Raw genomic sequence first — 57,671 nt, 5'->3', positions numbered from 1 at the left:
TGGACAGCTTGGACGATGAGCGCTTCGGGCGGATCAACGGCAGGGGCTACCGGGTGGAGCAGATCCTGGAGGGGATCGAAGCCGCCGCCGCCGCCGGACTTGGCGTCAAGATCAATATGGTCGTGCAGCGCGGTGTCAACGACCAGGACATCCTGCCGATGGCCCGCTATTTTCGGGAAAAAGGGCATATCCTCCGCTTCATCGAATTCATGGATGTGGGCAACAGCAACGGCTGGAAGCTGGATCAGGTGGTCCCGTCGCGGGAAATCATCCGGATGATTCACGCCGAGATGCCGCTGGAACCAGTGAATCCCAATTATTACGGCGAGGTCGCTTCCCGCTACCGCTATGCCGGTACGGAGCAGGAAATCGGTCTGATCTCTTCTGTGACGCAGGCGTTTTGTTCCACTTGTACCAGGGCCCGCTTGTCGGCAGAGGGGCGCATGTACAACTGCCTGTTCGCCTCTGAGGGAGAAGATCTGCGTGACCCGCTGCGCGCGGGGATGAGCGACGAAGAGCTGCGCGAGAAGATCAGCGCCATCTGGACCCGCCGCGATGACCGGTATTCGGAGGAGAGGCTGAAGCATACGCCGGGCATCTCCCAGCGGACCAAGGTGGAAATGTCCCATATCGGTGGATGAGGTTCGTACCCCTTGACAAGATGGAGATCACCCGGTATGATTAGTGGAGTATAAACACTTATACCTTCGAGAAAAAGCAGGAGCGCCCAGCTTCTCACCTGGTTCGACGTCCTTGGACTGTTGACAGGTCACTCGCAAAGCAATCTGTGAATCTGTTGTATTTGCTAGGTGAGATATGTGCGGGCGCGTTGGCGTTCGCACATTTTTGTTCCTTCTCGAAAATGACGGAGGTGGCAAGTATTAGCAAGGATCAACTGATAGTGAACGAAGCGATTCGTGCCCGTGAAGTCCGATTGATTGGATCTGACGGGAGCCAGCTTGGAGTCGTGCCTATTAAAGAAGCGCTGCGCATCGCGCAGGAAGCCGATCTTGACCTGGTAAACGTAGCTCCTACAGCCAAGCCGCCGGTATGTCGCATCATGGACTACGGCAAGTTCAAGTACGAACAGGCGAAAAAGGAGAAGGAAGCTCGCCGGAACCAGAAAATCATCGAATTGAAAGAAGTTCGCTTTTCTTCCAATATCGAGGAACACGATTTTCAAACGAAGCTTCGCAACGTCCGCAAGTTTTTGGAAGACCAGCACAAGGTCAAGTGCTCCATCCGCTTCCGTGGACGTGAAATCACTCACTCCGAGATCGGGCAACAAGTCTTGGAACGTGTCGCCAGCCTTTGCGAGGACATTGCAGCTCCAGAGCGCAAGCCAAAGATCGAAGGACGCAGCATGATCATGATTATGGTGCCGAAAGCGGAAAAGTAAAATTGGGGCCACGCCGCCTCAAAACTGCAGTCTAGGACAGGAGGATTCACCACTATGCCGAAAATGAAAACTCATAAAGGCGCTGCAAAACGTTTCAAAAAGACTGGCACTGGTCAACTGAAGCGTGATCACGCCTACACCAGCCACTTGTTCGCCAACAAGTCCACCAAAGCGAAGCGCCACCTGCGCAAAGGCGCTTTGGTATCCAAAGGCGACCAAAAACGCATCGAGCAACTGGTAACGTACTTGTAATCAACCGTTTTTTGACCCAACAAACACTTTTCTCAGCATGTGCTCCCTAAGTGCCCTTGCAGCGGATGCGTAAGCAGGTCCGGTTTGCGGCCTCTGCGCGCTGCCGAATGCATCTGGCCGCCATGCTGGAATATCAGGAGGAGTTTAGTATGCCAAGAGTAAAAGGTGGCATTATCGCACGCCGTCGTCATAAAAAAATCCTGAAGCTGGCGAAAGGATACTTCGGTTCCAAGCATCGCCTGTTTAAATCCGCGAACGCACAGGTAATGAAATCCCTGATGTATGCGTATCGCGACCGTCGCAACAAAAAACGTGATTTCCGCAAACTGTGGATCACTCGTATCAACGCGCAAGCTCGCATGAACGGTCTGTCCTACAGCCGTCTGATGCACGGCCTGAAAGTAGCGGGCGTAGAAGTAAACCGCAAAATGCTGGCTGACCTGGCTGTGAATGACAAAGTAGCATTCAACGAGTTGGCTGCTGTAGCAAAAAGCAAACTGAACGCGTAAGAACGTACGTAAAAAACCGGCCTTCCTCTCAAGGGAAGACCGGTTTTTTTGATGGGCAGAAATCTGTAAAATTGTACCTACTCCGTAATCTTCACCTTCAGCTCCAGGAACTTGACCGTCCGGCTCGTCAACTCCTTCTCTTTGACCAGCTCGCCTGCAAACTTTTCCCCGTTGGGGCCGTAGGCATCTCTGACGGTCGGCCAGGGAGGGTTTTCAGGAATCACCTCGATGCGATAGTCGTATTCTTTGCTATTTTTCGGATGGGGAAATTGCAGCGTAAAGGAGCCGTCGGGCAATACCTGCGTGCGGTCATTGTAGCCGTAGTGCGTCGTGCCGGGCAGCTCGATATCGCCCGTCACGCTTGTACCTTCTAGCAGATTGCTCTTCACCTTGATATAGACAAACTCGTCATCCTTCGTCACCGCCGGTTTTAGCCAGACGAGCGGCTCGCCGTAATCTGCCGGCCTATCCCACACAGGCGTCTCGTAGGAGACCGTGGTATTTACGGGGGAAGCCGGGTCTACATAAAAGTGATAGCCGAGGTAATTCCACACCTCTGCAAAGTTGCTGTCCTGATAGACAAAGGGGCCATCGAACTTCTCGCCGCCGGGTCCGTACATCTCTTTGTGGCGGTCGCTTTGCCCGCTGAGCGAAAAGTACAGCTTAACGTCCATCGTATGTTTGACCTTTGGTTTTTTTACGGTCAGCTCAAAGCTGCCGTCTTCGCCTACCACGGCTTCTCCCTTATACCCGTACATATCGTATCTCTTCGCAGTGACTTCGGCCCTCAGGATCGCCCCCGGCAACAGATCGGTGGTCCCTTTGATGACCAGATCATTTTCGTGGACGGTGAGCTGGGCGTCGAGCTTGACCTCTATCTTTTTCTGATCCTCCCCGGCATCGCTGGCTGTCTCGTCGCCAACCTCCGATGGGGCGGCATCGCCAGACGGTTTCCCGGTGAGTTCGGAGGGGGACCCGGTGGCGGCTGCGGCATCTGCCGCCTCTCCGGAAGCAGCCCAGTCACCGGGCGTCTACTTCTTTGCCCCTCCCGATAAAGGAGATTCGGATCAGTAAATAAACGGAGCCGCGCAGACCTGCCCATCGTCTGTGCGGCTTTTTTGCGGGAGTACCCTGACCTCTCCATATTGAATTGTTTGTCGGGACGAATATCCACTTGCCGCCGTTCTTCATATGATGTGGGGGAAAGCCTAGCAGGAAGGGAGAGTACCCGCATGACTGATCACCTGAGGTTTTCCAGCGATGAGCTGAATTTGGCCGCTTATCGGCTGGAAACCAAGCAGCCGCAGGATGTAATTGCCTGGGGTATTGAACAATTTGGCACAAAGATCGTGCTGGCATCCAGCTTTGGCGCTGAGGATGTGGTCCTGATCGACATGCTTCACAAGCTGGCTCCTGACACCCCCATCTTCTATCTGGATACAGGCAAGCATTTTCCGGAGACCTTGATGACCAGGGATCGTCTGCAGGAGCGCTACGGCATGTCATTCATTCAAGTGCTGCCGAAGCTCAGCCTGGAGGAACAAGCGGCCCAATACGGCGACCAGCTTTGGGAGATTGAACCGAATCTCTGCTGCCAGCTCCGCAAAGTGGAACCGTTGGCAGACATTCTTTCCACATATAGCGCATGGATTACGGGGATTCGCCGGGAGCAGGCGCCTACCCGGGCCCATGCCAAAAAAGTAGAGTGGGATGAGAAATTTCAGTTGGTCAAGCTGAATCCGCTGGCGGACTGGACGATGGAACAGGTATGGTCCTATATCCGGGCGCATGATGTCATTTACAATCCCTTGCATGATCAGCATTACCCCAGCATCGGCTGCAGCGTGTGCACGCGTCCGGTGAAGCCGGGAGAGGATCCGCGCGCAGGACGCTGGAGCGGCTTTGCCAAGACCGAGTGCGGCTTGCACAAATGAAGGCAGGGAGGGATTGAGTTGACATACGGCATCTTGCCTCATGGCGGTGTTCTGGTCAATCGCCTGGCGGCTGGCGGGGAGAAAGCGTCCAGAGCGAAATCGCATAGGCTGATCACCGTGGACCGCTGGACGTTGTCGGATATCGATTGTCTGGGGATTGGAGCCTTTTCTCCGCTTGCCGGATTTCTCGGCGAAGCGGACTATCACGCTGTCGTGGAGACGATGCGCCTGAAGGACGGCACGGTCTGGCCGCTGCCCGTCACGCTCGCGGTGGACGAGAAAAAGCATGGCGATCTCAAGATCGGGGAGGAGGTGCTGCTGGCCGGGGAGGACGGCACCCTGTATGCCTCTCTTCGCGTGGAAAGCATCTACAAGCCGGATAAAATGCGGGAGGCGCTGCATGTCTTTCGGACCAGCGACCGGGAGCATCCGGGGGTGAAAAAGCTGTTCGAAAAGCCGGACCTCTATGTAGGCGGCCCGGTGACCGTCTACAAAAGGCCGATTCCGGAGCGCTTTTCCGACACCTACTATTCGCCTGCCCAGACCCGGGAGATTTTTAAACAGAGAGGCTGGAAGACAATCGTCGGCTTCCAGACCCGCAATCCGGTGCACCGGGCGCATGAATACATCCAAAAAACGGCATTGGAAATCGTGGATGGACTTTTTCTGAATCCGCTGATGGGTGAGACCAAAGCGGATGACGTGCCGGCTGAGGTGCGGATGGAGAGTTACCAGGTGCTCTTGGCCCATTACTACCCGCCGGAGCGCGTCTTTTTGGGGGCCTTTCCGGCAGCGATGCGATACGCGGGCCCGCGGGAAGCGGTATTCCACGCCTTGGTGCGGAAAAATTACGGCTGCACCCACTTTATCGTCGGGCGGGATCACGCCGGCGTCGGCGATTACTACGGGACGTACGATTCGCAGCATATCTTTTCCGAATTTGCCCCCGGCGAGCTGGGCATCCAGCTGCTCTTTTTTGAGCACAGCTTTTATTGCACCGTATGCCACGGCATGGCGACGAGCAAGACCTGCCCCCATCCGCCGGATATGCATGTCACCCTCTCAGGCACAAAGGTGAGGGAAATGCTCAGGGAAGGAGTGACCCCGCCCCCGGAATTTTCAAGGCCGGAGGTAGCCCGTGTGCTGATCAAGGGCATGTCCGCCAAAAACGGTGCACAGGTGTAGCGCCGCCAAGTCAATAGCCCGGTTAGACCGGGCTATTTTTTATCCCATCAGACGAGTGGAACGGGCGAGGCGTCCGGTTTTCTCATTTTCCCCTGCGGCCGTCCCGGGGCTGAGGGAGCCGTTTTTCCCGGAAACAAGCCTCTTGCGCCATGCAACAGAAGGTACTGGCCAATCCTTTTTGCGAGCATCTGTGAATCCGCTTACATCGAAAAACAGCAAGGCAACGCCCTTTTTGACTGATCATTCGTTCGGCCGAAAGTCTTGCAAAATGTTTTTTATCTCGTTGACACCCCATAAGGACGTGGCTATAATCAGACATAACACTTTAGTTTTCAGACAAAAATAAAATATTAAAAATATTGCTTTAAACCGGCCATGACAAGGATGGTGCCCGCCTCTTCTTTTAACAGAGAGCCCAGGTTGCTGAGAACTGGGTAAAGAAAGTGGGACACTGCTCGCCTTCGAGCCGCCCGACTGAAAGTCGCTTCCGCCAAAGCGGCTAGTAGGCTGGGCCGATTGACACCCGTTATCGTGTCGCAGTCACAATCGACTGGCTGAGATCGGCAGACCGCGAGGCGCCGATGAAGTTGGGTGGTACCGCGAACCCTTTCGCCCCAAACAGACATGGAACAAGAAAACCGTGTCGGGGCGAAAGGGTTTTTCTATTAGCCAATAGGTTTTTTCAATACATGAAGAGACCGTGGGAGGAGGAGAGAAAGATGAGTGTACAAATCGCCGAATTGCAAGGAAAGAATGGTTTGCCGCCAGTCAAATTCGGTGAAGAGGTGACAGGGGCGGAAACGCTTCTGCGCTGTCTGATCTTGGAGCAAGTCGAATACATTTTTGGGTATCCGGGCGGTGCGGTTCTGCCCATTTACGACTCTCTGTACGGCAGCTATTTCAAACACATCCTGACTCGCCACGAACAAGGGGCGATTCACGCTGCTGACGGGTACGCCAGAGCTACCGGAAAACCGGGCGTCGTCATTGCGACCTCCGGACCGGGCGCGACCAACCTGGTAACAGGAATCGCCACTGCCCAGATGGACTCGGTCCCGCTGGTGTGCATCACCGGCAACGTCCCGCAATCACTGATCGGGACGGACGCCTTCCAGGAGGCCAACATCACGGGGATCACGATTCCCATCACCAAGCACAGCTACTTTGTGCGCGATGTCAGAGATCTTCCGCGGATCGTCAAAGAAGCGTTCCACATCGCGACGACGGGCCGGCCGGGACCCGTACTGATCGACATCCCGAAAGACGTGAGCAATGCGGTGGCCCCGTTCCACTATCCGGAGAAAGTCGAGATTCGCGCCTACAAATCCACCGTGGTACCCAGTGACGAAGAGGTTCAGAAATTTGTCCAGGTCATTTCGGAAGCGAAGCGGCCAGTCATCATGGCGGGCGGCGGCATCATCTCGTCCGGCGCGGATAAAGAGCTGCGGGCCTTCGCAGAAGCGGCGCGCATCCCGGTAATCAACACCTTTATGGGGCTGGGCGGCTTCCCGGGCGTGCATGAGCTCTCGCTGGGAATGCCGGGGATGCACGGCAACTACACAGCCAACCAAGCGCTGCTCAATGCAGACTGTGTCATCGGACTCGGCGCCCGTTTCGACGACCGGATCACGATGGGACGGACGAAAGAATTCGCTCCCAAAGCGCGCATCGTTCATGTCGACATCGATCCTGCCGAGCTGGGCAAAAACGTCGAGACGGCCATCAAGGTGACCGGGGATGTGAAGAGCACGCTGGAAAAAGCGCTGCCGCTGGTATCCCGCTGCGACTCCGAGGAGTGGATCGCGCAACTGAAAAAGTGGCAAGCGGAGTATCCGTACAGCTACAAAAAAGAGGATCAAGTGCTGAAGCCGCAAGAGGTTATTGAACTCTTGTACGAATCCACCGACGGAGAGGCGATCATCACGACGGACGTCGGTCAGCATCAGATGTGGGCGGCACAGTACTACAAATTCAAGCACACCCGCTCCTTCATCTCTTCCGGCGGCCTCGGCACGATGGGCTTCGGGTTCCCGGCAGCCATCGGCGCGCAAATCGCACACCCTGACCGCACGGTAATCGCCGTCGTAGGGGATGGCGGCTTCCAGATGACCAACCAGGAGCTGGCGATTCTCTCCCAGTACAAGGTGCCGGTCAAGGTAGCCATCATCAACAACCAGTGCCTGGGGATGGTTCGCCAGTGGCAGGAGCTGTTCTACGACAACCGTTACAGCGAGATTGACCTCACCTGCAGCCCGGATTTTGTCAAGCTGTCCGAGGCGTACGGCGTGAAGGGCCTTCGGGCATCGACGCCGGAGGAAGCCAAAGCGGTGTGGGCAGAAGCGCTCCAGCATGACGGTCCCGTGGTAGTGGATTTCCGCGTCGCCCAGGGAGAGAACGTCTACCCGATGGTAGCCGCAGGAAACACATTAGATCAAATGGTATTGGGGGACGAATAGATGCAGCGACATACGATTGCGATCCTCGTCAATGACCAACCCGGCGTCCTGACACGCGTCGCCACCCTGTTTGGCCAACGCGGCTTCAACATCGACAGCATTACCGTCGGTGGCAGCGAAGAGCCCGGGCTCTCCCGGATGATCATCACCACAGGGGGAGACGAACAAAAGATCGATCAATTAATGAAGCAACTCTATAAATTAATTGACGTGATTACCGTGACCAACCTGAGCGAAAATGCTTTCGTCTCGAGGGAGCTTGCGCTGATCAAAGTAAGTGCCAGTCCAAGCCAGCTGGCCGAGCTGAATGCGATCGTAGAGCCATTCCGCGCCACTATCGTCGATGTCGGCCCCAATTCGCTGATCGTTCAGGTGACGGGCGACACCGAGAAAATCGACGCTCTCCTGGTACTTTTGGAGACGTACGGCATCATCGAAGTGACCCGTACCGGTTCGATGGCGATGGCCCGCAGTGTGGTGCCTGTACCGGCCAGCGTGTAACACTGGTTATATTCAGAATAATGATTCTAACTAAACATTTTTAGGGAGGCTACACAAATGGTAACTATGTACTATGAAAAAGACGTAAACAAAGAAGCGCTGCGAGGAAAAACAATCGCAATCATCGGATACGGCAGCCAAGGCCACGCGCAAGCACAAAACCTGCGTGACAGCGGCTACCAAGTAATCGTAGGTCTGCGCGAAGGGAAATCCTGGGAGCAAGCGGCAAAAGACGGTTTTGAAGTGATGAGCGTAGCTGAGGCTACCAGCCGTGCCGACGTCGTTCAAATCCTGATGCCGGATGAGCGTCAAGCGAAAGTATACGAAAACGAGATTGCTCCCAACCTGAAAGCGGGCGCGACCCTCAGCTTCTCCCACGGTTTCAACGTACACTTCGGCCAAATCGTGCCGCCGGCTAACGTAGACGTGATCATGGTCGCTCCGAAGAGCCCGGGCCACCTCGTTCGCCGCGTGTACCAAGAAGGCTTTGGCGTACCTGGCCTGATCGCGATCTACCAGGATGCTACCGGCAAAGCAAAAGAAACAGCGCTGGCTTATGCGAGCGGCATCGGCAACACCCGCGCAGGCGTTCTGGAAACTACGTTCCGCGAAGAGACCGAAACAGACCTCTTCGGTGAGCAAGCGGTTCTCTGCGGCGGTGTGACCGAGCTGGTAAAAGCAGGCTTCGACACGCTGACAGAAGCAGGCTACGCGCCGGAAATCGCCTACTTCGAGTGCTTGCACGAGCTGAAGCTGATCGTCGACCTGATGTACGAAGGCGGCATGGCACGCATGCGCTACTCCATCAGCGACACGGCTGAATACGGCGATTACAGCACAGGCCGCCGCATCATCACGGAAGAGACCCGCAAAGAAATGAAGAAAGTGCTGGCTGAAATCCAAGACGGTACCTTTGCACGCAACTGGATCCTGGAAAACCAGGCAAACCGCCCTGGCTTCAACGCTCGCCGCCGCATGGAAGCCGAGCATCCAATCGAGCAAGTGGGTGAAAAACTGCGCGGCATGATGTCCTGGATCAATAAATAAGAAGAAATAAAACGGCAAAAAATACGAGAATTACAGAGGAAATAGTGGAGGTGGAGAGTTCATGCGGACCATTGAGATTTTTGATACGACACTGCGCGACGGGGAACAGTCTCCGGGCGTCAACATCAGCACGAACGAAAAGGTGGAGATCGCCCTACAACTAGAGAAGCTGGGCGTAACGCGAATCGAGGCGGGCTTTGCCGCTGCTTCCCCGGGCGATCAAAAGTCCGTGGCCGAAGTGGCGAGACGTGTGAAGAATTCCACGATTGTCAGTCTTGCACGCTCCGTCAAGAGTGACATGGATGCGGCATACGAAGCGCTGCGTCATGCACAAAACGCTTGCCTCCACGTCTTTTTGGCAACATCCCCGATCCATCGCCAGCACAAGCTGCGGATGTCGAAGGAACAGGTAGTGGAAAAGGCAGTCGAAGCCGTCAAATACGCCAAGAAGTATTTTTCCGAAGTGCAGTTCTCCGCTGAGGATGCTGCGCGGACCGAGATCGATTTCCTGGCAGAAGTGGTAGAAGCCGTCATCAAGGCAGGGGCGACTACGGTCAACCTGCCGGATACGGTGGGATATATGACTCCGCAACAGTACGGTGACATCTTCCGTGAAATGCGGAAGCGTGTACCCGGCGTCGAAGGCATCCGCCTCAGCTGTCACTGCCACGACGACCTGGGGATGGCGGTAGCCAACAGCCTGGCCGCCGTCGAGGCAGGGGCAACACAGGTGGAAGGCACGATCAACGGGATCGGCGAGCGTGCCGGCAACGCCGCGCTGGAGGAAGTGGCTTTGGCGCTGGAAACCCGTAAAGACTTCTATCAAGCGACGACCAAGCTGCAGCTGAAGGAAATCGCCCGGACCAGCCAACTGGTCAGCCGCCTGACCGGGATGATCGTCCCAGGCAACAAGGCGGTCGTGGGAGCCAACGCCTTTGCCCATGAATCGGGCATTCACCAGGACGGTGTGCTGAAAGAAGTGACCACCTACGAAATCATCCGTCCGGAATCCGTCGGCTTCAAATCCAACAAGCTGGTGCTGGGCAAACACTCCGGCCGCCACGCTTTCAAAGAAAAGCTGGTGGAGCTGGGCTATCATCTGGAGCAGGAAGAAGTGGACACTGCCTTTGCCGCCTTCAAGGAATTGTGCGACAAGAAGAAAGAGATCAGCGACGATGACATTCTGGCACTGGTCGATGCCAAAATGGTGCGCGGCGCAGAAATGTACCGTCTGGAGTCCGTGCAGCTCAGCTACGGAAACCTCTCCGTTCCGACTGCCAGTGTGCGCCTGGTGCGGGCGGACGGCGAGGTATGCGAGGAAGCGGCATGCGGAAACGGTTCGGTCGACTCGATCTACAAAGCGATCGACCGGGCGACGGGCGAAGAGGTGACCCTCACCGATTACAAGATCCTGTCGGTTACACAAGGACAGGATGCGCTTGGCGAAGTGTTCGTCCGCCTGCAGCAAGGAGAATTGACCGTAACGGGCCGCGGAGTCAGCACGGATGTGCTCGAAGCCAGCGCGATCGCCTACGTGCGGGCGATCAACAAGATCCTCGAACGCCGGGGAGAAGTCTTGGTGGGAGCGACCAACTAGCCAATAAGAAGGCAGCTTTGCCAATCCGCCCGCGTAGAGTGAGGCGGATTGGGCGAAGCGGATAGAGTGGAAGAGACCATTTTATGTACGGAAAAGAGCAGGTTGGATAGGAGCAGGCAGACAAAGAAAAACTGCACATCACAGCCTCTATAGAGATAACCCATACTGTCTAAAACATATCGAATGAAAAGCGGGATGAAGATGAAAAAAACCTATCGCATCGCCGTTCTCCCAGGAGATGGAATCGGTCCGGAGATCATGGAGGAAGCGGTCAACGTTCTCTCCCTGGTCGGGGAACGCGAAGGAGTTACGTTTGAATACAAATATGGTCGCATTGGCGGCATCGCGATTGACACCGATGGTACTCCGCTGCCGCAAGAGACCATCTCGATCGCAAAAGAAGCAGATGCCGTGATGCTGGGTGCTGTGGGCGGTCCCAAATGGGATCAAAATCCCGGACATCTTCGCCCGGAAACGGGACTGCTCGGCATTCGCAAAGAGCTGGGCCTGTTTGCCAACATCCGGCCCGCGACGATGCATGAATCGATGGTCGAGGCTTCGTCGCTCAAGCCGGAGGTGGTATCCGGCGTAGATCTGATCGTCGTTCGCGAACTGACCGGGGGAATTTACTTCGGAGAGAAAAAGCGCTACGAAGGGCCAAACGGCGAGGTAGCCGAGGATCAGTGCATCTACAATGAACAGGAGATCGAACGGATCATCCGTGTCGGCTTCGATGTCGCGCGGAAGCGGCAAAAGCGCCTCGTCTCGGTCGACAAGGCGAATGTGCTGGAAAGCTCCCGCCTCTGGCGCAAAGTAGCGGAGCGCGTCGCCGCCGATTACCCGGATGTCGAACTCTCCCACATGCTCGTGGATGCTTGCGCGATGCAATTGGTACGTGCGCCGAAGCAATTCGACGTGATTGTGACGGAAAATATGTTTGGCGACATCCTGAGCGATCAGGCTGCGATGCTGACGGGCTCCATCGGCATGCTGGCATCGGCAAGTCTCGCCGAGGGCAGCTTTGGACTGTACGAACCGGTCCACGGCTCGGCACCCGACATCGCAGGACAGGGAATCGCCAACCCACTGGCGACGATTCTGTCCGCCGCGATGATGCTCCGTCTCTCCTTTGGCATGGATGAAGCGGCTGACGCTGTGGAGCGTGCCGTCTGGTCCGTCCTCGAGGCAGGCCATCGCACAGGCGATATCGCGGCCGACCGCAGCAAAGCCATTGGAACAAAAGAGATGGGCCGACTGGTCTGCGAAGCATTGTCCGCTCAATAAGAAATACAAACGAGAACCCTGTTTGCGAGGCCGACTGTGCCGAAGTGCAAACAGGTTTTTTTGGGGGAGCGAGTACCTTGTTGGAAGAAGAATATACGTTCATGTCACCGCCAGGATATAATTGACCCATCTTCGCCGGAATGAAAATGACCCACCCCTGTAGAATATATCTCCTCGAAAATATCGGCCAAGATATTTGGAGAGGAGGAAATATGCTAAGGAGTGGGCTGTGATTGGATTACATGAACTGCAAGCAACCGGCAAGAGCATACGTGAAATCACGCGGGAAACGGGTTTTTCAAGAAATACGATTCGCAAATATCTTCGAGCCGATGGAATCCCTGCGACCCGTCCCCGCAAAAAAAGACCTTCAAAACTTGATCCATACAAGTCCCAATTGGATCAATACATGGCCAAGGGGATATTCAATTGTGAGGTGCTGTATCGTCTCCTAAAGGAGCTTGGATACACAGGGGGAATCACGATCATCAAGGATTATGTGAAGCCCTATCGCCCTCCCAAACAAGCACCGGATGTACAGCGATACGAGACAAAAGCTGGGCAGCAAGCGCAAGTGGACTGGAAGATATGCGAGTACGTTGATTTGAACGGTGAGGGTGCGTAAAATCCCTGTCTTTGCCATGGTGCTGGGTTATTCTCGCGCCATGTATATCGAATTTACGAAACGCTGCGACATCCACAGTTTCTTACAGTGTTTGATGAACGCCCTGGAATACTTCAGCGGCGTACAGAAGACGATGCTGACCGACCAGATGAAAACTGTTATTCTCGGCATGGGCGATGATCGAAAGCCGAGATGGCATCCGTTGTTTGAAGATTTTGCTGCGGCTATCGGCTTGATCCCCAAGGTTTGTCGCGTACGACGTCCCCAAACGAAAGGAAAGGTCGAAAGAAGCGTTCAGTTCATCGAGCAGAACTTCATGCCAGGGCGATCATTCACCGATCTTGGTGACCTAAATCGCCAAGCCAGACACTGGTGCGATGAGCAAAACCGTCGTATCCACGGTACAACTGGGGAAAGACCGATCGATCGCTTGGCCCAAGAGAAGCTCGGTATGCTTCCGTCTCCGGAACGATGGGCAAAGTACCGATTGGAACCGCGGAAAGTAAGCCGTGATGGATTTGTGAGCTACGACGGCGTTCGTTATGGCGTTCCATGGCGGTATAGCGGACGTGAAGCAAAGGTACGAGAGATAAACGGATTCGTCGAAATATACTGCGAGAAGCAGCTCATCGCCCGGCACGAGAAGCAGTACCAATCCCGAAGGCTAGTGATGTGTGAGAACCAATACGCGAATCTGAGTACGGCTCAGGGATATGCTTATCCAAAGCCGCAAGGCGTTCAAATTCCTGTTCAAGACGTAGAAGTGCGTCCGTTGGACGTGTATGAGCGTCTTGTGGAGGTGGGCGCATGATCGAGCTCGAACAAGCGCGCCACCGTTTAGAGGAGCTCGGATTGGGCCAAGCGGCCCAATCCCTCGATGCCAAGCTGGAAGCCGCCAGTCGCAGCCAAAGCACGTATCTCTCTTTCCTCAATGAACTGCTGGATGCTGAAATTCAGGAGCGCCAGCGCCGAAATGTTGAAGTTCGCATGAAGCTGTCCCACCTGCCTTATCGGCGCACGCTGAACGAGTTTGACTTCTCCTTTCAACCGGGGATTGATGAGCGACTGATACGTGAATTGGCGGCGCTGACGTTCGTCGGGAGGCAAGAAAATGTGCTGATTCTCGGTCCTCCTGGCGTGGGGAAAACGCATTTAGCGGTGCCATTGCCATGGAGGCCATAGGACAAGGATTACCTGTCTATTTTGTCTCACTCGCACAGCTCGTGGGCGATTTGCGGAAAGCTTACGAAGAGAATCGCCTGGATAAGCGATTGAGGGTATATCTCCGTCCACGCATCCTCATCGTGGATGAGGTGGGCTACCTCCCCCTCGATCCGCTTGCTGCAAACCTGTTTTTTCAGTTGGTTTGTGTACGCTACGAGAAAGGAAGAATGATTCTGACTAGTAATAAGAGCTTCGGCGAGTGGGGCGAACTCATGGGTGATCCCGTTCTTGCAACAGCTGTTCTTGATCGCTTATTGCATCACTCCCACGTCGTAAACATCAGAGGGAACAGCTACCGACTAAAGGAAAAACTGATAACCGGAATCTATTCGACGCCAGGCGCTCAGGTGGGTCAAAATTATCCCGGCGCTAGTGGGTCAAATTAATTCCGGCGTTGACAGTTCTAAAAAAGTTAAATCTCTGATGATGAAAAAGCAACTATACAAACATTATCATTCACACCAAGAAAGTGAATTCTAGTATAAAAGTACATAATTGGAAAATGTAATTGAATAATAACCATTTAATGGTAAAATATTTATATGGAGAGGAGGGAGGCTCGATTGTTTAAAAAAAATCGTGCATTTTTTTGTATAGGAAGTCTGCTTTTTACGATGTTATTAGGCTGTGTCCATAGTTATGGAACGGAAGAGAGTGTTAGTAAAGTAGACATTTTAGAAAAGGCTAAAATTGGGGCTTTGGAAGGTATTTCGATTGAAATAGGAGCAAGTAAAAAGGAGGTGGTGCATAATTTTGGAAAACCCATAAGAACTGGAAATTCGGAGTACGGATTTTCAATGTATTATGATGGCTTTAGTCTGGAGTTTGAGGATTATGCTACTTCCATTGATGAAATAAAAGAGGAAAGTAAAGTTGTTCTTATTAATGCGGAGCCCAAAATAGTTGGTATTACAGGAAAACCTAATGAGATTAGTAAATCTTTAGGTAAACCTTCACGTACGATACTAGATGATACGGGGGATAATACTTATATTTTAGAATATGAGGTAATTAATTATTTATTAATATTTACTTTTGATACTGATCAGAGCCCTGTAAAATACATTACCCTTCGAATTAAATAAAGCCAGGCCATTAGTGGTCTGGCTTTATTTAATCTCTTACTTTTTTCCTTTTGTGGCCTTATCTTTGGCATCTTTGTCTAGTTTTTCGATTTTCTTGTCTGTTATGTTAAAATGCTTCTTTAAGTTTGTCAATGTCCTATCTTCAGGTGCACTGTTGTACATCCATTCATTAAACTTGTCTTCCCCAACGTAATCAATCAATATTTGATCTATAAAATACTCTGGATCATCATAACTAAAATGCAGATGATCACTATGGTGACTATCGTCACTTTCACTCGTTATTACAAAGTTGAAAATATTTGGCCAAAAATATTCCGGATTAATTGTCTGTGAGTAAGATGGAGTTGGATTATTAACATTGTTTACATCAAAGTGTAAGTGATAACCTCTACCCTCACTTTCTCCCGGTGCCCCCGTATTTCCGGAAATACCAATCTGCTGTCCCCTGCTAACACGATCATACTTCCTAACTGAGAAGCTATCCAAGTGAAGATATCTTGTAATTAGGGTCTGCTGAACAGATTAAAAATCCAGTAGCCACAAGGGTTTTTCCTAGTTTGTGTGGAAATCATGTGCAAGGAAATCAACGATTTCCCTTCAAATTCCTTGCACATGGGGCTGATCTGGATGTACCAATACGTCTCTCATCGTGAAAACCAATTGCTTCTTCCGGATGATTTTTTCTTGCCGTTTGGCGGCAAGTTGAATAAAGAAAATCGTTGGGCAAAGCTGGCTCAGTTGGTACCGTGGGCGTATGCGGAAGGAAAGTACGCCAAGTCCTTCCGTAACTCGTTTCGTGGTCAAAAGGCCGTTTCGATTCGCGTCGCCCTTGGTGCCCTCATCATTCAGGAACGCTTGCAGTTGTCGGACCGTGAAACGGTCCAGCAGATTGTCGAAAACCCGTATCTGCAATACTTCATCGGGTTGGAAGGCTATCAGGATCATCCACCGTTTCACCCGTCGCTCATGACGCATTTTCGCAAACGTCTGGGCGAGCAAGTTCTCCGTGAAATCAACGAGATCATCGCGGTCGAGGCCGCCAAATCAACACCAGATTCCGACCATGACGATGAACCAAAATCCGGTACAACATCCAAAGGCAAACGTACGACCAAGCGTCGCTCAACTTCCGAAGAAGATCCGAACCAGGGTGTCTTGTTGCTGGATGCCACGTGTGCCCCGGCGGATGTGGCGTACCCAACCGATTTGAACTTGCTGAACGAGGCGCGTGAGAAACTGGAGGAGATCATCGATACGTTACATGCTCCACAGATTGGTCGTTCCCGCAAACCACGGACTTATCGGGATAAAGCTCGAAAGGAGTACCTGGCCGTGGCCAAACAGCGTCGTGCAAACGGCAAGGTGATTCGTCGAGCGATCGGCAAGCAACTCCGGTATGTAGCACGTAACCTTCAAATTATCCGCAACATGGCCTCACGGCAGCCGCTGACACTTTTGAGCCGGAAACAATATCGCGACTTGCTTGTGATTCAGGAACTGTATCGACAGCAACGCATGATGTTTGAACGCAAAACGCATCAGATCGAAGATCGAATCGTGAGCATCCACCAACCGCACGTCCGCCCGGTCGTACGCGGCAAAGCGAAAGCGCGAGTAGAGTTTGGCGCCAAAGTATCGGTCAGCATGGTGAACGGTTATGCTTTTCTGGAGCGTCTATCATGGGACAGCTTCAACGAAGGGGTGACGCTGATCGAATCTGTAGAAGCATACAAGAGACGCTTTGGTTGTTACCCGAAGGCGGTACTTGCCGATCAAATCTATCGCACCCGGCAAAACAGGGCATTTTGCAAAGCGCATGGCATTCGTTTGAGCGGTCCGGCGCTTGGCCGTCCCGTACAAGGCGAAGAAGCGACAGAACAACGGCGAGTCGCAAGACAAGATGCACGAAAACGCAACGCCATAGAAGGCAAATTTGGTGAGGGCAAGCGCAGGTATGGGCTTGGCCGTATTCGAGCATGCCTTGCGAAAACAAGTGAAACCGTCATCGCGCTTCAGCTCCTGGTGATGAACCTCGAGCGTAGGCTGCGGGATTTTTTTGTCTCCTGGTTAAACCGTCTTCTTTCCTATAGAATTCCTGCTTTTGGAAACATTTTTGAAGTTTGAAAACCGTTCAGCAGCCCCTAATTAGATTATTTCCATTCGGGTCTCTGTCATCTTGTTTTACTGTTACATACAGAATGGGATCTTTTGTGTATTTTCCACTTGAAATAACTTCACCACGAGCAACTGAATAAACTGGTGCGAGTTTTACTCCTATATCTATTCCTTTGTGTGGACCATCAAAACGGCTTTCACCGTAGTCTCCGGTAATAGTATAACCAGTAGTTGGCCATCTCCACCCAAGTGTTCCGTAAGGATCATCTGGAATCGATAAAGGGGCTTCGATTACATTGTCAGGTTGTGCGAATGCGACACCCCAAGTACCAAGTGATAAAAAAACAGTTAGCAATCCTAAAGCAACTCGGTTCATACTTCACAACTCCTTTTTTACATAATTTGTACTTAATACTAATAATAACCATTAATTATAATATTTCAATACTTCTATCAAATAATCTTTCTTTGAATGTAGATCAGCTTAAATATTTGGACATAGTTCCCAGCAGGTATAAGAGCGGAGTGTATCATGGAAACATACCTCTTCTCAAAAAAATAACATATCGGTAAGACGACATTTCAATATCCCCATTGCCCCTTGTAACTGAACCCGTTCTCGTAATATACTTAAATCATTAATGGAACATTTCGACACTTTTAAAACAACATCAACAGCAAAGCTGCACCATAAGGGGAGAACATCGTGGCTTCATTCGGGTTTCTGCTCAGCTTTCTCGCTATCTTGCTCTGCACAGTGGCGGCCGGCATTGCGGCGAAGCGCTCTGTCCGCCGCAGCAGCGATTTCAGCAATGCCGGGAGCTCGCTCTCTGCTGGCATGGTCGCCGGTGCGCTGGTGGGCGGATTTGTCGGCGGCACCTCTATCGTCGGGACGGGGGAGCTGGCCTTCCAATACGGTTTGTCTTCCATCTGGTTTACCTTGGGCGGCGGGGTGGCCGTGATGCTGCTCGGACTGTCCGCCAATCGCTTTATCCGCATGCGGGTCGAGACGTTGCCCGAGCTGATCGGCCAGCAGTACGGCGAGCGCTCCAAGCTCGGGGCCAGCCTCTTTCTCTCGCTGGGCATGTTTATCCAGGTGATCGCGCAGCTTCTGGCCGCCTTGCCGTTTGTCTCTGTCTTCTGGAAAGGGCCGGTGGCGCTGATCGCCTTCGTCCCGGCCTGCCTGATCTTTGCCTATGTACTGGCGGGCGGCTTCATGGGGGCCAGTCTCGTCGGCTCCCTCAAGACGGGGATGCTGATCCTGCTCCTGGCGGGGACGGGGTTCTGGCTTTCCTGGCAAATGGGCGGGGAGACTTTCATCCGCTGGTGGGAGGAGGGACGTTTTACCTTAACCGTACCCGAGGCCGGACTCGGCTGGGCACAGGGAGCGGCGATGATCGTCGGCATCTTCTCCACCCAGGCGTATCTGCAGCCGATCTTTGCCAGCCGCGATACGAGGCAGGCGCGGACAGGCGCCATAACCGCCGGCCTTGTGATCATCCTCATCGGGCTGGTAAGTAGTTGGATCGGGATGTACATGCGGGATGCCTACCCCCTGCTTGTCCCCCGGGAAGCGGTACCCCAGTTCTTCCTGCTCCACTCTCCGGCTTGGCTGGCTGGAGCGGCTTACGCGATTATCCTGCTGTCAGTCGTGATGACGGGCGCCGCACTTACGCTCAGTATCGCGACGATTCTCCATCGTGACGTGATTGCGAGCTATTGGCGCCGGAAGCGCTCAGATACCCAGCAGCTTGCCTTGTCCCGGCTGCTGATCATCGGCGTGATTCTCAGCGCCTATGGATTCGTCTGTTTCGACGAAGAGGCGCTGATCCTGCATTGGGCCTTCCTGGCCATGACACTTCGAGGCGTGACGGTATTTCTCCCGGTCCTTTTCTTTCTCTTTCGGCTGGCGCCTGTTCACAAGGGCTGGGCGGCCTGGGCCATCTGGGGAGCGCCGCTGCTCACTCTCGTCTGGATATGGGCCTTTCTGCCGTCTACCGGGATCGACCCGCTCTACGTCAGCAGTCTGTATAGCTTGATCTTCCTGATCGCCGGGCGCTTCTGCGCGCGAAAAACAGCCCCGTCCCTTCGGCCATCCAGCTGAAGAACGGGGCTGTTCCCTGCCTACCCAATATTGATTTTTCCTTTGGGAGAATGATCACAAACAGCGAGGAATGTCTCATCTCGCCGATGTTCGAGGTGAGAGAGAGTCTCATGGAACGGCGGTACTCATATACATCGCTGACGACAATAAAGCTGGCGATGATCCCTCGGTTCTCTTCTGTTTGATGGGTCAGGTCTCACCATGCGGAGACGCGGCGGTCAGGCTTATTCACTCCCCATTAGTATCCCGTGAACCTCTGTAAGTATAATAGATTCCCGCCCCCAACCGATGCAACCAGTATTTAATCTCTCTTTTGTCCAGGGGAGAGAGTGGAAAGCGTACAGCCGGACGGCGCCGCAACCCCTCCGGTTCATCGGACAGCCGGAAGGATTGCCCGCCCGTCAGCTCGAGCCCCTCCCGGCGAAGGAGCGAAATCACCCGGCTTTCCTGCTCGGCCGCATCGATCATGGGTTCGCCCCACTCGATCCAAGTATTGAGACCGCCCTTGATCGGCAGGATGCGGGCGTGGGCGGGCAGGGCGCGCTGCTGCTCTTGCAGGAGGTATTGCCAGGCCGCAAAAAAAAGCGAGCGCCTCTGTGGGAGATACACCTCCGCAAACCAGGGATCGCCAAGCAGGCGCACGGCCGCCTCCAGGATCAAAAGCGATGGTTCGGCACCGGTCAGGGCTGTGAGCTGTCGCAGCCGTTCCCGCTCCTCACCGGCCATGCTGCCGGGCAGAACCAGGGCCCCCAGCTGCACATCGCGCGCCAGTGTTTTGGAAAAGGAATGAAACGAGTAGACCGGCGGGTTGCCTCCGCTCTCCTGTGCCAGCTCGTAAAGAGAGAGACGCGGCTTTCGAAACCAAAGGTCTCCGTGATGGTCATTTTCGAGCAGGGTGACGCCGTGGCGCTCGGCCCATCGGAGCAGATGCTCCTTCCGCTTGCGGGAATAGCTGATGCCCGTGGGAAAGTGATGATGAGGATTGACCAGCAGCCATTGCGGCGGCGATTCGGCTGTGGCCGCTTCCAGCGCCTCCGGGATGATCCCTTCCTGATCCATCGGGATTGCTTTGACCGTGAGACCGCCGTGTTTCAGCATGGCGGCAAACACCGGATAATGGTACTCCTCTACGAAGACGACATCCGCCGGCTTCATCACTTGCTGGACGACAAAGGAAAATGCGCCCGTACTCCGGTTAAACAAGAGCAGCCTCTCCGGATCGGCAGGAATACCCCGTCGGCGGAGATGAGCGGCATACGCGGCAGCAGCCTGCGTGCGCCGCGCTTTCTTTTCCGTCGATTGCTCGGTCAATACATCGACGCTGTCTGCCAGGGCCGCGCGCAGGCGGCGGAGCAGCTCGCTACCGGGTATGGGCGTGGAATCCGCGAGCGAGTAGAGCGGGATGTCGGACAGGGGAAACCGTCCCTGCCGGCGCAATTCGCGGGCTTTGGCCGTGAGAAAATACCCTTTTCCGTGGCTGGCCTCTGCCCATTCGTGCTCGACCAGCAGATCGTAAGCCTTTTTCACGGTCTCGAGCGAACAGCCGCTGATCGTTTTCATCTCCCGCAGCGACAGGAGCTGATCTCCCTCCAAAAAGGCTCCCCGCAGAATAGCCGTCTGCAACTGCTCGAATAGCTGGATGTAGAGCGGTGTTTTGGCATGTTTATGAAAATGAAAGGCAAAGAAAGGTCGAGTCGCCATGTTTTCACCTCAAGTATGTCAATCGAAAGAGTATTGATTCATTATAGAGCAATCCCGTGCGGCTGGTAATCCCCGCTAGATAGGCCGGGCGGTCCGTGTTATCATGGCGGTGAAGAGCAGGAGCGCGGCGGTCCCTGCCGGACCGGCAGCTGCGAGCATCGACAAATCGCACGAACCAGGAGGATAAAAAGATGAGTACAGCGGAGCATAAAGAAAAAGCCCCCAAGCAAGTGGGATGCATGGTAATTACGGTCTCGGACACGCGGACCGAAGAGACGGACAAAAGCGGCCAGCTAATGATGCAGCTCGCCGTGGAAGCGGGCCATCTGGTCAATCAGTACCGCATCGTCAAGGACGAGCCTGCCCAGGTGGTGGAAGCGATCGAAGCCGGGCTGGCCGATCCGGGTGTTGATGTGATTCTCGTCAACGGCGGGACCGGCATTTCGCCGCGCGACAACACGTTCGAGGCGGTGACAGGCATGCTGGAGAAGCAGCTTCCCGGCTTCGGCGAGCTGTTTCGGATGCTGAGCTATACCGAGGATATCGGTTCCGCCGCGATGCTCAGCAGGGCGGTTGCCGGCGTCCGCCAGGGCAAAGCGATCTTTTCCACGCCGGGCTCTACGGGAGCGGTGCGCCTCGCGATGACCCGTCTGATCGTGCCGGAGCTGGGTCATGTCGTCAGAGAGCTAAACCGGTGAGTTTGCCTTTTTTCAGGCGACAGCGATCTTTATTTGCTGCACGGCAGCGCATGTGATACTGTTACAGAAGGAAAAATGCCCGTCCCCCGCCGACCTGCCAGCCAGCAGACGGCGTCGGGATGGGCATTGAAGATTCGTTGACAAGAGGAGATTCGCGAAAGCATGAAAATATTGCTGTCTACACTGAACGCCAAGTTTATCCACTCGTCTTTGGCGCTGCGGTATTTGCGCAGCTATGCCAAGCCGTCCTTTCCCGACCTGGAGATTGCGGAGTATACCATCAATGACGTCACGTTGAATATCGTCTCCGACATCTACAAGCGCAGGCCCGACATTGTTGCCTTTTCCTGTTACATCTGGAATATACGCGAGACAATCGATGTCATCTCCAATCTGAAGAAAGTCCGGCCGGATCTGCCCGTGATCCTGGGCGGGCCCGAGGTGAGCTACGATGCTGACTATTGGATGAAGCAGCATCCGGAATTTGACGTGATCGTGCTGGGAGAGGGGGAGCAAACCTTTCTCGAATTGATGCAGGCGTACGAGGAAGCGAGGCGGACAGGCCAGCCTCCCCGTCTGAAGGATGTGGCCGGCATCGTCTACCGCGAAGGGGAGCATATCCGCTTCAGCGCGCCGCGGGGGCAGATCGAGGACTTGGATTCGATTCCCTCCCCATATGCAGAGGATCTCGACGAGCTGAACAACCGCGTGGTTTACTTCGAAGCCTCGCGTGGTTGTCCGTTCAAATGCCAGTACTGCCTGTCGTCCATCGAAGACGGGGTGCGCTATTTCAGCCTGGATCGCGTCAAGGCCGATCTGCTGCGATTGATCCGGCACGGCGTGAAGACGATCAAATTCGTCGATCGCACATTTAACATCAACAAAAAATACGCGCTGGAGATTTTCCAGTTCCTGATCGACAATCACAACGGAACGGTGTTCCAGTTTGAGATTACAGCCGATATCCTGCGCGCAGACGTGCTAGATTTTCTCATCGAAAACGCGCCGCCGGGGATCTTCCGTTTCGAGATCGGCGTCCAGTCGACCAATGACGAGACCAACAGGCTGGTACAGCGGATTCAGCGCTTTGACAGGCTCTCTCAGACCGTGACCAAAATCAAAAACTCCGGGAAAATCGACCAGCATCTGGATCTGATTGCCGGACTGCCGGAAGAGGATTACGCTTCCTTTCGCAAGACCTTCAACGATGTCTTCGCTCTCCGTCCGGAGGAGCTGCAGCTCGGCTTCCTGAAAATGCTGCGCGGGACGGGAGTGAGGGCTCGCGCCGCCAACCACGGGTATGTCTACATGGATCAGGCCCCCTATGAAATTCTGGGGAACAACGTCCTCTCCTTTGAGGACATGCAGCGAATCAAACGTGCAGAGGATATCCTGGAGAAATACTGGAATGCGCACCGGATGGACCACACCTTGGAGTGGCTGGTTTCCCGCACGTTTGCCACCCCGTTTGATTTCTTTCAGGAATTTGGCGATTTCTGGGAAGAGCAGGGGTGGAGCCGGATCGGCCATCAACTGGAGGATTTATTCCTCCGTTTGCGCCAGTTTTTGGAACAGCGGGGCACCGAAGAGATGGAACACATCCTCAGCCTCATGAAATTCGACTACCTGCGCAACCAGAAGCATCGTCCGCGCAAGCTGTGGTGGGAGGATGTCCTGGATAAATCGGAGCTGCAGGGGCTCTACCAATCCGTCGCGGACAAGCGCCATCAGCTGCGCGAGGATTTCGCCCGCCACACCGCTTCGGAAAAAGAGTATTTCAAGCATACGCTGCCCGCTTACGTATCCTTTGACCTGGAAAAATGGGAACGCGGGGGAGAGCTGATTCCCGGAGCTTTTGTGCTGGTCGTATATTATCCCTATCAGGAAGGTCAGTCTAACTCCTATACGGTTGTCAAGCAGGAAGAGATGTTGGCCCGCACGCAAAAATAATTCCCGCTTTCCGTCAGCCCGGAAACTTTTTTGCCCGCGCAACCGTATTGGTATGAGGAGCAAGCAACGGAAAAAAGCCGCCGCATCGACAGACAACTATCCCAGGCGGCGAGGATAGGGGATTTTTACGTCATGGAAATCAACCTGCTGATGTCGATCATCGAGCAATACGGCTATTTTGCCATCTTCTTTTTGCTCTGGCTGGGCATAGTCGGCCTGCCGATACCGGACGAATTGGTCGTGGCTACGGGGGGATTTCTGGCTTCGATACAATTGTTGGATCCTGTGTATTCGTTTCTCGCCGGTTATTTTGGCGTCGCCTCCGGGCTTACGATCGGGTTTTTGCTGGGAAAATTTTTTGGCAAACCGATCCTGCGGTATTTGACCAAGAGCGAGAAGATGAGGCATACCGTTATCCGCTCAACCGGGCTGTTGGAGAAGTACGGCACGCTGGCGCTGTGCTTCAGCTACCTGTTTCCGGTCGTGCGGCATGTGGTTCCGTACATCGTCGCGATGAGCGGCATGAGCTATCGGCGTTATGCTGCTTTGTCCTATCCCATCGGGCTGATCTGGACGGCCGCCTTCTATTTCATCGGGTATCTTTTTGGCCGCAACATGGAAGGGATTGTCACCATGATCCGCTCCTATGGCCTGTACGGTCTTCTCGTCCTGGCCGCGGTGCTCGCGGCGGGATGGTTCTTTCGCCGATTCTTTCTCGCAAAAAGCGCGTACCGGGCAAAAGGGGAATAGCCATGAAAAACCGTCATCTTTCCACATCCAGAAGGATTCGCAATACCGTGCTGGCTTGCAGCTGGCTGATGATCGCCGGCAGCTGGTGGAGCGGCCAGCCGCTTTGGCTCTGGGGCGGCGCCGTGCTGGTCAATCTGTATGCGGCCGTCATCATGGCGAAAGATAAGCGATACGCCAGGGAGGGGAGGCTGCGCATACCGGAGTCGAGCCTCCTGTTGACAGCGGCACTGGGCGGCGCGGCCGGTGCCTGGGCCGCGATGATGCTGTTTCGCCACAAGACCAAGCATCTTTCGTTTACCCTGACCATTCCGCTTTTTCTCATCATTCAGGCATATCTTCTGATTCTGGCTGTCCGTCATTACTGAACAAGCAGACATAAGACAAACCGTCCCTTTCCCCAGGAGAGGGGCTTTTTTTACCCTTTCCGCATGTGCTGCTTCGCTGAAGCGGTAACCGGTGAAAGCGGACGATTTTCGCTATATGAAAAACCAGAGTGAAAGTCCTAGATTTGGAGATACTATTTTCATCCTTTGAAAGGGGGAGCGGCGTTGAGCCAGTTTTGGAAAGCCTGGCAAGAGAGAAAAACGAACCGGAGAAATCAGGTATTGAGCCAGCATGCGGTGAAAAGCATGGAAAGTATCCCGGATCAACGCTTGTCATCCAGCCTCCAGCACAACCTCACCCTTTTTGATCATCAGCTCGGGCAGAATGATGATTTCGTCGTTCGGCAATTCCGCGTCAAAAACGGACGGGACGCTGCCGTTCTGTTTATAGACGGGATGGTAGACCGGAATGTGATCAACGACTTTATTATCCGGTACACGACGGATGTCGACATCGCCGATGGGGAGCCGGCCGTAAATGAACTGGAGTCGACGGACCAGTTGAGACAGGCCGTACGCAATATCCTGTCGGGCAACTCCGTGCTGATCATCGATGGTCAACCCAACGTCTATCTGGGCAATACCCGCGGCTGGGATCGGCGGGGGGTAGAAGAGCCGAAGACCGAATCCGTCGTGCGCGGTCCCCGGGACGGCTTTTCCGAGACCTTGACCGTGAATTCTGCCTTGATCCGCGCCCGGTTAAAAGATCCCAATCTACGGCTCAAGCATTTTGTCATCGGCCAGCGAACCCAGACAGATGTCCATGTAATGTACCTCGAAGGGGTCGCCCATCCGCCTATCGTGCAAGAGATCTTTCGAAGGCTGGAACGAATTAACCAGGACGGGATTCTGGAGAGCGGCTACATCGAACAGGCGATTCAGGATCGGCGTTGGTCTCCCTTTCCGCAGCTTCAGAATACGGAGCGGCCGGACAAGGTGGTCGCCAATCTGTTGGAGGGGAAGGTGGCGATTCTTGTGGACGGCACTCCCTTTGTCTTGATCGCCCCTGCCATCTTCGGACAATTTTATCAAAGTCCCGAGGATTACTATGAGCGGTTTTACATTGCGTCTTTTATCCGGGTGATTCGCGCCACGAGCATGATTATCGCACTCTTGCTCCCCTCTTTATACATCGCCTTCAGCTCGTTCCATCCGGAGATGATTCCCTCGCGCCTGGTGATCGCCATGGCTGCGGGACGCTCTACCGTGCCTTTTCCGTCCGTCGTGGAAGCCTTGATCATGGAGGTGGCGATCGAAATTCTCAGGGAGGCCAGCGTGCGGCTCCCCGGTCCGATTGGTCCGACCATCGGCATCGTCGGTGCTCTGGTCGTCGGCGAGGCGGCCGTATCGGCCGGTCTGGTCAGTCCGATCATGGTCATCATCGTGGCGCTGACGACGATCGGTTCCTTTGCCACTCCCAGCTACAGTGCGGCCATCGCCATCCGGATGCTGCGCTTTCCGCTGATGCTTTTGGCCGGCATGTTTGGCCTCTACGGGATCATGCTGTTTCTGATCGTCATCCTGGTTCATCTCGCTTCTTTGAAATCATTTGGCGTTCCCTACATGTCCCCGATCAGCCCGATCAATCTGCTGGGGATGAGGGACTATATCGTTCGGGCAGCCCTTGTGTCCATGAAGCGAAGACCGACGATGTTTCATCCGCATGATGAGGTTCGTATGAAAGGGGATGATTCGTCATGAGCCAATCGCGTGGCCCTGGCAGGCCAGATTCACTGTCTCTCTGGCAGATGATCTGTTTGATAACCAGCACGCTTATCGGGGTTGGTGTCCTGACGCTTCCTCGGACGACGACTTCCCATATGTATGAGGCTGGTTGGATGGGGCCCATCATCGGCTCATCTTCTTCCTTCCTGTCGATTTGGCTCATCGCCTTATTGAGCAAACGGTTTCCGGGCATGACCTTTATCCAGTACAGCCGGCTCATCTGGGGAGGGGACAAGCGCCCGCGGTTGGGCTTTTGGCTCAGCCTGCCCTGGATTGCGATCTTCCTCACCATTCTCTACGTGACGACAGCGGTTACTTCCCGGATATTCGGAGAAGTCGTCGTGACAGCGGTACTGCTCGATACTCCGCTGGAAGTGATCATTATCTCCATGTTTGTGCTCGCCGTCGTCCTTTGCATGTACGAGACAGATACGGCTGCCCGCGTCAATGAGATCCTGTTTCCCCTGATCTTGTTTCCCGTTTTGTTTATCGCGATCGCCTCCTTTCAAAAGGCGGAATGGTACAACCTGCTGCCGATCGTCCGGGTTCCTTGGGAAACGATCTTTCGGGGTTCTTTCGAAGCCAGTTTCTCTTTTCAGGGCTATGAGATTATGCTGGTCTTCTTTGCCTTTGCTCATGAAAATACGAGCAAGGTCAAGGCAGGCTTTTACGGCATCGGAATCGCCGCTTTTGTCTATACGCTGATCACCTTTGCCGGAATCGCCGTGTTTGGCTATGAGGAGCTGGGGCGCGTCACCTGGCCTACTTTGGAACTGGTGAAGACGACACAGGTGCCGGGGCTTATCCTGGAGAGGCTGGAATCGGCCTTCCTGGCAGTGTGGGTAGCGGCCGTCTTCACCACGGTGGCCAATGGCTACTACGCGATGATCTACAGCCTGAGGCAACTATTTCAGAGAGGCATCGTATTTCAGCGGGTTTTGTCTGTGCTTTTGACGATCCCAATGTTATTTATCTCACTATGGCCGCAGAATATCGTCGAAATTTTTCAGGTCACCTCAAACATTGGGTATTCGACAGCGGTGATCAGCCTTTTCATGCCGCTGGTCCACTGGCTGGTCATGCTCTTTCGTGACAGAGGAAAAAAGCTGGACAAGGAGGGAACAGCCGGTGGGTAAGCTGTGGACTCGTGTGTGCTGCCTCCTTCTCTGCCTCGTGCTCTTGCCCGGTTGTTGGGATCGCAGGGAGCTCGAGGAGAGAATCTCCGTCGTCGCCATCGCGATCGATTTTGCTGAGGGGCGGGAGGATTTGTACAAATTGACGGTGCAGATCCCGATCCCGCTCAAAATTGCCGGGAGCAGCGGGCAAGGTGGCGGGAGCAACGCCGATGCTGTCCGCGTGCTGAGCGTCACCGGTAAAACGATCGCGGATGCGGCGAATAATATCCAGGAACGTCTGAATCAGCGCCTGTTTTTAGGGCATACGCGGGTATTGGCGATCAGTGAGCAGGTCGCCAGACGGGGAACGGGGGAAATCATCGATGCGTTTCGCCGAGATCCGCAAATTCGCCGGCTGCTCTGGCCGATCGTAGTCAAAGGCGAGGCCGCCAGTCTGCTGGATATTAAGCCGAAGCTCGTGCAGATTCCCGTGGTGTACATCATGGATCTGATCGAAAATGGCACGAAGATGGGCATCATACCCAATCAGACCTTGGGCGATTACTTTATTCAGACGACCAATGAAGCGATGCAGCCCATGCTCAACTATTTCGAAGTGGCAGGCGACGAGCCGGCCTGGAGGGGTGTTGCTGTTTTCCACGGATATAAAATGGTGGGGACGCTCAAAGATGTCTATACCTGGTCATTGCTTCAGCTGAGAGACAATATGAAAGGGGGAGATGTCACTATTAAACTGCCGGATACCGACAACGGCTATGTAACCTTCCGCCCCCATTTTGTGGATACAAAATTGACTCTCCGTGGAAGCCATATGCTGAAAAAAAGGGGGAGGCACGAACACGGAGCGATCTACACCTGCGAGGTGCAGGGGGATATCATCGAGATGACCGCGAAGCCTGATCTGCCTGCGGAAAAGCAGATCCCCATGCTGCAGGGGGTGATCCAAAAGGAGATGGAAAAGCGGGCTCAAAAGCTGATTGACCAGCTGCAGGGGGAGTACAACAGCGACGTGCTCAAACTGGGGCTTGCCCTCCGCGGCCGCCATTTCCATGACTACTGGGGCAAGCATGAGTGGCTGAAAGATTTTAAAGACTTTCCCATAGAAGTAAAATATGTGATCAAACTGCGCCGCTTGGGGATGGAGATGCACTGAAAACGAAGAAAGGGAGGGACCTGAGGTCAAAAACCAGAGGTCGCTCCCTTTCGAGACGCTTTTTACAAGGGACGTTCAGCCTGAGCGGGCAGATGCGCCGCGATAGTCTGCACCATCTCCTGACGGCTGGAGGCATCGCTGTTTTGCCAAAGCACTTCAAATAAAACGCCCAGCCCCGGCAGGGTCTTTTCCTGACCGCTGGAAATAGCGTCACTGATCGTGCTTTCCACATCACCGGCATCGGAGCCCTGCATTTTGTACATAATGGCCTGGCGGAGGTTCAAAGCTGCAATATTCATGACGGACGGACACCCCCTTTTTCCTGATGGGTTGCACCACTAGTATTTGCCGTTGCCTGACGGCTCATACCCTTCTTTTGTAGCCAGCCGAACCGATGTGATATAATGCTTGGTATTCAAAACGTCTAGCAGTCCCCCAAAAAGAAGGAGTGGAAAGAATGTCCAAGCAGTTTGCCATCATCGGCATGGGCAGGTTTGGTTCAAGCGTCGCGCGAACCTTGTATGAGATGGATTTTGAAGTGATGGGCATCGACGAAAATGAAGAGCGCATCAATGAAAATATTCAATATGTGACCCATGCCGTCGCCGCCGATACGACGGATGAACGGGCGCTGCGGGAAATCGGCATCCGCAACTTTGACGTCGTGGTCGTCGCGATTGGCGCTGATATTCAGGCCAGTATTTTAACCGTCCTCATCCTGAAGGAGATGGGGGTAAAGAAGATCGTAGCCAAGGCCCAAAACGAAAGGCATGGTCAGGTGCTGTACAAGGTGGGGGCCGACAGGGTGGTTTTCCCCGAGCGCGATATGGGGGTGCGTGTCGCCCACAACCTGATTTCGGCTAATGTGCTGGATTTCATCGAGCTGGCGGAGGACTACAGTGTGGCAGAGGTGGTGGCGTCCTCCAACATGATCGGGAAAAACTTAAGGCAGCTCGATCTGCGGGCCCGCTATGAGGTCAACGTCATCGCGATCAAGAGCGGAGACAAGTTTAACATCGCTCCCAGCCCGGACGAAGTGATCCGGGAAGGCGACGTGCTGGTCGTCATTGGAAACAACAGGCATTTAAAAACCTTTGAGGAGCAGGACTAAGCCATGCGCCATGAATTGATTACATCGCTGCAAAACCCGCTGGTCAAACGGCTGCACCAACTGCTGGAGCGAAAGGGGCGGGAGGAGCAAGACCGCTTTTTGGTGGAAGGGGCCCATCTCGTCGAGGAAGCGCTGAACAGCGGTGCCGAGGTGCTGACCGTACTCTACGACGAGCAGAGGGAGATCGACCCGGCCTGCCAGAGAGCGATTGAGAAGCGGAGCGGGGAATTGCATATCGTAGCGGTATCGCCTGCGGTCCTCGGCAAGCTGACGGAGACCCGATCGCCGCAAGGGATTGTGGCTGAGGTAAAAAGAAATCAGGGAAATTGGACCGAATGGATGAAAAGCGCAGCAGAGCGTGATTACTTGCTGCTGCTGGTCGACGAAATTCAGGACCCGGGCAATCTGGGAACGATCCTGCGCACAGCGGAGGCGGCAGGGGTAGACGCGGTCATCCTCGGCGAGGGCAGCGTCGATCTGTATAACGGCAAGGTGATCCGGGCGACGATGGGCGCGCTCTTTCGCCTGCCTGTCTTTGTGCATCCGCTTCCCGAACTGATCGAGGAGCTGCAGAGCCGCGAGCAAGCCCGCGTCCTCGTCTCTTCGCTAAAAGAAAACAGCTTCGCTTATTACGAAGCTGACTACGGGGGCAAATTGGCGATCGTCATCGGCAATGAAGGGCGGGGCGTATCCGAAGAGGTGGCCCGGCTGGCCGACGGGTATGTGCATATTCCTTTATATGGCCGGGCAGAATCGCTCAATGCGGCCGTTGCCGCCGGAATACTGGTGTACGAGGCGCAGCGCAGCAGGAAGACTAGTAAAAAATAAACGAAACAACATCCTCAAACAGCGAAAGCACCTGACCAACTCATTCGAGTGGAGGTGCTTTTTTTACTGTAATGATTAAATGTCTGCGGCTCGTCAACTGGCTTTGTCGATAACGTATACCCTAGTTCTCGTCGACAGCTTCACAATACTTTTTGAAATTGTTTAAAATCGCTTGCCAGCCTGCTTCTTGCATTTCAATGGAATGGGAGCTTTCCGCTTCAAACGTCTCGATGATCTTCGTATCGTTTTCTTGACTGTTAAAAGAGATCGAGACCTTTCTTCCATCCCCCATCGTGTAGGAAATTAGCTCGTTTGTTCTCACTTCATCATAAACTCCGCCAAAATCAAATCCAAAGCTGCCGTCCTTCGCTTCCATTCTCGTCAGAAAACTCCCGCCAACCCTTAGATCGTTTTCCGCATGAGGAGCGTGCCACCCGGTATGATTCACTGCGCAGCGGGTTATGCTGTGTTAATGGAGTTTCGACAGTATTTTATAGAGTTAGCTGGCAAAAGGGGGCATCAGCGCACTCAGCTGATCTTTGCCGAAGGCAGCCCTTTTTGTTGCTCTTTATAATCCTCGCGGGCTTGTGCCCATTGATCCTGGGCCATTTGCAAGATGCCGGTTTCAACGGTGCGGTTGCGGAATTCGAGCGTACGGGAGAAATACTGGATCGCTTTGTCATACTGCTCAATCCGCCGCATCAGTTCACCGATAAGGTAGAGGACACGCACCTCCGACATTTCCTTGTCGCCGCGGGTGTAGTCGGAATGAATATAGGATTGCTCGTACTCATTCACGGCAATCTGGAGAAAGCGCTTTTCCTCGCTCGCATTTTCAGTGAACCGATAGAGCCAAGCCAGGCGAAGATAGAGACCTGCCTTGACGGAATGCACCTGATCCGTCAGCTCGGCCGCGTAAATCGCCAGTTTATAGGCGGCAGCCGCCATCGACAAGCTGCGATTTCCGCCGAGCTCCTTCGGGGTCCATTTGGCCGCGATACGCTCGCCGACCAGCCGCTTCTGCGCCGGATTCAACCGCTCCGTAAACAGTTCGGTAAAGGCAAAGCCGCAGGACGGGCATACGTTGACCGTATAGAGAATCGGATTGATTGACTGCTCCTTGAAGTACGTGCAAAAGTCGCTGTCACGCTTGATCATCGAAAGCGAGCCGCTGCGAACTCGTTTGCTGGCGAAGCTGTTTTCACAATAGGGACAATTGAACTTCTTGTCATAGAGTGCTGCAACCTGTTCGATCATGTCAGAAGTCCCCTTCCGCGGAGGGTATTTCGTAGGAGAGAATCCGAACCATATACAACATTTGTAGAATTGAAAGTTATCTCTGGTTGCGCTATAATTTTCCTACAACTTCATTATAACGCAAAGCGATGACAGAGACTAGTACGCAGGACCTACCGATTGACAGGGAGGAGATGCCGAAGACTGAAAGCATCCCGCAAATTACCTGCCGAATTCACTCTGGAGCTGTACCCTGAACGGTTCGATATAGGAACAAAGTAGGGGGAACCGGGGCAACCCGTTATCATGATCGAGTGAGGCATAGCCGGATGGCTGTGCTTAACAAGGGTGGTACCGCGAGCAAGGACTCGTCCCTTTTTGGGGCGGGTTTTTTATTTTTTCCACAAAAACAGGTGTAAAGGAGCGATCGTAACGTGCAAACGCGGTTACAGGAAATGAAAGATTCCGCCTTGGCTCAGATCGGCCAGGTCGCGGATGCGGCGCAGCTGCAAGAGCTGCGCGTCAAATATCTGGGGAAAAAAGGGGAGTTGACTGAGCTTCTGCGCGGCATGGGCAGTCTCAGCCCAGAGGAAAGACCGGTCGTCGGCCAATTGGTCAACGAGGTTCGCGGCGCGCTCGAAGAGGCATTCGAACAGAAGCAGGCAGCTTTGGACGAAGCGGCTCTGCGGGCCAAGCTCTCCTCCCAGTCCATCGACGTGACGCTGCCGGGACGTCCGGTTCCGGCCGGCACCATGCACCCACTCTCCCGCATCATTGAGGAGATCGAGGATATTTTCATCGGACTCGGCTTTGAAATCGCCGAAGGACCCGAAGTGGAGCTGGATCATTTCAACTTCGAAATGCTCAATCTGCCAAAAGACCATCCCGCTCGCGACATGCAAGACTCGTTCTACATCACGGACGAAATTTTGATGCGGACACATACCTCTCCGGTGCAGGCCCGCACGATGCTGAAAAAAGAAGGGAAGACGCCCGTCAAAATCATCTGCCCGGGGAAAGTGTACCGCCGCGATGATGACGATGCGACCCACTCCCATCAATTTACCCAGATCGAAGGTCTCGTCGTAGGCAAAGGCATCCGCATGAGCGATCTGAAGGGAACGCTGCTCACCTTTGCCCGCCAGATGTTCGGAGCCAATCAGCAGGTGCGCCTGCGTCCCAGCTTCTTCCCGTTTACGGAGCCGAGTGCAGAGGTGGATTTGCAGTGCTTCAAATGCGGCGGCGACGGCTGCCGGGTCTGCAAGCAGACGGGCTGGATCGAGATTCTCGGGTCCGGCATGGTTCACCCGCGCGTGCTGCAGATGGCCGGGTATGACCCGCAAGAGGTCAGCGGCTTCGCTTTTGGCATGGGTGTCGAACGGATTGCGATGCTGAAATACGGCGTAGAGGATATTCGCCACTTCTATACGAATGACGTGCGTTTCTTGCAGCAATTTAACCGATCCTAGAAAGGAGAGTCGAAACAGAGATGAAGGTATCGTATCAATGGTTGTCAGAGTACGTGGATTTGCATGATATCACCCCTTTCGAGCTGGCCGAGAAGCTGACTCGCAGCGGGATTGAGGTAGACGCCGTCGAATCGCGCAACACAGGTGTCTCCAATGTCGTCATCGGCTATGTAAAGGAAAAGAGCAAGCATCCGGATGCCGACCGGCTGAATGTCTGCATCGTGGACGCCGGACAGGGAGAGGACCTGCAAATCGTCTGCGGAGCCGCCAACGTGGCAGCGGGACAAAAAGTGCCGGTCGCCCTCGTCGGAGCCAAGCTGCCGGGCGATCTCCATATCAAGCGTTCCAAGCTGCGCGGCGTAGAATCGCAGGGCATGATCTGCTCGGCCAAGGAGCTGGGATTGAACGACAAGCTGCTGGCGAAGGATCAGCAGGAAGGCATCATGGTACTGCCGGAGGATGCGGAAGTGGGGATGGATGCAGTATCCTATCTGGGCATGGACGACTACGTGCTGGAGCTGGGTCTGACGCCGAACCGTTCGGACTGTCTCAGCATCCTGGGCGTGGCCTACGAAGTGGCCGCGATCCTCGGCCGTGAAGTGATCAAGCCGGAGATCGCCGTCGTGGAAAACGGCGGAGAGAATCCGGTCCAGGTGGAGATCGAGGCGAAAGACGAGTGCTATCGCTATGCGGGACGTCACTTTATCAATGCCAAAATCGCCAGCTCTCCGCAGTGGATGAAAAATCGCCTGATGGCCGCCGGTGTTCGCCCGATCAACAATGTCGTAGACGTCACCAACTACGTGATGCTCGAGTACGGACAGCCGTTGCACGCTTTTGACGCAGCCATGGTGCAAGACCGCTCGATCGTGGTCCGTCTGGCCAAAGAAGGCGAGACGCTGGTCACGCTGGATGATCAAGAGCGCGTGCTGGACAGTGACACGCTGCTGATCGCCGATCGGCAAAAAGGGCTGGCGATCGCAGGGGTGATGGGCGGAGCCAACTCCGAGATTACCCCAGAGACGCAGGAAATCATCCTGGAAGCCGCCTGGTTCACGCCGCAGACCGTACGCCGCACCTCCCGCATGCTGGGCCTGCGCACGGAAGGCTGCGCCCGCTGGGAAAAAGGCGTCGATCAAGCACGAGTAGTCGAGGCGGGCGAACGCGCGGCCTACCTGATCCAGCAGCTGTCCGGAGCGACCGTCTCCAAAGGGATTGCCCATGCGGCGGTCCGCGAGCCGCAACCGGCCGTCGTATCGGTGACGCTGAGCAAGATCAACCAGCATCTCGGCACTTCGCTTGCGGCAGAAGAGGTGTCGCCGATCTTTGACCGCCTGCAGTTCCCGTACGAACAAAACGGCGACCAGTGGACAGTGACTGTGCCGACCCGCCGCGGCGATATTACGCTGCCGGAAGATCTGGTCGAGGAAGTCGCCCGTCTCTACGGCTACGATGAGATCCCGACCACCCTGCCCGAGGGAGTGACGACCCAGGGACAGCTTACGCACGGACAAAGAATGCGCCGCACCATCCGTCAGCATCTGATCGGAGCCGGACTGAACGAAGCGATCTCTTACGCGCTGGTCCATCCGGAAAAGGCGGAGGAAGTGGCCGGCTTGCACGGATTTGCGGCCAAGCCGATCTCGCTTGCGATGCCGATGAGCGAGGAGCACAGCGTGCTGCGTACCAGCCTGGTTCCCAGCTTGCTGGCGACGCTCTCCTACAATCGCAACAGACAGAACCACAATGTGGCCATTTTCGAGCTGGGACGCGTCTTCCTGACTGCGGAAGAGAAGCTGACGCAGCTTCCGGAAGAGCGGCTATATCTGGCGGGAGCGCTGACTGGTCAGTGGACCCGGACCAACTGGATGGGACAGACGCAAGCCGTCGATTTCTATCTGGTCAAAGGGCTGGTGGAATCCCTCCTGTCCCGTCTCGGCATCACGGGTGCCCAGTATCGCCCGGCAACCGATCTGGCGGGCATGCATCCGGGACGTACCGCAGAAGTGTGGGCAGGAGAGAGCCGCCTTGGCTATTTCGGACAGATTCACCCGGCTACCGAAAAGGCGCATGATCTGGCGGAGACCTACGTATTCCAGTTCGACGCCGAAGAGTTGGAGAAGGCATCTGCTCCCGTGGGCCACTACCGCCAGCTTCCGAAGCACCCGGCTGTGACGCGCGACTTGGCCCTCGTAGTAGGCCGCGACGTGCAGGCGGATGCACTGGAAACCGTCATTCGGAAAACGGCAGGCGAGCTGTTGGAATCGCTCACGCTGTTTGACGTCTACATGGGCGAGCGGATCGCTGCCGATAAGAAGAGCATGGCCTTCTCCCTCGTGTTCCGCCACCAGGAGCGCACCCTCCAGGATGAAGAAGTTCAGCAGCTCACGCAGGCTGTCGTGGAAGCGCTGAAAAAGGAGACGGGAGCCGAACTGCGGATGTAGGCGGAACTTGACGAAACCTGACATTTTCAGTAACCTAAATTGGGATGGATTGGTACGGAATCAGGTACGCAAGTCTCACAGTAGGTTTTGAAGGAGGAAGCCTTCGTGCAGGGTGACGGGAAGAATCGGTTGACGGTTGACATATACGGACAGCAGTACCGTTTAAGTGGAAAGGCAAGCGTAAATCATATTCGCATGGTGGCCGGATTCGTCGATGACAAAATGAATGAAATCGGAAAAGGCAACCATCGCCTCGATACAGCCAAGATCGCCGTACTTGCCGCAGTGAACATCGCAGACGAATACTTCCGGTTGCGATCCGAGTACGAAGCGCTGTTGAAGATGCTTCAGGAAGATGCGAACGAATCCTAAATAGAATGAAAAAAGAGGGGCTTTTGCCTCTCTTTTCCCTATTCCCTGTTGTCAGCCGCACGGGTACATCGTAGGACGGAAAGGAGAGCGACTGATGAATAAAGAAGCGTTGGTGGAGGCTGCCCAAAAGCTGTCTCTTCGAGAGAAAAACGAAAAGCTGGGGTCGATTCTGCGCGAGATGGGGAGCGCCCTGATCGCTTTTTCCGGTGGGGTGGACAGCACATTTCTGCTGGCCCGGGCCGTGGAGGAGCTGGGGGATGCCGCGATTGCCGTGACAGCCGCCTCCGAAACATTTCCGACGCGGGAGTTTGAAGCGGCCAAACAACTGGCCAAACAACTGGGCGCCCGCTTCGTCACGACGGAAGTAAGTGAGCTGTCCAATCCAAACTTCGCCTCGAATCCGGTGAACCGCTGTTTTTATTGCAAAGACGGCTTGTATGAGCATCTGGGCGAGTTGGCCGCGCAAAATGAGTGGAATGCGGTGATTTGCGACGGGGCCAACATGGATGACCTCGGCGATTACCGTCCGGGGCGGATGGCCGCTGTACAGCGCGGAGTGCGCAGTCCACTGCAGGAGGCTGGTTTTTATAAGGAAGAGATCCGCCAGCTGTCCAAAGAGATGGGACTTTCCACCTGGAACAAGCCATCCTTCGCTTGCCTGTCATCCCGTGTTCCCTACGGTTCCGAGATTACCTTGGAAAAGATCGATCAGATTGACCGGGCAGAGGGCTATCTCATGAGCATCGGTTTCCACCAGGTCCGGGTGCGTCACCATGAGACCATCGCCCGGATCGAGATTGGTCCGGAGGAGTTTCCGCTCTTGCTGCAGCACCGGGAGAACATCGACCGGACGCTTCGGGAGATCGGCTTTAAATACGTGACACTTGACTTGTTCGGGTACCAGACAGGCAGTATGAATGCCGTACTGCAGACGGAAGTGAAAAAGACCCATGGATAATCTGAAAAAGGTGCTCCAAGACTTTCAGGCCGGAAAAATAGACATCGATCAGGCGACGGAGCTGCTCTCCGGCAGCAGCCGACTGGAGTATGCCACACTGGATCTGGATCGCAACCGGCGGACCGGTTTTCCCGAAGTCGTCTATGGAGCTGGCAAAAGTCCCGAACAATTAGTGGGAATTTTTTCAAGGCTCCGAGAGCATCAGGAGCTGGTGCTGGCTACTCGCATTAATGAGGAGCAAGCCGAGGCAGTGCTGCGCCACTGGCCGGATGTCCGCTATGAAAAAGAGGCGCGTCTTTTGATCGGCGCGCAAAAGCCCTTCGAGCCGGTGCGTGAGGGGTATGTAGCGATCGTCGCCGCGGGCACCTCCGACTGGCCGGTTGCCCAGGAAGCGGCCTGGACGGTACGCTGCTTTGGCAGTGAGGCGCGAGTGATCGCAGACGTGGGAGTAGCCGGGATTCATCGGCTGTTTCAACGCCTGGACGAGATTCGCGGGGCGGCGGTGATCGTCTGCATCGCCGGTATGGAGGGGGCCCTGGCCAGCGTGCTTGCCGGACTGGTCGACAAGCCGGTCATCGCCGTTCCCACCAGTGTCGGTTACGGCGCCAATCTGGGAGGCATCGCCGCTCTGTTGTCCATGCTCAACTCCTGTGCCAATGGCGTGGCAGTGGTCAATATCGACAACGGATTTGGCGCGGGCTATTTGGCCGGGATGATTCACAGACAAAGCGTATAAGACAGCAAGAGCCAACCGAAGGGGGTTGGCTCTTGATCTATCCGGGATTTTACGTCTGCTGTTTTTTGCCGGCGTCGCCATCACGAAAATCCATATGTGTCTTGATCGGAATGAACAGGTCGATAATCCCGATGACCAGGGAAGCCAGCAGGGCCCCCAGAATAGTCACATAAAAACCGGTAACGACAAACTGCGTCAGGTAAATGACTGCTGCGCTGACGAGGAAGCCAACAATGCCGCGATTGTACGGAGAGATGCGATCTCCGAAAAATGCTTCTACGATCCACCCCAAGATTGCGATAACGACTGCCGCGAGCAGTGCGGTCCAAAAATTGTTAACGGAAAAGCCGGGCACGAGAAAACCGACGAACATCAATACGACAGCGGCAACCACAAAACGGATTACGTGGCGCAATATCGTCATGTGTGTGCTCCTCCTTTGCAGAAGTAGATTCCTTTTCAGTTTGGCTATTTGGGAAGATAACTATGCCGTGGGAATCGCGTTAAATTATTCTTGCACAAGCCCGCGTGATATAATAAAAGCTGAATGGTGTTTTTCAGACAGATAAAGGAGGCACATTTGTGGAACAGCGGGTTTTAAAAACCTTGGAATACGAGAAAATCGTCGCTCTCTTGATGGATAAGGCGACGTCTATATACGGAAAAGAAAAAGCGGAGGCGCTCTTGCCCTATTTGCGGATCGAAGAGGTAGAGGCCGCGCAGCAGGCTACCCAGGAGGCTGTGACGGCTCTCCGCCTCAAAGGCAGCGTCCCCCTCGGAGGCATTCGCGACATCCGGGGACCGATCCAGCGCGCCCGCTTAAACGCCATGCTCGCGCCCATGGAGCTTCTGGACATCGCTGGCACCATTGGAGCCGGCCGCCGCTTGCGTACCTTTTTGCTGGACCTGTGCGAAGATGAGCCATTGCCGATGCTGCAATACCAGGCGGAACGCATCGAGGGACTGCGCGACCTGGAGACCGAAATTCGTCGCTGCGTCGATGAAAACGGCGAGGTCATGGACAGCGCCAGCCAGGAGCTCCGCCAGATCAGACAGGAGATGCGCCAACTGGAGGCCAGGGTCCGAGAAAAGCTGGATCAGATGACGCGCTCTTCGTCTTACCAAAAAATGCTGATGGAAAATATTGTGACGATCCGTGGAGACCGCTTTGTCATCCCGGTCAAGCAGGAGTACCGCCACGTCTTCGGCGGGATCGTCCACGATCAATCGGCGTCGGGAGCTACTCTGTTCATCGAGCCGGAGGCCGTCGTTTCCATGAACAACAAGCTTCGCGAGCTGCGGCTGCGCGAGGAGAGGGAAGTGGAGCGCATCCTCTACATGCTGACAGAGCTGGTCGCCCAAGCTGTAGAAAAACTGAAGGAAAATACCGATGCGCTGGCCGAACTGGACTTCATGTTCGCCAAAGCGCAGCTCGCCAAAGAGATGAAGGCGGTCTGTCCGCGGATCAATGACCGGGGCTACCTGCGCCTCAAAAAAGCGCGTCATCCGCTCATCCCCCATCAATCGGTCGTCCCCGTGGATGTGGAGCTGGGCGGCAGCTACAATGCCATTGTCGTGACCGGCCCCAATACAGGGGGGAAAACCGTCTCGCTGAAGACGGTCGGCCTGCTGTCCCTGATGGCCATGGCCGGATTGCAGATACCGGCTGAAGAAGAGAGCGAAGTGACCGTCTTTTCCTCAGTCTTTGCCGACATCGGAGACGAGCAGTCGATCGAACAGAGCTTGTCCACATTCTCCAGCCATATGACCAATATTATTCACATTCTCGCCCATATGGATGAGCGAAGCCTGGTTCTGTTTGACGAGCTGGGCGCCGGGACGGACCCGACAGAGGGGGCCGCACTGGCAATGTCCATCATCGATCACGTCATCCGCCGCGGAGCGCGGCTGATTGCGACGACGCATTACAGCGAGCTGAAGGCCTATGCCTACGACAGAGCGGGCGTGATCAATGCGAGCGTGGAATTCGACGTGGAGACCCTGCGTCCCACCTACCGCCTGCTGATCGGCGTGCCCGGCAGATCCAATGCCTTTGCGATCGCCAAACGGCTGGGACTGCCCGAGGAGATCATCGAGACCGCCCGCAGCTCCATCAGCGAAGAAGACAACCAGGTGGAGAGCATGATCGCCTCCCTGGAGAGCAACCGCAAAACCGCAGAGGCAGAGCGGGAGACCGCGGAGAGCTTGCGGCGCGAAGCGGAACAGCTCCGGGCGCAGCTGGAGGAGGAGCGGGCCCGTTTTGCCGAGGAGAAAAACAAGCTCCTGGAGGAAGCGGAGGAAGAAGCCCGAATCGCTGTGCAGCTGGCTAAGGAAGAGGCCGAATCGGTCATCCGCGAGCTGAGAAGCATGATGAAAGAAGGCGTAGAGATTAAGGAACACCGCTTGATCGAGGCGAAAAAACGACTCGGCAATGCGGTGATGGAGCTGGAGAAGGAGAAAGTCAAAAAGCCAGCGAAAGCAGTAAAGGCGGCCCAGATCAAAGCGGGGGACGAGGTAATGGTCACCAGCTTCGGCCAAAAGGGCACGGTTCTGGAAAAAGTGAACAATGATGAATACCTGGTGCAGATCGGCATCATGAAAATGAAAGTGAAACGGGAGGACATGAACCTCCTCACCTCCTTCAAAGCCCCGCAGCAAACGGTGGAGTACACAGCGGTCAAGCGCAGCCGGAGCACGGCCAAGCTGGAGCTGGATTTGCGCGGGTACAACGTCGAGGACGGGATTCGCGAAATCGACCAGTATCTGGATGAGGCTTTGCTGGCCGGTTTTCACTCCGTCTCCATTATTCACGGGCATGGGACCGGCATGCTGCGAAAAGGGGTACATGACTACCTGCGTCAGCATCGCAGCGTCAAATCGTTTCGCTTGGGCGGCCAAGGCGAAGGAGGCGTAGGCGCGACCATCGTCGAGCTGAAGTAAGGAATGGACGGAGGTTCATGATGGAACAGTTATTGCAAAATCCTTATTTTGGAACATTTGCGTACTACACGGTGACCGGCCTTGCGATGGTCGTCTTTCTCTCTGTATTTGAGCTGGTCACGCGTTATCAGGTATGGCAAGAGTTGAAAAAAGGCAATGTGGCCGTCGCGATGGCCACGGGCGGAAAATTGTTTGGGATCGCCAATATTTTCAGCTATTCGATTCAGCACCACGACTCGATTGGACAAGCGCTGATCTGGGGCACTTTTGGCTTTTTCCTTCTGCTCGGCAGCTATTTCATCTTTGAATTTATGACCCCCGGCTTCCGGGTGGACGATGAGATCGGCAGGGACAACCGGGCCATTGGCCTTATCTCGATGGTCCTGTCCATCGGTTTTTCCTTTGTCATCGGAGCCAGTCTGACGAGGTAATTTTCGTCAGCTTGGTGGCGAAGAAGCGCCTGAGATTGAACCATGTTTCAATGGGGAGTATAATTAGAACTTGCAGAATGCAAAGAGGGATGAGGAGGCGTGGCCTTGGAGACGTTGTACAAGGTCCTGATCGTTCTGTGTGTCGTATTTATCGCGGCGGGGGTCTATTACCTGTCGTAGGGGATCTTCGGATTCACTCATATTCGAGACGTGAAAGAGGAGATATAAAATGACTCAGCCAATACGCGTTGCTGTTGTCGGATTAGGGTTTGTCGGGCTGCCGCTGGCGCTTACCTACGCCTTGAAAGGGGCGCATGTGGTCGGAGTGGATGTCATGCCCCATGTCGTCGAGGATATCAATCGGGGACAGTCGCATCACCTGGAATCCTATCAAGGCAAGACACTGGCGGAAATTTTGCGCGAGCAGATCGCTGCCGGCCGTTTTCGTGCGACCACTTCCTATGAAGAAGCAGCCGCCGAGGTGACGAATTACATCATCACGGTCGGATTGCCCGTCTACAACGGAGACCCCGACCTCGGACCGCTGAAAAACTGTGCCCTGACTCTGGGGAAAGTGCTGAAAAAGGGCGATACTGTCATGATTCGCAGCACGGTTGTCCCCGGCACGACAGAAGAAGTGATCCTGCCGCTGCTGGAAGAAGCCAGCGGACTGCGCGCAGGTGTTGATTTTTACCTGACCTACTGCTCGGAGCGCATCGCCGAAGGACGAGCTTTTGAGGAGTTTATCCACATGCCGCTCGTGCTTGGAGGCATCAACGAAGAGAGCGCGGAAAAAGGAAGGCAGCTTTTGTCCTTCATCAGTGAGACGGAGATTACGATTTCCGATATCCGCGTGGTGGAAACAGCAAAAGTAATTGAAAATATTCAGCGCGATGTGAATATCGCGATGGTTCAGGAATTCGCCCGGTTTGCCGAGTCATTCGGCATCGATACCTTTGAAATGATTCGCGTGGCCAATACCCACAAGCGGGTCAATCTGTTGACACCGGGACCAGGCGTAGGCGGTTTCTGCCTCCCCAATGCCCTGTACTACTTGCAGCCAAAAGCACGCGAGCTGGGCGTTCCGCTCCCGCTTCTGCAGATGGCGCGGTCGACCAATGACAGCGTACCGTCCGTACTGGCGGGCATGCTGGAAAAAGCCTTGCAGGAAAAAGGCAAGACGCTCGCGGGAAGTCGCGTGGCCGTATTCGGCCTGGCGATGAAGGACTTCTCCAACGACGATCGCGTCAGCCCTGTGCATGATTTGATCGACGTGCTCACCGCCAAAGGCGTGGACGTCCACTCTTACGATCCGGCGGTGCCGACCCGCTACAAGCACAAGGCGGAGACGATGGAAGAGGCGGTCAGAGGAGCAGACGCATTGATGCTGACGGCTGTGCAGAAGGAGTTCAGCGATCTGGATTGGAAGGAAGTCATCGCTCTGATGAATCCGTCGCCGATCCTGTTCGACACGAAAAACCGCATCCCGCGCTCTCTGGATGAGCAGGTGACTGTGGTCAGAATATAATCAAAAAAGCTCCCCCGGAAACGTTTCAAATGTTTCCGGGGGAGCTTTCTTTATCCTTTCGTATCTTCCAGTTCCGCTAGTTTGCTGCTTTCCGCATCGATTCGTTTGTTTCTTCCGAATCCAGCTATTCGTTTCGAGCCGATGGGTTTCTGCCGTACAAGATGGTCAAATCTACGGTGACGGCAGGCACATCACGCAGTTTTGCACGGCGCAGACGCTCTTCGGTCGTCCCCCAGAACAGCGGGGTCATCCCGAGCAAAGGCTCGAGCAAATGATTTTCCAAGGGAAACCGATAGGTGATCGTTTCCGCATCGGTCCACGCAAAGTGATCGGAAAAATGGGCAAGGGTCGTTTCGTTGGCGTAGGCTTGCTTGTCAGTGTCTTCGTACAAAATCTCTCTGATTTCCCGGAGGTAGTGACGTCCCGGAACGACCTTTATCACCAAGCTGTCATCCGTGAGCAATTGTCGAAATTCGGCGTAATTGGCCGGCTCTTTGGAAAGATCAATCCCGACAGCCAAGAGCGGTGTCGAGAAGCTGTGCCTCGCGCTCTCCTGAATGCGGGACGCATGAGAGCCTTCCCCGCACCCGGCATCCAGAATCATCGGCCGTTCGCGGTGGCGGAGCAGGCGGCTGATGCGCTGGCTGATGACGGCATGAAGCGGAGAACGCCTTAAAAGAATTGCGCGCCTGCCGCCAGGTTGATCATGGCCCGCATCGTTTTGTACAGCTCGTGCTGGTCCTTCGGCGAGCAGCTCACGATCCCGGTTTCCGTGTCGTAGCGGGTACCAGGTACGTCGGCCGCCATCTCCGCTTGCCCTGCATGAGAAAACTCAATCGCCAGCTCCAATGGCTCTGCGAAGACCAGGGGCTTAACCTCTTGCACACGGGAGAGGGCCAGCTTGGTTTTCTGTTTCAATTCCGCGGTGGCTTGCTCCCGGGACAAACAGATCGCCGAAGTGCGGGATACCGCTGTTTTGACAATCGCCGTACTGATACCGGGGATCAGTTCGCTGGATTCGCGGGCGATCAGATTGTCGCCGGAGACGAGACAGACGGGAACCCCGTACAAGCCTGCATATACGGCATTAAAGCCAAATTCGCCCACGACCCGACCGTTGATGTACATATTTCGCACCACGCCGGACATCGTGTGGCTGAGGACACCCGGGATGCCTTGCCGCGTATGGTAGCCGATGAAGAAAGCCGCGTCGAAGCTGTCGTCCAAACCCTGCATCATGGAAAAATTGCGGGGGGAACCGGCCAGCAGCTTGGCTTTGGGGTGAAGCGATTCCCAGAGAATATTGTTCATCGTGTTGTGGCTGTCAGCTACGAGGATTTCTGTCGCCCCCCATTCCAGGGCCGCTTCGATGACGGCATTGGCGTCCTCCGTCATGAATTGACGGCCGCGTGCATAGTTCGTGCCCGAGTCCGGATTGATATAAGAGGTGTCTACGATGCCAGAGATGCCCTCCATGTCTACGGAAAGAAATAATTTCATCGCATGTCCCGCCCTTTCCTTGTTTCCTCGACTCGCAATCGCGAATGATTCTTTTTAATCAAACCAAAATGTTTGCAGGCAAGCAACAGAAAAATGAAAGATCGGAAAAAGGAGGGAGGGCAAAGAAAAAAGAGAGAAGGGGAATCCTTCTCTCTCTGCACTGCTATTCACGCATGCAGGGGGATTACTCGAGCAGCTCGCGGTACAGCGCCAGCGTTTGCGCCGCCATCTGCTGGATGGTAAAGCTGCCCTCCACCAGAGCAAGCGCATTCTGTGCCAGACGGGCCCGCAGCTCAGGCTCCTGCAAGAGTTCCATCATCGCTCGTGTCAATCCGGCTGTATCGCCAGGCTCTACCGCAAGCCCTGTCTGATGATCGGTGACGAACTCTCTCACGCCCCCGACATGGCTGGCCACGACCGGCACCTCCGAAGCCATCGCTTCGATGATGGTATAGCCGAGCCCTTCGTAGTACGAAGAGTGGACGAACGCATCGCAAGCGTGGAGGCAGGCGGGTATATCTTGCCGAAAGCCGCCGAAAGCGACTCTTCCTTCCAGGCCGTGCTCTCGTACCTTTGCTTCCAGGATCGGACGCTCGGGTCCATCCCCGACCATCACGAGGTGAGGAGTCGCATCCGCACATTCCCGCACAAGCGCCGCGAAAGCGTCGACCAACAGAGGAAGGCCCTTGACCGGTACGAACCGGGCAACCGTTCCAAACAAAAAGACATCCTGCGGAATGCCCCATTCCTCGCGAAGCCGGATCCGGTCCGAATCCTTTCGGTCCGTCTGTCTGTATGGGGAGAGGTCTGTCCCGTTGTAGATGATGCTGATGTTATCCTGGGCGACGCCATCCTTTTGCAAAATCTCGGCGATGGCCCCGCTGATCGCGATGTAATGCCGATTCCACCTGCGTGTCCCGCGCTCCATCAGGGAGACGAGGGCGTAGGCGAGCGGATGGGTATAGTCGTAGCGCAGTGAACTGTGCACGGTCGTCAGCAGTGTTGCGCCGCTGCCTCTGGCAGCCAATCGGGAGAAAAAGTTGGCTTTTACCCCGTGTGTATGTATGAGATGCGGCTGAAAAGAGCGAAATGCCTCCCGCAGCGCCTGCAGCAGCCGCAAGTCAAAACGCCCGAAACGGTCCAGGGCGATGACGGGCACGCCAGCTTTGCGCAGCTCGCTTGCAAAAAGGGAGTCGTAAAAGCAGACTACCGCCGCCTCCACTTCATCTGCAGGGAGAGATGCCAACAGATTGAGAATATGCTGTTCCGCGCCGCCAAACTCTCCTCCGCCTATAACATGGAGGACGCGTAATTTGTCCATGACACTCCACCCGAACCTTCGTAAGAAAAAAACAAAACCATTCTCACTATAGCAGATGCCCCGTCTATTCGCAATACGACGGGACTTGTGGTATCTTGGTGAAGGAGAAAAACACGATACAAGGAAGGTCGGCTGATGAAAACACGCAGCGTGCTACTTATCTGCTATTATTTCCCGCCCATCGGCGGCGGAGGGGTGCCACGAGCGCTCAAGATGGCGAAATACCTCGGCGATTTTGGCTGGGACGTTCATGTATTAACCGTGGACCCGGTCTACCACGCGACCTTGGATCCGACCTTGCTGGCTCAGTTGCCAGCGGATGTACGGATTCACCGGGCCCGGGAGCTTCAGATCATACCGCGAAGGGGAGCATCGCCGGAGACGACAGCTTCTGCCAAGAAAAAAACAGGCAACCGGCCAGCAGGGGACAGCCAGTCGGCATCCGCCCAGGCGCCAAAAGGCCAACCGTCCGCGGCAGAGGTGCAGGCTGCGCCCCGCAGCAGCTTGACAAGCCAAATCAAGCAGCAGGTCGTGGGCCTCTTGAAAAAAGTGAAGCCTTATCTGCTGATTCCGGACGACCAAATCCTCTGGATGCCCCAAGCGCTCAAGCTGGGCAGAGAGATCATGCGCCGGGAAAAAATAGATGTCATCTTTTCCACGTCGGGTCCTGTCACCAATCACCTGATCGCCAAGCGGCTTGCGGGCGAATTTGGCTGCAAATGGGTAGCCGATTTCCGCGATCCCTGGACGCAAAATATGCATACCTCTGGGATCGCTTGGCGCGAGCGTCTGGAAGAGCGCATGGAGGAGAGCGTCATGGCCCAGGCTGACGCCATTACGACGGTAACGGCCACGTTTGCGGAGAATTTCCGTGCCAAGCACGGCAGCCGGGTGCGGCGGATGGAGTTGATCTACAACGGATTTGACCAGGAGGATTTCATCGGCCTGACGCCGGAGCATGCCGCGCCGGGCAAATTCCACGCCGTCTACGCCGGGATTCTCTACCAGAAAAGAAATCCCCGCCTCTTGCTTCAGGCGATTCAGGAGTTGATCGAGGAAGGGAAGGTAGAGCGGGAGGATCTCTTGCTCAGCTTTGCCGGGGTATTTGACTACCCGGGCTACTCGGAGAATCGCGACTGTGTCGAAGCTCTGGGCCTGGGGGACATCGTCCGCGTGCTGGGCAATCTTCCCCACAAAGAGGCGCTGGGGCTGATGAAGGGCGCGGATGCGTTGCTGTTGATCGGGGACGTCTCCCCGGACGCCGGAGCCTACATCCCCGGCAAGCTGTATGAATACATGGGCATAGGCAAACCGATTCTCGCCTTGAATAAAGCGGGAGAAGCTACCGGAATTATTGAAACCTTCCGTTTGGGACAGGTAGCCGACCCCGAGGACAAGGACGCGATCAAGCAAGCCTACTACCGGCTCTACCGGGAATGGAAAGAGCAGGGGCAGACGGGCTCGGCCGAGCGGGATGCCACGTTCAGCGAGCGGGTCAAGCCATATGAGCGCCGGGAGCAGGCTCGTCAGCTGGCAGAGCTGATGGAAGAATTGCTTTCTTCGGCAGAGCGAGCGGGGGATCCAACGATATGATCGCCATTCAGGCACTGCGCGCCTACAACCTTTTTTACTTTTCGCTTCTCTCTGTCTTTATCTCATTCTTGCCGGTCTACCTCTCCTACCGGGCAGTCTCCCCATCCGACATCGGGCTACTGGTGGGGATCGGCTCGTTTATCGGCATTCTCTCCCAGCCGTTTTGGGGGATGATCAGCGACAGGCGCAAAACGATCAAAAAGGTGATCCTGCTTACCCTGGGATTATCCTTGCTGGTGGGCTTTGTGCTGTTTCAATCCTCCGAGCTGTGGCTGTTATTTTTGCTCGTGGGCGGCATGTACTTCTTCATGCTTCCCACCGATCCGCTAACCGAAAGCTTGAACTATCGCGTCGCGGAGCAGTACGGCATCCATTTTGGATCGGTTCGGACATTCGGCGCGATCGGATTCGCCTCCGCCTCCCTGATCATCGGCTTTACCGTCGATCAAATCGGGATGGATCGCCTCTACTGGGTGTTCGCCGTGTACGGCGTGCTCACTTATCTGATGTGTCTGGTGATTCCGGATGCGCCCGTCAGCAGCAAGCGCCTCTCGGCAGCGGATTTACGCCGTTTTCTGACGTATCCGGCGACGCTTCGCTTCTTTCTTTTGATTCTTCTGGCAGCGATCCCCCATCGGACCAATGACAGCTTCCTCGGCGTCTACGTCCAAAGCCTGGGGGGCAGCACGGGACTGATCGGGCTGGCCTGGTTTGTGGCAGCTACCAGCGAGATTGCCTTTTTTGCCCTGCTGCCGCGCTTTTTGCGGACGGGGAGGGAGATCAAGATGATTGCGCTTGCCTCGGCCATCTACGTGATTCGCTATGCCCTGTGCGCAGTCGTGTCGGACCCCATGCTGGTAATCGCCATTCAGCTGATGCACGGCATCACGTTTGTTACGTTTTACACGGCCAGCATTCAATACCTCTACCGGATCATCCCGGAGGAGTGGAAGGCGACCGGACAGACGGTGCTTGCGGTGATCTTTTTCGGGATCTCCGGCATTATCGGGTCGTTTGCCGGCGGCTGGGTGTTTCAAGAGTGGGGAGGTGCCGCGCTGTATCTGATGATGGCGGGGATTGCCCTCCTGGCCTTTCTCTACAGCATCCTGATGTGGAAGCGGGAAGAGCGGGAGGCAGAGACGCTGGCTGGCGAGGCCTAGCCGGTCGCGATGACTGGCCAGAGACAGAAAACATCCCTGCAAGTGACGACAAATTGTCGCCTTGCAGGGATGTTTTTTTAATACAGCAAATACCTCTCCACTTCTTCCGGCGGCTTGATGTGGATGCCGGGATCGTTGTACTTGTAAAACTGGAAGAACACTTGCTGGTCCATCGTGCCGCCCTCCGGCATGGGCAGGATGATCCAGGTCTCGTACTGGCGAATCAGGTGATCCTTTTTTCCAAACCAAAATGTCGTTTTTATCGTCGAATCCTTCAGCAGATACTCCAGATCGGGGCGATCGCCGAGCTGCTGTTTCAAAGGCTCAAAGAGCGGGCTGTTGCTCCCGGCCAGCCACTCCGCACCGGTGATTTTCACCTGGAAGGGGACGCACACGGTGCCGTAAATCTTTTCATCCTTGAGCTGGACTGCCCGATCCAGGAAGGGGTACCAATCCTCAAAGCCGGCGAGCACATCGAACTCCAGCGGAGTCTCCCGCGCTGTCATCCAGGCGTCCTTTACACGCACGTAGCGCTTGTCGCCGAAGCGGTAATACTGATAGTCCTGCCGGGCGATGCGCGCATTGACGTTATAGCCTTCGGGCATAATCACCGTCTTGTCGAACATGCTGGTCGTGGTCCGCGCCATCACCTGGTTTTTGACGTAGCCGGTATACCAGTATTTTTGTGCATCGGGGTTTGTTCTCGCTTGCTCCAATGCGGTTTTCAGCCACGCGGCAGCCGATTCCGTCTGCTCCGGGGCTGTGATGTCCGGCGATGTGCCGTAGTTGGTGGGCGCAAATGTCTTTGGCCCAGACTCGTAGGTGCAGCCTGTCAGCAACGAGGCGGCGGCCAGCACCGACAGGGAAAGCAGCGTGACGGTCCGTTTACGCATGGCGAACCCTCCTTACCATCCCGTATCCGATCAGGCCTGCGAGGAGCAGGGAGACGAGCGGAATGACGGGAATGTTATGCCGTTTGAAGATCAGGATGCGATGCTGGTCGTAGACGGAGGCGATGATTTCGTTCTGCTTGTCGCCATCCACATCTCCTACCCGCACATTCAACAGCGGCATGTAGATCCGCCAGGTTTGCTTCAGGCCGTCCGGCGTGTAGGCAAAGCCGGACAAGTAGCGGGTTTCGTTGGCGCTGACCCAGCTTTTTGCCTGGGCGACGATCTCGGGTTCCGTTTTGCCGCCAATCGCCGCGAAGTTCGTGAAGCGGAAGCTGCCGTCCTTTTCATCGCTGGACCAGAGCACCTCCCAGCTGCCATCTGCCTGGGGCTTCAGGATGTAGGAGGGCTTGTTGGCGAGCAGAAGCTCGTCCGCACCGTCTCCGTCCAGATCAGCCGGTATGAAATCGGCAGTTGCCATCGAGGTTTCCTTGCGCGTCAGGGTGTAGGCTTCGACGGCCGTCCCATCCGGCTCGACAGCGAGCACGCTCATGTGTTCACCCATGACCATCAGGCCTTCGCGACCGTCCGGCAGATTCATGGTGCCGACGATTTTGGTGGCGTTGGTCGTTGCGCCAAACGGCTTGCCTTCATAGGAGCCGCTGATCATTCCCTCGCGGATGCTGAGATTTTCGTACTTGCTGCCCAGCTTGTGGCGAACATCCATGCTGCCGCCGTTTTCCAGCAGTTTGCCTCCGATGTGCTGCAAATCCAGCAGGAGTGCGCGGTACGGGGCCGTCCCCACCTGCAGCATGCCTTCCGCATAGGATTGGCGCTGCACATTGGGCACCAGCTGGTCATTTTTCATCGTGTAGTACGGAAAGCCTGGCGCGTCTTTTGGCATCTTGTCTTTGATCGCGGTCATCGACTCGGCGGAAATCTCTCCATTCGGGATTCGCACCAGTTTTCCGTCCTGCCATTTCATGACGTAGATGGAGATAGGCTCGGTCTGCAAATAGAGCAGCTTGTGGGCCAGAGCTTTTCTCTCTTCCTCGGTTTCCGGCTTGGCCGGTTCCTCTTCCGGCAGCGGCAGCTCTTCCGCATTGCCGTAAGTGATGATCTCTTCTGTGCCGTCACCGTCCACATCGTGGAGTGTGATCGGGAAGTAATCGACCCAGCTGCCGTTGTACAGCCGGTCGGACTCGTACTTCACCGTAAAGTGGCTGAGCGCGTACAGATTCTCGCGGTAAAAGGTGGTGTTCATCACCACTGCGACGAGGACGAGCGCGAAGACCGCCTGCCACTTCAGGCGTCCGTACCATTTTGCCACAAGGGCTACCACCAGGACGGCGATGCCGCCTCCGATGATGACGGCTGCGATCGATTTGACGTCGAGCTGTGTCAACGCCCGGTCCAGGAGCAAAAAGCCGAGCGAAAAGACAAGAATCTGTCTCCGTTCCGCCGGATGGGGCAAAAAGTAGCCGACTGCCAGGAGCAGCAGCAAAGCTAGCAGCGCGATCCAGGAGAAGTCCAGGAAAGCTGGCTTGACCAGGATGTGATAGATCAGGAACAGGGCGATGGCGTACAAGGCCCAGTTCACAAACGACAGGATACCCTTCTGTTTCATGGGCTTAGCTCACCACCTTTTCTCTGTGCTTTGGTCCGCATAGAGCGCCACCAAAAAGCCGCCGAACAGCCAGAAGTATAGCGACATGAACGGCACTTCGAAGATGTTTTCCACCATGTTGTGAAGAGCGACAGCGATCAGGCCGCCGAACAGGCCCAGCACGATGAAAAATTCGGGCTTGCCGATCAATGAGCGAACCACTTTGGAAGCGTAGCGGAAGATCATCAAGATCAGCCCGATCAACAGGCTGACGCCGATCAAGCCCAGCTCGGCGATGCTCTTAAAGAGGTAGCTGTCCGTGTAGATGGTTCCGAAGTGACGGGAACCGACGGCTCCGCCGTGATGACCCAGACCGACGCCGAATAGCGGCTCCAGCCTCATCCGGTCGTAGGCGGTCACCCATCGCTCCAGCCGGCCGGCCTTCATGCTCGCTTCGAGATATTCGGGAGTAAACAGCGTAAAGATCCGGTTTTTAATGGTGCCGATGACAGGCGTGGACTCGGGTACGACGTAATAGAGACCAAGTATCCCGACGATTCCGGCGAGGACGAGGTAGCCTGCCCAGCGCTTTTTCCAGACGTAACAGCAGACGAACAGGGCGACAGCCAGGGCGATCCAGGCACCGCGGGACCCCGTCAGAACGAGCGCCAAAAGGGTCGTCAGGGCTGCTCCGAACCAAATCAGGCGTTCGGTGCGGCCAGTGACATACAACGCAAGCCCGACCGTAATGGGGGCGATCAAGGCCATGTAGCTGCCCAGTACATTGGGACTGGTGACGAAGGAAAAGGCGCGCGTCGTGGTAGACTCTCCTTCTTGCACCCAGCCCAGCGGTGTTTCCACTCCGAGAACCACCTGGACTACGCCGTACAATCCGGCGATAAAGCCGATTGCGGAAAGAACCTTCAACGCTTGAAGGAACTGCTGTTTGTCGGCCAGCAGATAAAAGCCGATAAAAAAGGCGAACATGTACTGATAGACAGCACGAAAGCCCTCTACACTGGCAGCCCAGTTGGTCATATCGGTGACCATCAGCGCGACGCCGAAGACGAGAAAGGCGATGAACGGCTGCTTGATCGCCGGCAGCTTTCGCCCGCCCTGGATATACGCGAAAAAGGCAAAGAGTAAGAGGATGATCAGCAAGCCTTCATCCCACAATGAGGATACGACAGGGATCGGCAAGAACTTTCGCAGGACGTAATCGATGATGGGATAGGCCATCAGCAAAGACAGCCATGTACTAGACCGGCTTCCCCACTTCAACACAGTCTCTCTCATTTGATTTTGAATCCTCCTAGATTGGATTAACTCATCCATTATAATGAATAGTCGTTCGTTGTCGCAAGGCAGTGGGGAAAGTGGTTGGTAGGATCGGGAGAAATGCGATATGATAACAGGTGTATTTTTACGAGGCGGCACGTGCTCATAGAGATGGGAGATTCGATACATGAGTTTGATCAAAACAGCGTCGATGATTGTCGTCCTGACACTCGTCGGCAGGCTACTGGGCTTCTTTCGCACAATCTACGTAAATTCGCTCTACGGAACCAGCGGGGTGGCCGACGCTTTCAATACCGCGGCGCAAATCCCGCTCACCCTGTATTTGATTGTTCCCGGCGCGATCAATGCGGTGCTGATTCCCACCATGCGGGGATTGCTGGAAAAAGACGACCGGACGGGGACGCTCTACCAGCGGATGTTTACGATCGTCCTGATCGTTTTTGCCCTCCTGTCGGCGCTGGGCATCGTGTTTGCGAGACCGATCGCCATGCTGCTGGGCGCACAGGATGTCACGTACCCGCTGGCCTCTGATCCAGGGGTCACGATCAATGCGCTCGACCTGACGACGGAATTGCTCCGCTGGATGTGGCCGTCCGCCATTTTTATCGGACTGGCCGGTCTGTGGTCCAGCGTAAACAACGCCCATCAACATTTCTTTACGCCGACGCTGGCTACCGTGGCCAATGGAGCCGTCGTGATCATCGCCATGTATCTGCTCGTTCCCGTATACGGGGCGTTGGGCCTGGCGATCGCGACGACGCTCGGCTACCTCGCCGCCATGCTGCCGATGCTGGTCACGCTGAGACAGTTCGATTACCGGCACCGGCTCGCTTTTGGCTGGAAACAGGATCAATCCTTGCGGGAGATGGGGGAGCGTGTCATCCCGATCTTGATCGGCGCGGCCGTGGCACAAGCCACTTCGCTGTTGGAGAAGAACTTCGGAAATGGCCTGGGAGAAGGAAAGGTGACGGCTCTCACCAATGCCAACCAGCTCGTGCAGATGCCGATGGCGATATTCGTCGGAGCCTTCACCCTGCCGCTGTTCCCCCTGCTGGCCAGCTATGTGAAGCGAGGAGAGATGGAGCGGATGAAAGAAACGCTGCAAAAAGGGCTGTCCTACCTGCTCATCCTGCTGCTCCCGGTCTCGGTCGGGTTCATCGTTTACGCCGAGCCGATCATCCGCCTGGCGTTTAACAGGGGCGCATTTGACGAGCATTCCGTCATGCTGACGGCCTGGGCTTTGCCTTTTTACGGCTTGGCGCTGTATGGATTGGCAGCGCGGGATTTGATTACGAGGGCGTTCTACGCGCTGGAAAATACGCGGACGCCGGTCATCGTCGGAGCGATCGGCATCGGGGTCTACGCTTTGGCCAACTACGCGCTGATTCCCCTGCTGGACCACGGCGGGATCGCCCTGGGCACGGCGATATCGGCATTCAGCCAGGCGGCGCTTTTATACCTGCTGCTATGGCGCAAAATCGGCACCCTGATCCAGCGGAGCTTCCTCTGGACAGTGGGCAAAACCCTGCTCGGATGTGCTTTGATGGCAGCGGTTCTGCTCGGGGTTGATCCCTGGCTGTCCGCTTTGCCGCTGTGGCTGTACATGCTCCTCGGCATCAGCGGAGCGGCTCTGGTCTATTTCGCCGCGCTGGCGCTGCTCAGGGAGCCGCTCGTCTCCGAATTGCTGATGAGGGTGGCAAAAAAGGGCGCTAAACGCGCGGACTCGCCGTAAGCGGACATTCGCGGATCGCGTATCTCGTCTTGCCGGAAGCGGCGGGGGGGATGCGGTCGACGTACTCCACCCGGACGTCCACTTCGCCCAGAGCATCCCGGATGCCGCTCAGGACGCGGGTCTCATCCTCTGTCCGATAGCGCTCCGGGTGCTTGACCAGGCGGAGGGTGAGGCGGTCGGGAGCGTGCTGGACAAGCTGAAACGTCCGGAAGCTCTCCAAGCCCCGGATCAGATGATTGATAAAATGACCGTGAACAAAAGAGCCCTTCAAGGAGACGAACATGTCATCCACGCGGCCGTCGATCTCCTGGATGACCGGATAGCGGATGCCGCATAAGCAGGTCTTTGGCGAGAGAGCCAGCACATCGCCGAGCTGGTAGCGCAGCCTGGGCATCACGCGGTTGTACAGGTCGGTCACCAGCAAGGCACCGGCTTGCCCCACAGGCAGCGGCTCGCCAGTTACTGGGTCGACTACTTCGAGATAGCAATTCTCGCTAAAAGCGTGCATCCGTCCCGCCGGGCACTGATAGGCGATGATCCCGCCGTCACGGGCGCCGTACTCGTTGACGACCGGCGCCTGAAAGGCTTCTGCCATCACCTGCCGCTGGTGATCCAGCAGCGTCTCTGCCGTCGAGACGACAGCTTTCAGCGGAACGCCGAGACGGAGCCCTTTTTGCAGCATCAATTCGGCAAACAGGGCGAGGGCGGAGGCGTAGCCGTACAGATAGGCGGGGCGGAACCGGCGGATGAGCCCGACATGCGACAAGATCTGGCGTTCGTCCAGATCATAGGCGGAGATCATCACTCTGTTTTTTAGCCATCTTTCCTTCAAATAATAACGGTGGGCTTCCTTTTGATTCAGTTCGATCGGGGACCCCCAAATCATCACGGAGGGATCGCCGATGCGGATGCCGTACCAGGACAGGCCGAGCCAGCGGGCTGCTTCGTAGCGCTCCACTGTTGGCCGGTCGAGGAAAAAGCGGGTCGGCTCCCCGGTCGAGCCGCCCGTGCGGTTGGCGATTAATTCGGCTGGGTTTGCGCCTTCCATCAGAAAACGGTGCGAATTCTCGCGAAATTGGCACTTGTCGAGCAGGGGGATGCGCTGCAAAAAGCGCTCCGGCTCCTCCTCACTCGTCCGCCACTCCTCGGCAAACTCCGTATACGCCGGCACTTTTTGCACGGCGTGATCCAACAGCTGTTTCAATTTGCTCGTCTGGCGCTTCCGCAGCGCTTCGGCCGGCAGCTGCTGGGCTTCCCGGAGCTCTTGCAGGTAGGCGCGGGTGCGGTTCTGCCGGATGAGCTCCATCAGCGGCCACTGTACGTTGCGGATCAGGGAACCGGTCAGGGGCAAGCGGATTCTCCTCCTTTTTTCGGCAGGACAGGCATAGCTGCCCGCGGGCATCTTTTTCCTCATTATTCCTGCTGAAATGGGACCCTATACCTGTTTGCCAGCGGCGGCGATTGATAGTAGGATAGAGAGTGGATTTATCCGCACGGGCGGAAGAATCTGCATGAACGACCAGCGGCCGCAGGAGCGGCTGCGACTGAGCCATTTACCACGTATGTACAAGGAGCTTTCCATGGTGAAAAATAGCTTTCTCGCCGGTGCCTTTATACTGGCGTTTGCGGGAATCTTGTCTAAAGTAATCGGCATGTTTTACCGCATCCCCCTGCAGGAGATCGTGGGCGACAACGGTTTGGGCCTCTATCAGGAAGTCTATCCGCTCTATCTGACCTTCCTGATTCTGGCGACGGCCGGTGTGCCGGTGGCGCTCTCCCGCGTGATCGCCGAAGCGCTGGCGGAGGGGAAACGGGGAGCGGTCAGTCAGATCCTGGCCCGCAGCATGGTGCTGATGGGAGGAATCGGCCTCATCCTGTTTGCCATTCTGTACCTGAGCTCGCCCCTGATTGCAGGGCTGATGGGGAATCCGCATCTGGTCGAGCCGATCCGGGCGATCTCTCTCTCGCTACTGTTTGTCCCATTGATCGCGGTGATTCGCGGATTTTTTTACGGGCATCAAAAAATGATGTACGTCGGCTTGTCTCAAATCGTGGAGCAGTCCCTGCGGGTTGCTTTTATCCTGATCGCTTCCCTCTACCTGGTCTCCCTCGGAGAGGATACGGACACGGTGATCACCGGCGTCAATTTCGGAACGATGATCAGCACCATGCTCAGCCTGGTTTTCCTCGCCTTTCTGCTCTGGCTGCACAGGCGCAAACAGCCGGCGGCATCCGTTTCTGTCAACCGGGAGTGGAAACGGCTGAATTGGTGGTATGATCGGGAGTTTTTCCTGTCCATGTGGCGGATCGCCTGGCCGATCTGCATCAGTGCGCTGGTGATCCCGATCTTCAGTCTGGTCGACTCCTTCTTGGCGATTAATATTTTCCGCTACGTCTGGCATGTGGACGGCCTGACGGCGGATACCTGGTTTGGCATTTACAGCAGGGGGGGCCCGCTCCTCCAGATGGCCAGCCTGTTCGGCTCGTCCATCGCGCTGTCGATCGTCCCGGCGATTGCCGAAGCCAAGCGGCAGGGGGATGTGGAGCGGGTGCAGACGCTGACAAAGCTGTCGCTGCGCTTTGCCTGGCTGATCGGCTTGCCCGCGGGGCTGGGCCTGACGGCGGTGGCGGAAGGGGCGAACCTCGCCCTGTATGGAGACATCGAAGGAACAAAGGCGATGGCCATTCTCGGCGTCAGTGCCATTCCGCTCTCCCTGCTCCTCGCGACCAACGGCATTCTGCAAGGTCTCGGCAAAGAAAAATGGCCGGCGAAAAACCTCGTCTGGGGCGTTTTGATTAAAATTGCCGCTACGCTTTTGTTTACATCCCTGATGGGCATCGAAGGGCTGGCCGTTTCCTGGCTGGTAGCCACCTCGATTGTTTTCCTGTTGAACATCCGTTTAATCGGTAGACTGGTTCGCATCGAGATCCACTGGAAGTTCGACACCTTGTACCCGCTGTTCGTCTCCAACCTGATGCTGCTGCTGGCGTGGGGCACGACAGAGGCTGTCGGATACCTGCTCCACTGGAAGGCGCGCATGCTAGGCGCCGCGGAAACCGTGGCAGGAGTCGGTGTCGGGCTGATCGTCTACCTGGGGCTGCTGCTGATCATACCGCTGATTCACGAAAAGGAACTGGATTGGCTCCCCGGCGGCGGCAGGCTACGCACGTTTATGAACGCCCTGCGGCGGAAGAAGCCGTCTTCGTCTGATTTGCGTTAGCTGTCACCCATCGATTGCCATGCCAGTGGCCGCGTACAGATAATGAGTCTGTTGTGACTCGGGTGTATACTTCGATCAGGCTCCTGGCAAAAAAGGCTCCTATCCTCAAATGGATAAGAGCCTTTTTCCCGTGCGCCACGCATGGCGACTAACTAGGCGGTGAAAGTCCGCTGTGGGGGCTGGTAGTGGCCAACCACTAGCCAAGAGCAAGGGTGTCCACCGTGAGGTGGAATCTGAAGGAAGCTGGAGGCAAAATCCCGGCCCGAGGAACACGAACATCATCAGGCATATGGAATGGGACAAGCTTGCGAGACAAAGCAAAGTCCAATACACTACACGGACATTCCGGTGTAAATGATGCGGGTATATGGGAGGAAAGTGAGTCGTCTTACCGTGGGAGGTCTCATGGACGTGAGAAGATGACATTCGAATCACGGTTGAAACAAGATTTATCATGAGAAGTCAGCAGACGCCATAGTA

49 protein-coding genes, 3 pseudogenes and 1 other annotated feature (1 of these 53 cut by a window edge) are annotated in these 57,671 nt (G+C 55.4%); of the genes and pseudogenes, 37 read left to right on the top strand and 15 right to left on the bottom strand.

Annotated features, from left to right (window positions below; genetic code table 11):
* The 4 genes from moaA to rplT all read left to right on the top strand — a co-directional run.
* Positions 1-641 carry the 3' portion of a GTP 3',8-cyclase MoaA gene (moaA, locus tag JD108_RS16350; RefSeq protein WP_198827075.1) on the top strand. The gene continues 379 nt to the left of window position 1, outside the view, so only the last 641 of its 1,020 coding nucleotides appear in the window; its start codon lies off the left edge, out of view; the stop codon is at positions 639-641.
* A gap of 221 nt (positions 642-862) precedes the next feature.
* A complete protein-coding gene (gene infC, locus JD108_RS16345) occupies positions 863-1,399 on the top strand; it encodes a translation initiation factor IF-3 (RefSeq protein ID WP_198830160.1) in 537 nt (178 codons plus the stop codon).
* Positions 1,400-1,453: 54 nt separating this feature from the next.
* Positions 1,454-1,651, top strand: coding sequence for a 50S ribosomal protein L35 (gene rpmI, locus JD108_RS16340; protein WP_198827074.1), 198 nt, complete (start codon positions 1,454-1,456; stop codon positions 1,649-1,651).
* A 149-nt stretch (positions 1,652-1,800) separates the two neighbouring features.
* Positions 1,801-2,160 carry a 50S ribosomal protein L20 gene (gene rplT, locus JD108_RS16335; RefSeq protein WP_198827073.1) on the top strand — a complete coding sequence of 120 codons (360 nt, stop codon included), beginning with the start codon at positions 1,801-1,803 and terminating at the stop codon, positions 2,158-2,160.
* Between the two features lie 77 nt (positions 2,161-2,237).
* Here the strand turns inward: rplT and JD108_RS16330 are convergent, their stop codons facing one another.
* The gene (locus tag JD108_RS16330) at positions 2,238-2,918 is read right to left on the bottom strand and encodes a hypothetical protein (RefSeq protein WP_198827072.1); all 681 of its coding nucleotides are present in this window, start codon (positions 2,916-2,918) and stop codon (positions 2,238-2,240) included.
* A gap of 474 nt (positions 2,919-3,392) precedes the next feature.
* On the opposite strand from JD108_RS16330, the gene JD108_RS16325 reads away from it, so the two are divergent.
* The 10 genes and pseudogenes from JD108_RS16325 to JD108_RS16280 all read left to right on the top strand — a co-directional run bounded on the left by JD108_RS16325 (position 3,393) and on the right by JD108_RS16280 (position 15,098).
* On the top strand, positions 3,393-4,094 hold the full coding sequence (locus tag JD108_RS16325; RefSeq protein ID WP_198827071.1) for a phosphoadenylyl-sulfate reductase: 702 nt from the start codon (positions 3,393-3,395) through the stop codon (positions 4,092-4,094).
* Between the two features lie 18 nt (positions 4,095-4,112).
* Positions 4,113-5,279, top strand: a complete 1,167-nt coding sequence (gene sat / locus JD108_RS16320; protein WP_198827070.1) for a sulfate adenylyltransferase — start codon at positions 4,113-4,115, stop codon at positions 5,277-5,279.
* 719 nt (positions 5,280-5,998) lie between these two features.
* Entirely contained in the window at positions 5,999-7,735 is a 1,737-nt protein-coding gene (ilvB, locus tag JD108_RS16315; RefSeq protein WP_198827069.1) for a biosynthetic-type acetolactate synthase large subunit, read from the top strand.
* Complete coding sequence (gene ilvN, locus JD108_RS16310; protein ID WP_198827068.1) at positions 7,736-8,236, top strand: acetolactate synthase small subunit; 501 nt, start codon at positions 7,736-7,738, stop codon at positions 8,234-8,236.
* 57 nt (positions 8,237-8,293) lie between these two features.
* Positions 8,294-9,283 (top strand): ketol-acid reductoisomerase, encoded by a 990-nt coding sequence (gene ilvC, locus JD108_RS16305; protein WP_198827067.1) that lies wholly within the window; start codon positions 8,294-8,296, stop codon positions 9,281-9,283.
* Positions 9,284-9,344: 61 nt separating this feature from the next.
* Positions 9,345-10,880, top strand: coding sequence for a 2-isopropylmalate synthase (locus JD108_RS16300; RefSeq protein WP_198827066.1), 1,536 nt, complete (start codon positions 9,345-9,347; stop codon positions 10,878-10,880).
* A gap of 201 nt (positions 10,881-11,081) precedes the next feature.
* Complete coding sequence (gene leuB / locus JD108_RS16295; RefSeq protein ID WP_198827065.1) at positions 11,082-12,164, top strand: 3-isopropylmalate dehydrogenase; 1,083 nt, start codon at positions 11,082-11,084, stop codon at positions 12,162-12,164.
* Positions 12,165-12,360: 196 nt separating this feature from the next.
* Positions 12,361-13,600, top strand: a pseudogene (gene istA / locus JD108_RS16290) (IS21 family transposase).
* Positions 13,597-14,399: pseudogene (gene istB / locus JD108_RS16285) on the top strand (IS21-like element helper ATPase IstB). The pseudogenes istA and istB overlap by 4 nt, the downstream one beginning before the upstream one ends.
* 177 nt (positions 14,400-14,576) lie before the next feature.
* Complete coding sequence (locus JD108_RS16280; protein ID WP_228728175.1) at positions 14,577-15,098, top strand: DUF4309 domain-containing protein; 522 nt, start codon at positions 14,577-14,579, stop codon at positions 15,096-15,098.
* 36 nt (positions 15,099-15,134) lie between these two features.
* On the opposite strand, the gene JD108_RS22615 is transcribed toward JD108_RS16280, so the two are convergent.
* A complete protein-coding gene (locus JD108_RS22615; protein WP_198830158.1) occupies positions 15,135-15,605 on the bottom strand; it encodes a M23 family metallopeptidase in 471 nt (156 codons plus the stop codon).
* 123 nt (positions 15,606-15,728) lie between these two features.
* On the opposite strand from JD108_RS22615, the gene JD108_RS16270 reads away from it, so the two are divergent.
* Positions 15,729-17,225, top strand: coding sequence for an IS5 family transposase (locus JD108_RS16270; RefSeq protein ID WP_198827064.1), 1,497 nt, complete (start codon positions 15,729-15,731; stop codon positions 17,223-17,225).
* A gap of 7 nt (positions 17,226-17,232) precedes the next feature.
* Here the strand turns inward: JD108_RS16270 and JD108_RS16265 are convergent, their stop codons facing one another.
* Positions 17,233-17,592, bottom strand: a complete 360-nt coding sequence (locus JD108_RS16265; protein ID WP_198827063.1) for a M23 peptidase family protein — start codon at positions 17,590-17,592, stop codon at positions 17,233-17,235.
* A 330-nt stretch (positions 17,593-17,922) separates the two neighbouring features.
* On the opposite strand from JD108_RS16265, the gene JD108_RS16260 reads away from it, so the two are divergent.
* Positions 17,923-19,320, top strand: coding sequence for a sodium:solute symporter family protein (locus JD108_RS16260; protein WP_198827062.1), 1,398 nt, complete (start codon positions 17,923-17,925; stop codon positions 19,318-19,320).
* Positions 19,321-19,548: 228 nt separating this feature from the next.
* Here the strand turns inward: JD108_RS16260 and JD108_RS16255 are convergent, their stop codons facing one another.
* Positions 19,549-21,021, bottom strand: coding sequence for an aminotransferase-like domain-containing protein (locus JD108_RS16255; protein ID WP_198827061.1), 1,473 nt, complete (start codon positions 21,019-21,021; stop codon positions 19,549-19,551).
* Positions 21,022-21,212: 191 nt separating this feature from the next.
* On the opposite strand from JD108_RS16255, the gene JD108_RS16250 reads away from it, so the two are divergent.
* From JD108_RS16250 to JD108_RS16220, 7 genes are all read left to right on the top strand, one after another.
* Positions 21,213-21,719, top strand: coding sequence for a MogA/MoaB family molybdenum cofactor biosynthesis protein (locus JD108_RS16250; protein ID WP_198827060.1), 507 nt, complete (start codon positions 21,213-21,215; stop codon positions 21,717-21,719).
* 162 nt (positions 21,720-21,881) lie between these two features.
* The gene (locus JD108_RS16245; RefSeq protein ID WP_198827059.1) at positions 21,882-23,669 is read left to right on the top strand and encodes a B12-binding domain-containing radical SAM protein; all 1,788 of its coding nucleotides are present in this window, start codon (positions 21,882-21,884) and stop codon (positions 23,667-23,669) included.
* A gap of 132 nt (positions 23,670-23,801) precedes the next feature.
* Positions 23,802-24,419: a DedA family protein gene (locus tag JD108_RS16240; RefSeq protein WP_198827058.1), complete on the top strand. Its 618-nt coding sequence runs from the start codon at positions 23,802-23,804 to the stop codon at positions 24,417-24,419.
* A 2-nt stretch (positions 24,420-24,421) separates the two neighbouring features.
* A complete protein-coding gene (locus JD108_RS16235) occupies positions 24,422-24,784 on the top strand; it encodes a DUF1294 domain-containing protein (RefSeq protein ID WP_228728174.1) in 363 nt (120 codons plus the stop codon).
* Between the two features lie 183 nt (positions 24,785-24,967).
* Positions 24,968-26,503 carry a spore germination protein gene (locus JD108_RS16230; protein WP_198827057.1) on the top strand — a complete coding sequence of 512 codons (1,536 nt, stop codon included), beginning with the start codon at positions 24,968-24,970 and terminating at the stop codon, positions 26,501-26,503.
* Positions 26,500-27,663, top strand: coding sequence for a GerAB/ArcD/ProY family transporter (locus tag JD108_RS16225; RefSeq protein ID WP_198827056.1), 1,164 nt, complete (start codon positions 26,500-26,502; stop codon positions 27,661-27,663). The genes JD108_RS16230 and JD108_RS16225 overlap by 4 nt, the downstream gene beginning before the upstream one ends.
* A complete protein-coding gene (locus JD108_RS16220) occupies positions 27,656-28,816 on the top strand; it encodes a Ger(x)C family spore germination protein (protein ID WP_198827055.1) in 1,161 nt (386 codons plus the stop codon). The genes JD108_RS16225 and JD108_RS16220 overlap by 8 nt, the downstream gene beginning before the upstream one ends.
* Positions 28,817-28,878: 62 nt before the next feature.
* Here the strand turns inward: JD108_RS16220 and sspI are convergent, their stop codons facing one another.
* Positions 28,879-29,115 carry a small acid-soluble spore protein SspI gene (sspI, locus tag JD108_RS16215; RefSeq protein WP_198827054.1) on the bottom strand — a complete coding sequence of 79 codons (237 nt, stop codon included), beginning with the start codon at positions 29,113-29,115 and terminating at the stop codon, positions 28,879-28,881.
* Positions 29,116-29,264: 149 nt separating this feature from the next.
* On the opposite strand from sspI, the gene JD108_RS16210 reads away from it, so the two are divergent.
* Both JD108_RS16210 and JD108_RS16205 read left to right on the top strand, forming a co-directional pair.
* Positions 29,265-29,927, top strand: a complete 663-nt coding sequence (locus JD108_RS16210) for a potassium channel family protein (protein ID WP_228728173.1) — start codon at positions 29,265-29,267, stop codon at positions 29,925-29,927.
* Positions 29,928-29,930: 3 nt separating this feature from the next.
* Positions 29,931-30,755 (top strand): TrmH family RNA methyltransferase, encoded by an 825-nt coding sequence (locus JD108_RS16205; RefSeq protein WP_198827052.1) that lies wholly within the window; start codon positions 29,931-29,933, stop codon positions 30,753-30,755.
* Positions 30,756-30,876: 121 nt separating this feature from the next.
* Here JD108_RS16205 and JD108_RS16200 read toward each other — a convergent pair.
* A pseudogene (locus JD108_RS16200) lies at positions 30,877-31,188 on the bottom strand (SRPBCC domain-containing protein); the annotation flags it as partial.
* Positions 31,189-31,283: 95 nt separating this feature from the next.
* Positions 31,284-32,012 (bottom strand): DUF2225 domain-containing protein, encoded by a 729-nt coding sequence (locus tag JD108_RS16195; protein WP_198827051.1) that lies wholly within the window; start codon positions 32,010-32,012, stop codon positions 31,284-31,286.
* A 119-nt stretch (positions 32,013-32,131) separates the two neighbouring features.
* Positions 32,132-32,370: a binding site (T-box leader), on the top strand.
* A 55-nt stretch (positions 32,371-32,425) separates the two neighbouring features.
* Here JD108_RS16195 and pheS point away from each other — a divergent pair.
* The 5 genes from pheS to larB all read left to right on the top strand — a co-directional run bounded on the left by pheS (position 32,426) and on the right by larB (position 37,970).
* Positions 32,426-33,460, top strand: coding sequence for a phenylalanine--tRNA ligase subunit alpha (pheS, locus tag JD108_RS16190; protein WP_198827050.1), 1,035 nt, complete (start codon positions 32,426-32,428; stop codon positions 33,458-33,460).
* 20 nt (positions 33,461-33,480) lie between these two features.
* Complete coding sequence (gene pheT, locus JD108_RS16185) at positions 33,481-35,904, top strand: phenylalanine--tRNA ligase subunit beta (protein WP_198827049.1); 2,424 nt, start codon at positions 33,481-33,483, stop codon at positions 35,902-35,904.
* A gap of 105 nt (positions 35,905-36,009) precedes the next feature.
* On the top strand, positions 36,010-36,276 hold the full coding sequence (gene zapA, locus JD108_RS16180) for a cell division protein ZapA (protein ID WP_198827048.1): 267 nt from the start codon (positions 36,010-36,012) through the stop codon (positions 36,274-36,276).
* Between the two features lie 94 nt (positions 36,277-36,370).
* Positions 36,371-37,234, top strand: coding sequence for an ATP-dependent sacrificial sulfur transferase LarE (larE, locus tag JD108_RS16175; RefSeq protein ID WP_198827047.1), 864 nt, complete (start codon positions 36,371-36,373; stop codon positions 37,232-37,234).
* Positions 37,227-37,970, top strand: a complete 744-nt coding sequence (gene larB, locus JD108_RS16170; protein WP_198827046.1) for a nickel pincer cofactor biosynthesis protein LarB — start codon at positions 37,227-37,229, stop codon at positions 37,968-37,970. The genes larE and larB overlap by 8 nt, the downstream gene beginning before the upstream one ends.
* A 49-nt stretch (positions 37,971-38,019) precedes the next feature.
* On the opposite strand, the gene JD108_RS16165 is transcribed toward larB, so the two are convergent.
* Positions 38,020-38,394 (bottom strand): phage holin family protein, encoded by a 375-nt coding sequence (locus tag JD108_RS16165; protein ID WP_198827045.1) that lies wholly within the window; start codon positions 38,392-38,394, stop codon positions 38,020-38,022.
* A 158-nt stretch (positions 38,395-38,552) separates the two neighbouring features.
* Here JD108_RS16165 and JD108_RS16160 point away from each other — a divergent pair, with 158 nt between their 5' ends.
* From JD108_RS16160 to JD108_RS16150, 3 genes are all read left to right on the top strand, one after another.
* Positions 38,553-40,910, top strand: a complete 2,358-nt coding sequence (locus JD108_RS16160) for an endonuclease MutS2 (RefSeq protein WP_198827044.1) — start codon at positions 38,553-38,555, stop codon at positions 40,908-40,910.
* A gap of 20 nt (positions 40,911-40,930) precedes the next feature.
* On the top strand, positions 40,931-41,341 hold the full coding sequence (locus JD108_RS16155) for a DUF350 domain-containing protein (protein WP_198830155.1): 411 nt from the start codon (positions 40,931-40,933) through the stop codon (positions 41,339-41,341).
* Between the two features lie 229 nt (positions 41,342-41,570).
* A complete protein-coding gene (locus JD108_RS16150; RefSeq protein WP_198827043.1) occupies positions 41,571-42,869 on the top strand; it encodes a nucleotide sugar dehydrogenase in 1,299 nt (432 codons plus the stop codon).
* Between the two features lie 124 nt (positions 42,870-42,993).
* Here the strand turns inward: JD108_RS16150 and JD108_RS16145 are convergent, their stop codons facing one another.
* From JD108_RS16145 to JD108_RS16135, 3 genes are all read right to left on the bottom strand, one after another.
* Complete coding sequence (locus tag JD108_RS16145; RefSeq protein WP_198827042.1) at positions 42,994-43,473, bottom strand: class I SAM-dependent methyltransferase; 480 nt, start codon at positions 43,471-43,473, stop codon at positions 42,994-42,996.
* Between the two features lie 68 nt (positions 43,474-43,541).
* On the bottom strand, positions 43,542-44,369 hold the full coding sequence (locus JD108_RS16140) for a M55 family metallopeptidase (protein ID WP_198827041.1): 828 nt from the start codon (positions 44,367-44,369) through the stop codon (positions 43,542-43,544).
* A 184-nt stretch (positions 44,370-44,553) separates the two neighbouring features.
* Complete coding sequence (locus JD108_RS16135) at positions 44,554-45,690, bottom strand: glycosyltransferase (RefSeq protein WP_198827040.1); 1,137 nt, start codon at positions 45,688-45,690, stop codon at positions 44,554-44,556.
* A 135-nt stretch (positions 45,691-45,825) separates the two neighbouring features.
* Here JD108_RS16135 and JD108_RS16130 point away from each other — a divergent pair, with 135 nt between their 5' ends.
* The gene (locus JD108_RS16130; protein ID WP_198827039.1) at positions 45,826-47,283 is read left to right on the top strand and encodes a glycosyltransferase family 4 protein; all 1,458 of its coding nucleotides are present in this window, start codon (positions 45,826-45,828) and stop codon (positions 47,281-47,283) included.
* Complete coding sequence (locus JD108_RS16125) at positions 47,280-48,443, top strand: MFS transporter (RefSeq protein ID WP_198827038.1); 1,164 nt, start codon at positions 47,280-47,282, stop codon at positions 48,441-48,443. The genes JD108_RS16130 and JD108_RS16125 overlap by 4 nt, the downstream gene beginning before the upstream one ends.
* Before the next feature lie 77 nt (positions 48,444-48,520).
* On the opposite strand, the gene JD108_RS16120 is transcribed toward JD108_RS16125, so the two are convergent.
* The 3 genes from JD108_RS16120 to JD108_RS16110 are packed head-to-tail and all read right to left on the bottom strand — an operon-like array spanning position 48,521 to position 52,235.
* Positions 48,521-49,336, bottom strand: coding sequence for a hypothetical protein (locus JD108_RS16120; RefSeq protein ID WP_198827037.1), 816 nt, complete (start codon positions 49,334-49,336; stop codon positions 48,521-48,523).
* Entirely contained in the window at positions 49,329-50,960 is a 1,632-nt protein-coding gene (locus JD108_RS16115) for a hypothetical protein (RefSeq protein ID WP_198827036.1), read from the bottom strand. Before JD108_RS16115 ends, JD108_RS16120 begins: the two co-directional genes overlap by 8 nt.
* Positions 50,961-50,969: 9 nt before the next feature.
* Positions 50,970-52,235 carry an O-antigen ligase family protein gene (locus tag JD108_RS16110; protein ID WP_198827035.1) on the bottom strand — a complete coding sequence of 422 codons (1,266 nt, stop codon included), beginning with the start codon at positions 52,233-52,235 and terminating at the stop codon, positions 50,970-50,972.
* Positions 52,236-52,404: 169 nt separating this feature from the next.
* Here JD108_RS16110 and murJ point away from each other — a divergent pair, with 169 nt between their 5' ends.
* Positions 52,405-53,970, top strand: coding sequence for a murein biosynthesis integral membrane protein MurJ (murJ, locus tag JD108_RS16105; protein WP_198827034.1), 1,566 nt, complete (start codon positions 52,405-52,407; stop codon positions 53,968-53,970).
* On the opposite strand, the gene JD108_RS16100 is transcribed toward murJ, so the two are convergent.
* Positions 53,948-55,321, bottom strand: coding sequence for a phenylacetate--CoA ligase family protein (locus JD108_RS16100; RefSeq protein WP_198827033.1), 1,374 nt, complete (start codon positions 55,319-55,321; stop codon positions 53,948-53,950). The genes murJ and JD108_RS16100 overlap by 23 nt on opposite strands.
* 160 nt (positions 55,322-55,481) lie before the next feature.
* Between JD108_RS16100 and JD108_RS16095 the strand changes: the two genes are divergently transcribed.
* Positions 55,482-57,191 (top strand): putative polysaccharide biosynthesis protein, encoded by a 1,710-nt coding sequence (locus JD108_RS16095; RefSeq protein ID WP_228728172.1) that lies wholly within the window; start codon positions 55,482-55,484, stop codon positions 57,189-57,191.
* The last annotated feature ends 480 nt before the right edge of the window (positions 57,192-57,671 follow it).

Origin of the sequence: Brevibacillus composti, assembly GCF_016406105.1 — a bacterium.
Lineage (GTDB): Bacteria > Bacillota > Bacilli > Brevibacillales > Brevibacillaceae > Brevibacillus > Brevibacillus composti.
This window is presented reverse-complemented; position numbering and strand designations above follow the sequence as displayed.

What these genes read in the sequence shown, in the direction of transcription:
- infC (WP_198830160.1), top strand. Translation starts at nt 863, where the DNA reads ATGACGGAGGTGGCAAGTATTAGCAAGGATCAACTGATAGTGAACGAA.
- rpmI (WP_198827074.1), top strand. Translation starts at nt 1,454, where the DNA reads ATGCCGAAAATGAAAACTCATAAAGGCGCTGCAAAACGTTTCAAAAAG.
- rplT (WP_198827073.1), top strand. Translation starts at nt 1,801, where the DNA reads ATGCCAAGAGTAAAAGGTGGCATTATCGCACGCCGTCGTCATAAAAAA.
- JD108_RS16330 (WP_198827072.1), bottom strand. Translation starts at nt 2,918, where the DNA reads ATGTACGGGTATAAGGGAGAAGCCGTGGTAGGCGAAGACGGCAGCTTT.
- JD108_RS16325 (WP_198827071.1), top strand. Translation starts at nt 3,393, where the DNA reads ATGACTGATCACCTGAGGTTTTCCAGCGATGAGCTGAATTTGGCCGCT.
- ilvB (WP_198827069.1), top strand. Translation starts at nt 5,999, where the DNA reads ATGAGTGTACAAATCGCCGAATTGCAAGGAAAGAATGGTTTGCCGCCA.
- ilvN (WP_198827068.1), top strand. Translation starts at nt 7,736, where the DNA reads ATGCAGCGACATACGATTGCGATCCTCGTCAATGACCAACCCGGCGTC.
- ilvC (WP_198827067.1), top strand. Translation starts at nt 8,294, where the DNA reads ATGGTAACTATGTACTATGAAAAAGACGTAAACAAAGAAGCGCTGCGA.
- JD108_RS16300 (WP_198827066.1), top strand. Translation starts at nt 9,345, where the DNA reads ATGCGGACCATTGAGATTTTTGATACGACACTGCGCGACGGGGAACAG.
- leuB (WP_198827065.1), top strand. Translation starts at nt 11,082, where the DNA reads ATGAAAAAAACCTATCGCATCGCCGTTCTCCCAGGAGATGGAATCGGT.
- JD108_RS16270 (WP_198827064.1), top strand. Translation starts at nt 15,729, where the DNA reads ATGTACCAATACGTCTCTCATCGTGAAAACCAATTGCTTCTTCCGGAT.
- JD108_RS16265 (WP_198827063.1), bottom strand. Translation starts at nt 17,592, where the DNA reads ATGAACCGAGTTGCTTTAGGATTGCTAACTGTTTTTTTATCACTTGGT.
- JD108_RS16255 (WP_198827061.1), bottom strand. Translation starts at nt 21,021, where the DNA reads ATGGCGACTCGACCTTTCTTTGCCTTTCATTTTCATAAACATGCCAAA.
- JD108_RS16250 (WP_198827060.1), top strand. Translation starts at nt 21,213, where the DNA reads ATGAGTACAGCGGAGCATAAAGAAAAAGCCCCCAAGCAAGTGGGATGC.
- JD108_RS16245 (WP_198827059.1), top strand. Translation starts at nt 21,882, where the DNA reads ATGAAAATATTGCTGTCTACACTGAACGCCAAGTTTATCCACTCGTCT.
- JD108_RS16240 (WP_198827058.1), top strand. Translation starts at nt 23,802, where the DNA reads ATGGAAATCAACCTGCTGATGTCGATCATCGAGCAATACGGCTATTTT.
- JD108_RS16235 (WP_228728174.1), top strand. Translation starts at nt 24,422, where the DNA reads ATGAAAAACCGTCATCTTTCCACATCCAGAAGGATTCGCAATACCGTG.
- JD108_RS16225 (WP_198827056.1), top strand. Translation starts at nt 26,500, where the DNA reads ATGAGCCAATCGCGTGGCCCTGGCAGGCCAGATTCACTGTCTCTCTGG.
- sspI (WP_198827054.1), bottom strand. Translation starts at nt 29,115, where the DNA reads ATGAATATTGCAGCTTTGAACCTCCGCCAGGCCATTATGTACAAAATG.
- JD108_RS16205 (WP_198827052.1), top strand. Translation starts at nt 29,931, where the DNA reads ATGCGCCATGAATTGATTACATCGCTGCAAAACCCGCTGGTCAAACGG.
- JD108_RS16195 (WP_198827051.1), bottom strand. Translation starts at nt 32,012, where the DNA reads ATGATCGAACAGGTTGCAGCACTCTATGACAAGAAGTTCAATTGTCCC.
- pheT (WP_198827049.1), top strand. Translation starts at nt 33,481, where the DNA reads ATGAAGGTATCGTATCAATGGTTGTCAGAGTACGTGGATTTGCATGAT.
- larE (WP_198827047.1), top strand. Translation starts at nt 36,371, where the DNA reads ATGAATAAAGAAGCGTTGGTGGAGGCTGCCCAAAAGCTGTCTCTTCGA.
- larB (WP_198827046.1), top strand. Translation starts at nt 37,227, where the DNA reads ATGGATAATCTGAAAAAGGTGCTCCAAGACTTTCAGGCCGGAAAAATA.
- JD108_RS16165 (WP_198827045.1), bottom strand. Translation starts at nt 38,394, where the DNA reads ATGACGATATTGCGCCACGTAATCCGTTTTGTGGTTGCCGCTGTCGTA.
- JD108_RS16155 (WP_198830155.1), top strand. Translation starts at nt 40,931, where the DNA reads ATGGAACAGTTATTGCAAAATCCTTATTTTGGAACATTTGCGTACTAC.
- JD108_RS16150 (WP_198827043.1), top strand. Translation starts at nt 41,571, where the DNA reads ATGACTCAGCCAATACGCGTTGCTGTTGTCGGATTAGGGTTTGTCGGG.
- JD108_RS16145 (WP_198827042.1), bottom strand. Translation starts at nt 43,473, where the DNA reads ATGATTCTGGATGCCGGGTGCGGGGAAGGCTCTCATGCGTCCCGCATT.
- JD108_RS16140 (WP_198827041.1), bottom strand. Translation starts at nt 44,369, where the DNA reads ATGAAATTATTTCTTTCCGTAGACATGGAGGGCATCTCTGGCATCGTA.
- JD108_RS16135 (WP_198827040.1), bottom strand. Translation starts at nt 45,690, where the DNA reads ATGGACAAATTACGCGTCCTCCATGTTATAGGCGGAGGAGAGTTTGGC.
- JD108_RS16130 (WP_198827039.1), top strand. Translation starts at nt 45,826, where the DNA reads ATGAAAACACGCAGCGTGCTACTTATCTGCTATTATTTCCCGCCCATC.
- JD108_RS16125 (WP_198827038.1), top strand. Translation starts at nt 47,280, where the DNA reads ATGATCGCCATTCAGGCACTGCGCGCCTACAACCTTTTTTACTTTTCG.
- JD108_RS16120 (WP_198827037.1), bottom strand. Translation starts at nt 49,336, where the DNA reads ATGCGTAAACGGACCGTCACGCTGCTTTCCCTGTCGGTGCTGGCCGCC.
- JD108_RS16115 (WP_198827036.1), bottom strand. Translation starts at nt 50,960, where the DNA reads ATGAAACAGAAGGGTATCCTGTCGTTTGTGAACTGGGCCTTGTACGCC.
- JD108_RS16110 (WP_198827035.1), bottom strand. Translation starts at nt 52,235, where the DNA reads ATGAGAGAGACTGTGTTGAAGTGGGGAAGCCGGTCTAGTACATGGCTG.
- murJ (WP_198827034.1), top strand. Translation starts at nt 52,405, where the DNA reads ATGAGTTTGATCAAAACAGCGTCGATGATTGTCGTCCTGACACTCGTC.
- JD108_RS16095 (WP_228728172.1), top strand. Translation starts at nt 55,482, where the DNA reads ATGAACGACCAGCGGCCGCAGGAGCGGCTGCGACTGAGCCATTTACCA.